Genomic DNA, 57,671 nt, shown 5'->3' with positions numbered 1-57,671 from the left:
GCAAGTTGAACTCTTGAGTTTACGCCTAATGTCTCTTCGTAATTTATTACAAGTGCTCCAACCTTTTCATTTTTTTCCTTCATCATTCCAATTACATCAGTTAGATAATATTCTCCTTGAGAATTATCATTAGAAAGGTTGTCTAAGCATTCAACTAAGCTTTCGATTTCAAAGCAGTACATTCCAGAATTTATTTCTCTAACCTTTAGCTCTTCTTCATTACAATCTTTATGCTCAACTATCTTTAATACTTCATTTTCATTTCTTATAATTCTTCCATATCCTGAAGCATCATCTAAAATAGAAGTAAGTATAGTTGCACTATTTCCACTTTCTTTATGTGCCTTAAATAATTCTTCTATAGTTTCTTCTTTTATTAAAGGAGCATCCCCGTTAAAAACTGCAACTGTCCCTTTTTTGTTTTTTAAGAAATCTATAGCACACTTAACAGCATGACCTGTTCCTAATTGTTCTTCTTGTAATGAATAACTAACATTTCTTGCTTTAGTATTTTCTTTAACTAATTCTGCACCTTTACCTACGATAACATTTATATCCTCTACGTTCCCTTTTCTTAATGTGTCAATTACATGATTAACCATCTCTTTACCACAAACCTTATGTAGAACTTTAGGTAAATCTGATTTAATTCTCTTTCCTTGACCTGCTGCTAATATTAGAGCACATTTATACATAAACTCACCTCTCTATAAAATTTAAGGATAAAATCTAAATTTTATCCCAAAACGTTCGTGCATATTTCTTATATATTATATTGCATTAACTAAAGTATTTCAACACTTCAATAAAATTATAAAATAAGAGGAATATATACGTGTATATATTCCTCTTATTTAAAACTATTATTCAGCTATAACAACGTTTTCTTCTTCTTCTACTGCAGCCTCGTAAGCTTTTAATATAGATGATTGAATTTTTTCCCTAGTATCTGTGTTTATTGGATGGGCAATATCTTTAAATTCTCCATCTGGTGTTTTTCTACTTGGCATTGCAATAAATAAACCATTTTGTCCTTCGATAACTTTAATATCATGAACAACGAATTCATTATCAAATGTTATAGAAACTATAGCTTTCATTTTTCCTTCTGCTGCTATTTTTCTAATTCTAACGTCTGTGATTGTCATTTCACTACACCTCCAGTTGCTTTATAATAATACTATTTCTATAAAAAGTTTAAAAATCCTTTTTTTTACTTGTATTTTTTTAAAATTTTCCATAATTTATTTTATTTGTTTTTAAAGCAACCGGATTTTCTATTAATTTATAAAGGCAGATGGTCTAACATTAAGTTTTTCTTCTTCGTTATTGTATTCTAAGTCAATAATTGAAATATAATCAGATGTTCTCTTATTTTCTATTCCAACGTTATCAACCAATACTCCTGTTCCAACTAATTCACTATCAAATTCTTTTAAAAGATCTTTAATTCCCTCAGCTGTTCCACCACCTCTTAAAAAATCGTCTATAAATACACATTTACTAGATGGCTTCATGCATTTTTTAGCTAATGCCATTTGCTGAATTCTTCCGCTTGTACCTGATACATAATTAATTGTAACTGTTGGTCCTTCTGTAATTTTGTTGTCTTTTCTTATTATTACTAGTTCTATTCCAAGACTTTTAGCAACCTCATATGCTAAAGGAATTCCCTTTGTTTCAACAGTAACTATGTAATCTATATTCATATTTTGAAAATGTGAAGCTAAAATAACTCCAGCTTTACTTACTATTTGTGGATTATACATTATATCTGTCAAATAAACAAAGTTTCCTGGTACAATTCTACCTTCTTCTAATAATGCTTCACATAATTCATTTGCAAACTCTTCTCTGGCTTGTTTACCCATTGAAGGAATAAATTTAATTCCTCCTGCTGCTCCTGAAATAGTCTCTATAGATCCCATTTCTAATTTTTCTAATACTTCTCTAACTATTACTATATCTTCACTAATAGTTGATTTAGCTGCATTTAAAAGCTCCGAAAATCTATTTAGTCCTATAACCTTATTAGGAGTTTCTATTAATATCTTTGTAATGGCTACAACTCTATTATTTCTACTTAACTTTTCCACTTTACTCACCTTCCTTATTTTCTCAAAAACACGAATTTTTTCAATTTATCTCACCCGAATATTCATATTTTATTCTATATTCATTACATTATCAATACTTTTTTAAGTTATTTATCAGTAATTCTTCATATAAGTTATTTTCTTTGTTTAATTATAAAAATTTATCTTTTTTCTTCCATATTATAAACGTTTTATAAATACTTTTCTTCATATATATAATTTGGCTCTTTTTTTGTAAAATATTTTATATATTTTTTATTTTTTGTGTTCAACCTAGCAAATTTGTATATAATTATAAATATATATTAAATGAGAATCTAAATTTTAATTTAATTAATTGAAGTTACATAGAAAATACTCATTAAATATTTAGAAACAAAAATCTCATATTATAATTATACAATAAAGGGGTTGATATATTGTCTTTCGATCTAAATTCAAGTAAAAGTAGAAAAGTACATTTTATTGGAATTGGCGGAGTAAGTATGAGTGGACTTGCTGCCGTTCTATTAACAAAAGGTTATAAAGTATCTGGATCTGATGCTAAAGAATCTGAAGTTCTAAATAAACTTAGAGAATCTGGTGCTGAAATTTACATAGGGCATAAAGGTGAAAATCTTAAAAATGTTGATTTAGTAGTATATACTGCTGCGATTGCCTCTACTAACCCTGAAATAATTGAAGCAAAAAATAAAAATATAGAATTAATGGATAGAGCTGAATTTTTAGGCTATATAATGAAAGGGCATAAATACAATGTTGCTGTTGCTGGAACTCATGGAAAAACAACAACAACTTCTATGTTATCTCATATAACATTAAATGCAAACTTAGATCCTACAATTTTAGTTGGTGGCGATGTTGATGCTATTCATGGTAATTATAAAATTGGTGAAAGTGAGTATTTTGTAACAGAAGCTTGTGAATATAAAGCCTCATTTTTAAAATTCTACCCTTATATAGGAATAATATTAAATATAGACGCAGATCATTTAGATTACTATAGAGATATAAATCACATCGAAGATACTTTTAAAAAGTTCTCTGATTTAATTCCATCTGATGGATATTTAGTTGGTTGTGCAGAAGATCCTAGAGTATTAGAAGTTATCAATTATGCAAAATGTAATACTATAAGCTATGGCTTTACTAAAGGTGATGTAACTGCAACTAATATTTCTTTTAATAATAAAGGTTGTGCTACATTTACAGTTTGTAAAGATGGTGAAAATTTATTTGATGTAACATTAAATACAACTGGTAAGCATAATATACTTAATGCTCTTGCAACTATATGTACCTCTTTAATATTAAATATTCCTACAGAAGCTATAATAAATGGATTAGCTGAATGTAAGGGAGCTCATAAAAGATTTGAATATAAAGGTGAGTTCAATGGTACTACTATAATAGATGATTATGCTCATCATCCTGTTGAAATAAAAGCAACATTAGATACAGCAAAACTTATTGAACACGATAAAACATATTGTGTATTCCAACCACATACTTATACTAGAACAAAAACTCTTTTTGATGAATTTACAACATGTTTCTCTTCTGCCGATGAACTAATTCTAATGGATATTTATGCTGCAAGAGAAAAAGATACAGGTTTAGTATCCTCTAATGAACTTGGAGATGCAATAAGAAAAACTGGATTAAACTGTATAAACCTTCATAGTCATGAAGAAGTTGCTGATTATTTAGCATCAAAAGTTCAACCTAAAGATTTAATACTTACAGTAGGTGCTGGAGATGTTGTTAAAGTTGGCGATATACTTTTAAATAGAGCAAAAGAAAAATAACGAGGTGATTTTATGGATTTATTAACTCAAATTAAAGCTTCAGCTGATTTTATTTTAAAACAAAGTAAATACAAGCCAGAAATAGGATTAATTCTTGGTTCTGGATTAGGTTCATTAGCAGATACTATCGAAGATGCAGAGTATTATAACTATTCTGATATTCCTAACTTTCCTACATCAACTGTAGAAGGGCATGCTGGTAGATTAGTTATTGGTAAACTTGGAAACAAACAAGTTGTTGCTATGCAAGGAAGGTTCCATTACTATGAAGGATACTCTTTAGATAAAGTAACTTTCCCTGTAAGAGTAATGAAATTATTAGGTGTTTCAAAACTTATAGTTACAAATGCTTGTGGCGCTGTTAATAAAGACTTTAATGCTGGAGATTTAATGGTTATTACTGACCATATTAATTTTTCTGGATCAAATCCTTTATTTGGACATAACATTGATGAATTTGGACCTAGATTCCCTGATATGTCTGAAGCTTACAACTTAGAACTTAGAAATAAGGTTCTAGAAGCTGGTAAAGAGTTAGGAATAAAATTACAACAAGGAGTATATGTAATGTTCTCTGGACCTACTTACGAAACTCCTGCTGAAGTAAGATTTGCAAAAATTATGGGTGGAGATGCAGTTGGTATGTCAACTGTTCCAGAAGTAATTGTTGCAAACCACTGTGGTATTAAAACAGTTGGTATTTCTTGTTTAACAAATATGGCCGCTGGAATATTAGATCAACCTTTAAACCATGAAGAAGTTATCGAAACTTCTGCTAGAGTTAAGAATGATTTTATAAAGTTAATGAATAGAGTAATTGAAATAATATAAAAATAGTTAAAGCTACACACTAATCAGTGTGTAGCTTTAATAATATTATCAACTAATATAAAAGTTAAGTGCTTGACACTTAACTTTTTAACTCAAAACATTCCATTAATATAGGAAGCCGTATAATACTGCCTATAAAGGTTGCTTCTGTAATATTCATACAATAATCCCTAAGACTTGCTATCATAATTTGATCATTTTCATGGGTTTTAAAGTAATACTCACATGTATTAGTATTTATAAAAGCAGTATATTTTGTATAATCATATGTTCCCCTATCTGTTATTATAATTCCTTTAGGAATAGAAACACTATTCATAATATGAAAACACGTCATAATTGCTTCTGAACGACTTTTAGGAACTTGTGAATGAGTTTTTAGAAATGCCGTACGAACGAAACGCTCAGGTGATGTAAATCCTCCCGGAAGAGGTATACTTCCTGTACCCTGTCCGAAAGGAGTTAAAGATACATTTCCCCAGTAAACTTCCTTTTGTTGATCAACTGATACATTCATATAATTTCTTAGATTAGTCATATGCCAACCAAAATCAGGACTATTAGCCATAACTCCTATTGGATTATTAATTATCTTAAGACCTGTTTTGGTCTGCTCAATAACAACACATTTACCACTTCTATCGGTAGCAATCCAATGTAATGGAGCTGATGTTCTTGTAACAGGATCTGGTTGACCTATGATACTTATTTTTTTTAATAAACTCTTTAACTCATCTACTGTGCTACAACATCCTAAAATATAATGTATAAAATCTAAAGAACTAATTGGATTTTTATTCTCTATTGGTAAATCATAATAGGCATAACCATTAAAATATAAAGCTGCTGCAGCAAATCCTTTTTCATTTACTCCATCGAAAATCCCTAACATATCATCAATTTTTTGCCCTATACAAATAAAGCTATAGTTATCAATATAATTTTTCATTGTTTCAGTACTATACCATTCGTAATTTTTAGGTATTACATAAAGTCCTGCTTCAATTGGATAGGAAAAATCCATGGTTCTTCCAAAAAAATTTTCACCTTGCATAGATTCTAATGTAATAGCAGTGCACATATTATAAACTCTCCAGCACTATAAATATCGCAATTATAGTATATGTTTTTAAGATAGCTACCGTGTTTATATTTTATAAAAAACTCAAAATCCCTAAATTTATACTATTCATTTTTCATTATTCTAAGATTATAATACTGTGATTTCCTTAGTAACAGAGTTTAATACTTCACATCCATCCTTAGTTACAAGAACTAAGTCTTCAATTCTAACCCCTATATTATCCTTTAAGTAAATTCCCGGTTCAACAGAGAATATCATACCAGCTTTAACTTCATCATCATTAACAGAACTAACATTTCCAAAGTCATGACATTCAATACCTATACTATGTCCTGTTCTATGAGTAAAATACTCTCCATATCCAGCATCAGTAATTAAATTTCTAGCCGCCTTATCAATATCAGAGAATTTAACCCCTTCTTTAATTATAGAAATTGCTTTTTCATTTGCGCTCTTTACTATATTATAAACTTCAGCATGTTCTTTACTTGGCTCTTTGCCTATAAATACAGTTCTAGTCATATCTGAGCAGTAATTTTTATATTTTCCTCCAATATCTAAAACTACACTATCTCCAACTTTTATTTTATCTTTACCTGTTCCATGATGTGGATCAGCACCATTAGGACTTGTTGCTATTATTGGTGAAAACGAAAATCCTGAAGCACCTTCTTCTTCATAAATCTCAGATAAAAGATTTGCATAATACTTTTCAGAAAAACCTGCCTTTAAGTTCTTCCAAAGCTTTAACATAACAGCATCATTTATTCTTGATGATTCCTTCATTATTTGGATTTCTTCGTCATCCTTTATCATTCTTAAAGTATCTATAATAGGTGATGAATTAACAAAAGCTTTTACAACATTTCTTCCCATAAGATCTATTAAGAAGTGTGCTGGTAAATTCTTATCCACTCCTAATACTTCATCTTTTTTCACTATACTAGCCAACCTATCTATTGGATTTTCTATATCATCATACCAAACTATTTCTACACCTAAATCCTCATGTATAGGAAATAACTTATTTACTATAAATTTATGATTGCCTTTAGAATCCAAATATAAAGCTATTAATCTTTCACCAGAACGAATCATCTTTCCTGTTAAATAAAATATAGACTCCGCTGAAGTAACTATTAATTGTGGAATTTTATTTTCCTCCATTTTTATTAATACTTTCTTAACCCTAGAATCTTTCATATGTAACACCTCCATATATTATTTCATCTTATAGTCTTTATAATAACTTAAAATTTTCATATTATCCATAATTTAATTTGCTACTTTTATCGTTTTTTTTATTTATAATGATATAATTATTTTATAAAATTTATCTCTATTTTTTAGTAATAATAATATAAATAGTCTAATTTTGAATACTTGGAGGATAGTAAAATGAAAGTAGCAGTTATATCAGATATTCACGGAAATATTTATGCACTAATGAAAACTCTTGAAGATATCGATGAACAAAAAGTTGATAAAATAATTTGCTTAGGCGATTTAGTTGGATATGGCCCTCATCCAAATGAAGTTGTAGCACTAATTAAAAGACGAGAAATTCCATGTATAAAAGGTAACTATGATGCATCAGTAGTAGATGGTGACTATACCTATATTAGAAACACAGCAATAAACTCATTTGCATTACCTTGGGCAACTAACGAAGTTAGAATTGCAAACAAATACTTCTTAGATTCATTACCAACTTCACTTAACTATACATTTAACGGAGTAAATTTTCTATTTACTCATGGAAGTCCTAATGCAATTAATGATTATTTATTCGAAGATGCAGCTAACACAATAGAAGTTATGAATCAATTAGAGGATGATGTTTTAGTATGTGCTCACACTCATATACCTTGTGCAAAAAAATATGGAAATAAACTGCTAATTAACGTTGGTAGTGTTGGAAAACCAAAAATAGGAAAACCTAATCCCACATATGCAATAATTGAAATTGAAGAAAATGGAGAGGTTAATGTTACATTTAGATATTTAGAATACGAATTTAAAAGAATAGTTAAAGATTGTACTATGCTAAACTTTCCAGCAGCCATTACATCATCTTACGAAACCGGAAAAGAATAAACTTATAACTAAATTGTTTGTTAAAGCTTAAGTGCCGTGATGCCGAAAATTAATGATATTACCTCCAGGAATTAGTGTAATTTTCGTTAAGAATTTATATTATTTTTTCCAGAAAAAGTCCTAAAGCTTCGAAGTTCACTATCGTTTACCTCAGCTTCTTAACGGACTTTTTCCTCCAAAAACAATTAAATTCTAAAACTTAATTACAATATTCATTCCAATAATATCATTAATTTTTCTCTATCACTAGCTTTTAAGCTAAAGGATACAATTTCCTGTGTAACCACCTTAAGAGTTAACGACTTCTGCTATATTTTATATAATAAATTGTTAACTTCTAAATATATATTTTTAAATAAACTAAGAATATTAATATACAAATTAACTTTAATATAAGAAAAATTTGTAGCACAAAACATTAACTATAAAGTAGCATGTTATAAGCAAACACATGTAAAAGAAAAAAATGAAATATTTATTTGGAGGTATCATTGAAATTAAGCCGTAGAATTTAATAATTGATGGAATAAAGTTGGCGTTAAGAAGTTTTTACTGTTTGAGCTAACAGCGAGTTTAAAAGCTTTAGCCAACTTTACGGAATCAATTATATAAATTCTAGGTGAAAATTTCACCATTACCGGAAAATAAATATTTCATTTTTTCGCTTCCATGTGGTGCGCAATATTATTCCATTATTGTTCCAACAATTCGTAGTTTTTTCAATATATCTTTTTCATCCTTATGGCAGGTTTCAAAGTATTCTGTTAAATCTCTTCCTGCACTTAATCCATAATGACTTCCATCAATCCAATGTCTCATAGATGTAACATCATATACAGTTCCATTAATAACTACATAAGCTAAATTCCCATTTTTCCCATTGTATTTAGCTAACTCATCTACTGTAAATACTCTTTGATGTTGTACTTTTTTTACTGCAGTTTTTAACTTACTAGTTTCCTCATCTAAGTATTCTGTTATTTCATCAAAAACCTTTTCCATTACCTTAATTATTGTTTCACAATACTCTTTAGGATATGTTTGCAACAAATTTTTCAATTGATTAATTTCACAATATTTTTGTTGCAAGAAATCTTTTTTAGCCATTATTTCCTCCCAAAAACATTCTTTAAATATATATTATGAAATTGAGTTGCAAATGTTAGCAAAGTGTTGTAAAATCGTATTAATAAAATCACAAATTTTTACTGACTATGACGAGAAGAGTAACTTTTGAAGGTAGTTTTAGCGAGTAAGGGACGGTGTAAGCCTTATACGATATCAACTGTGAAGAACATCTCTGAGTTTCTAACTGAACAAGTGAAAAAGGATTCATCTTTTCCTATGGGCAAGATGTAAACTCGACTAACCAAATTTAAATTTGGAGTCTCACTTAAGTAGGCTTAGACGGCTAAATGTCGTTATTAATTTACTAAGTGGCCTTTTTATTAGGCAATTTGGGTGGTACCACGTAAGTAATTCCTTTCGTCCCATTTATATGGGATGAAGGGTTTTTTTATTGTTTTTATTTAAATTTGATAATAAAAAATATTTTTTAGCAGGAGGTTATTATGAAAAACGTAGTTTTAGTAAAATCACTTTATAGAAACACTGATGAGTATTTATCTAAAGAAATTACAATTTCAGGATGGATAAGAACTTTAAGAGCTTCTAATGCATTTGGGTTTATAGAAGTAAATGATGGTTCTTTCTTCAAAAATATTCAAGTTGTTTTTGATAACAAATTAGAAAACTTTAAGGATATTTCTAAATTACCAATTAGCTCATCAATAAAAGTTGTTGGTACTCTAGTTCCAACACCAGAGGCTAAACAACCATTTGAAATTCAAGCAAAAGAAGTTATTATTGAAGGGATGTCAGACTCTGACTATCCACTACAAAAGAAAAGACATACATTCGAATACTTAAGAACAATTGCTCACTTAAGACCAAGAAGTAACGCTTTTTCAGCAGTATTTAGAGTTCGTTCTGTAGCTGCTTATGCTATTCATAAGTTCTTCCAAGATCAAGGCTTTGTATATACAAATACACCAATACTAACTGGAAGTGACTGTGAAGGTGCTGGTGAAATGTTTAAAGTTACTACTTTAGACTTTGATAATGTTCCAAGAACTGAAGACGGAATGGTTAATTACAAAGAAGATTTCTTTGGTAAAGAAACTAACCTTACAGTTTCTGGTCAATTAAACGCAGAAACATTTGCTTTAGCATTTAGAAATGTTTATACTTTTGGTCCAACTTTCAGAGCTGAAAACTCAAACACAGCTAGACACGCTGCTGAATTCTGGATGGTTGAACCTGAAATAGCATTTGCTGATTTACAAGATGATATGGAATTAGCAGAAGCAATGTTAAAATACGTAATTAAATACGTTATGGATGAATGTCCAGAAGAAATGGCATTCTTCAACCAATTCGTTGAAAAAGGTTTATTAGATAAATTAAATCATATTGTAACTTCTGATTTTGGAAAAGTTACTTATACTGAAGCAGTTGAAATGTTAAAGAACTGTGGTAAGACATTCGAATATCCAGTTGAATGGGGAATTGACCTTCAAACTGAACATGAAAGATATTTAACTGAAGAAATATTTAAGAGACCTGTATTCGTTACTGACTATCCAAAAGATATTAAGGCATTCTATATGAGACTTAATGATGATGGAAAGACTGTTGCAGCAACTGACTGCTTAGTTCCTGGTATAGGTGAAATCATCGGTGGTAGCCAAAGAGAAGAAAGACTTGACGTTTTAAAAGCTAGAATGGCTGAATTAGGGCTTAAAGAAGAAGATTACTGGTGGTATTTAGAACTTAGAAAATACGGAGAAACTAAACACGCTGGATTTGGTTTAGGATTCGAAAGATTAATAATGTACATCACTGGTATGTCAAATATCAGAGACGTTATACCATTCCCAAGAACTACTGGTCAATCTGATTTCTAAAACTTTCAAAAGAGCTAGCAAAAATACTATTGCTAGCTCTTTATTTATTTGATTAAAATTATTTTTAATTTTTTTATATTTATCTGAATAGAAGTTTAAGATTATGTACATAATTATAATGTAAATATAAAACCTGTAATACACAGGTTCCCATCCCCCCATTATTAAAAAAGCGCGTAAGCGCTTTTTTTTACATATAAATGTTAATAAAATATATGATAACAAAAAAGGAAATTAATAATATAATTTCCTTTTTGTTGTATGCTATATAATTTTTATTATTTTATACTTTGTTCGTAGCTTTCAACCATTCTCTTAACCATTTCGCCACCAACACTACCATTTTGTTTTGAAGTAAGATCACCTTTATTTATATTTTCATAATTTTGTAATCCAACTTCAGATGCAACTTCATTTTTTAATCTGTTTAACCCTTGCTTAGCTTCTGGAACTAAATTTCTATTACCGTTACTATTATTTGATGACATCTTTCATTCCTCCTAAGATAAATATTTATTTTACAATAATATGTTTATCTTAATTCAAAAGATATATACTTATATAATAATTCCATATAAACTATATAGTTCCCATATTATCTAGCTTTTTACGCTATTACAAGTTCATTATTACTACTTTATTTTGGTTAAGACTTTCTTTCACATTAATTATTCTTTGATTAGTTGATCCTCTAAACCTTAGTCCTTCCTCTTTATTATTTATTTGGAATCTTCCATCTACTAATACATCTATATTATTTAAAAGCTCACTTATTGCCGTATCTACTTTCATTACTTCTAAAAGTTTTTCAAATGTATATCCTGTATAGCACCATATATTTAAATTAGAATTCTTAAATGCTTTTGCCATATAAGCAAAACTGTGAGCCTGCTCTATTGGATCACCTCCACTGAATGTTACTCCTTTTAATATAGGATTATCTAAAACATCCTTTATTAATTTATCCATATCCATAATTTCACCATCTTCAAAACTATGTGTTTCTGGATTAAAGCAACCTTTACACTTATGTTTACATCCTTGTGCAAAAAACACCCTTCTCATTCCAGGTCCATTTACTAAACTTTCATAAGCTATTCCTGCTAACCTCACAGTTTTACTCATTTTTAACAACCCTCCAAAAGCATTATAACTTTATGCTTTATAATAATTAATTAAGCATCCCTTTAATATGATTTCTCTTTCATCATCTGTAAGTTCACCTAATTTTAACTCAAATTCTTTCATTGATTTATTAACTACATATGCCTTTATAGAAGTCTTCTTTTCTTTAATTGATTCTATTATATTAGGTACAAACAAATAGTCTCCATTGTCAAAACATAGCTCTTCCTCAAGGACAAATGGTAGCATACCCCAATTTATTAAATTAGAACGATATCTTTTTGTAGCATACTCTTTAGCTATATTAGCCCATCCCCCTAATACTTTTTGACATGATGCAGCTTGTTCACGTGCTGATCCATCACCAGGTTTAACAGCATAAATAGTACTTCCTATTCCTGTATTTTTATTATTAACATCAGTAAATACTTCTTTAATTGAAGTAAATATAGGGTCTAATTCATTAACAGCATCAATTGGTGATTCATTTGCTATTCTTGCTTTTTCAGCTTTTTGAATCTCCTTAGCTCTTCCAACATATGCTGGATCTTTACGTGATAAAGTAAATTCAGCTAAACCTAATGGATTAGAACGATATGATGAAGTTTCTCCTGATGGAATAAGTTCATCAGTTGTAGTAACTGGATCATGAATTACAGAAACTACTTTTAATAATAAATTATCAGTTAAAGCTGACATTTTAGGCCAATCCACTATATTAGGTCCAAATTTAATTTCTACTGATGGATCTGCTTTTCCTACTCCATCATAAACACGATTTTCATATATAGATTTATCAAAATAATATTTTGGTTTTGTAAAATTAACATCTATATCAGTTGCAGCTATTAAATACCCTTTATTAGCCGCTGTGGCCGCAATAGATCTAGCATCCATTAATGCAACTGATGCAATTTGTCCATTAGTTATCTTTGATCCTTCTCTATTAGGGAAGTTTCTTGTTGAGTGACGTATACTTAACCCATTATTAGCTGGAACATCTCCAGCTCCAAAGCAAGGTCCACAAAATGCTGTACGCACAGTTGCCCCTGTAGCCATAATATCTGCAATTCTACCATTTTTAACAAGTTCCATAAATACTGGTTGAGAGGCTGGATAAACACTTAATGAAAACTCATCACTACCTATTGAAGTGCCCCTTAAAATATCTGCTGCATCGCATATATTTTCAAATCCTCCACCTGCACATCCTGCGATTACACCTTGTTCAACATAAAGCTTACCATTATGAATTTTATCTCTTAATGTAAATCTAACTTTATTGTCTAAACTAATTCCAGCCTTCTTTTCAACATCAGCTAATATATCATTTAGATTTGAATTTAATTCTTCTATACTATAAACATTACTTGGATGGAATGGCATAGCTATCATTGATTTAACTTTAGCTAAATCAACATAAATCATTCCATCATAGTATGCTACACTTCCTGGATTTAATTCCTTATATTCATCTACCCTTCCATGAATATCATAAAATTCTTTTATCTTATTATCAGTTTTCCATATAGATGATAAACATGTTGTTTCTGTAGTCATAACATCAATACCAATTCTAAAATCAGCACTTAAATTATCAACTCCATCACCTACAAATTCCATAACTTTATTATTAACATACCCATTTGCAAAAACAGCTCCAATTATAGCTAGAGCAACATCTTGTGGCCCAACTCCTTTTTGCGGTGAACCTGTTAAATATACACCTACTACCTCTGGTCTATTTATATCATAAGTTTTGCATAATAATTGTTTAACTATTTCAGGTCCACCTTCTCCAATTGCCATAGTTCCTAAAGCACCATAACGAGTATGACTATCAGAACCTAATATCATTTTCCCACAACCTGCTAACATTTCTCTAGCAAATTGATGAATTACTGCTTGATGTGGTGGTACATATATTCCTCCATACTTCTTTGCACATGAAAGTCCAAACATATGGTCATCTTCGTTTATTGTTCCTCCAACTGCACATAAGCTATTATGACAATTTGTTAAAGCATATGGAACCGGGAATTTTTCTAACCCTGATGCTCTTGCCGTTTGAATTATTCCTACGAAAGTAATATCATGAGATGCTAATTTATCAAATTTTATTTTTAGTTTGTCCATATTTTCTGATGTATTATGCTCTTTTAATATATTATAAGCAATAGTATTTTTTTCAGCTTCTTCTTTGCTTGGATAATTGTCTCCAATTTTATTTTTCAATATTGAATTAATTTCATTACAATCTTCTACTATATCTTTATTATTAATAAGATAAACGCCATTTGAAAATAATTTTATCATCTTTAATTCTCCTTATCATTTTCTTCATTTAATCTCTTGTACTCTTGATAAAGTTTAACTAACTCCTTATCAAATAGTGTTCTCTTTAATCTAACAGAAGCAGCTCTTACCATTTCTAGTATTCCCTTAGCCTCTTCATCATTTAATTCAATATTGTATTCCTTAAATTTATTTATTATCCCAGCTTTACCTGAATGCTTTCCTATAACAATTTGTCTTTGTAATCCAATAACATCTGGATCAAAGGCCTCATAATTTTTTGGATTCTTTATTGCTCCATCAGCATGTATTCCTGACTCATGAGCAAACATATTATCTCCAACAATAGCTTTCCAAATAGGAAGTTCTCTTCCAGCTGCTTGTGCAACATACTCTGAAACTTCCCTAAACATCTTTGTATTTACATCAGCTTCATATCCATAAACATATATAAGAGCCATTAATACCTCTTCTAATGCAGCATTTCCTGCTCTTTCTCCAAGTCCATTTACAGTTACGCCAACATGACTTGCACCACCCAATATTCCTGCAATAGCATTTGCTGTAGCCATTCCAAAATCATTATGAGTATGCATTTCTATATCAAAGCCTGTTCTTTTATATAATTCTTCAATATTTTTTCTTATAGAAAATGGCTCCATTATTCCAACTGTATCACAATATCTAAATCTATCAGCTCCTGCTTTTTTAGCTTCATTAATAAATTCTATTAAGAATTCATTATCAGCCCTTGAAGCATCTTCTCCATTTACTGATACATATAAACCTTTTTTCTTTGCAAATTCAACTGATTTAATCATATTCTCTAATACCCATTCTCTTGATGTCTTAAGCTTATGCTTAATATGAATATCAGATACTGATACTGAAATTGCTACTGCATCCACTCCGCAATCTATAGACTCTTCAATATCACTAATAACAGCTCTATTCCAAGCCATTATACTTTTTCTACCATTATTTCTTTTTACAATTTGCTTAATTGCTTCTTTTTCATCTCCACCCATAGTAGGAATTCCTACTTCTAGTTGGTCAACCCCAAGTTCACTTAACATATCTGCAATAATTAGTTTTTCCTCATTTGCAAAAACAACTCCTGCAGTTTGCTCCCCATCTCTAAGAGTCGTATCGACTATATAGATTTTTCTGTCGCCATTGACATTTTTAATAGCCATTTTTTTGCCCCCTTTATTTTTGTATATCTTTTTTAAAATGTTTTTATAATTTGATTTATAAAAAATAGAGGTAAATGTGTGTACCTCTCCATTTTATCTATACCTTTTTTTACCATAATATCATATTTATAATAATTTCTCAATAAAAAACCAATATTTTTTTCTAAAAATTGCAAGTTTTTTATTTTTCAATTCATTTTAATAGGCTATAATTACACTTATTCCTATTATACTTTCAAATTTTGCAACTATTTTTACTTTTCCTTCATTTTATATAGTAAACCCTCATATAAGTTATATCACTATAACTTATATGAAGGCTTTACAGCTATCTATGATATTTCATAATTATTTTTATAACTTCCAGTATGAGATTTTCTATCAATTCTCTCTTCATACTTTCCTGGTCCAAATCTTTCGTCAAGACTCAAATATCCAGTTACTCTTGAAATTCCTTGTATATCTCTACTATTACACTTAGGACATTTACTTTCATTACTTAATAAATTTTCTCCACAATCTTTACAATACCTAATATGAAAGTTTACCCCTATATAGCTTATATTAGTGTGTTTATATGCATAATTTATTATATCCATTATATTCTCTGGCGAAGGTGAGTCATCTACTTCTATATATGAAATATGCCCTGCATTGCAAAGTTTATGATAAGGTGCTTCTATATCAATTTTATCTTTTATTGATATACTATAATTTACAGGTATGTGGAAACTATTTGTATAATACTCCTTATCTGTTACTCCTTTTATTATTCCAAATATCTTTTTATCATGTTTTATAAATTTTCCTGATAATCCTTCTGCCGGTGTTGCATAGCAACTCCAATTAAGCTTAGTTTCCTCTATTAGCCTATCTACATACTCTCTTATGAAACCAACTATTCTTAGTCCTAACTCCCTAGCTTCTTGTGATTCCCCATGATGACATCCCAATAAAGAATATAATGTTTCTGCCAATCCAATAAATCCAATTACCCAGGTTCCTTGTTTAAGTATTGGTTCAATTGAGTCTTCAGCTTTTAGTCCTTCAGAACCTTTCATAAGTCCCTGTCCTGCTACAAAAGGTAAATCTTTAACTCTTAAATTTTTAAGCACACTATATCTATGAAGTAAAGCATCTTTGGCTAACACTAATCTTTTTTCTAATATCTCAAAGAACTTATCTATATCTTTATTTGCTTCTATTCCTATACGAGGTAGATTAATAGTTACTGGTGCTATATTTCCTCTTCCTTTGCACCCCGGTTCACCATTAACATTTTTCATTAAATATGTTCTGCATCCCATTGTTGCTGGAATATATCCTTGATCATAATATTCCTTATTAAAATCCGCATCTATATTCATAAATGTAGGATTCATTCTTTTTGATGCTACCTCACAAGCTAATTTATATAAATAGTAATAAGGATCTTCTACTTCTCTATTTACTCCCTTTTTCACTCTAAAAATTATATTAGGGAATATTGGTTGTTCACCTTTTCCTAATCCTTTTTCATATTCTTTTAAAAATATCTCACATACTAAGGCTGCATCTTTAGAATTTGGTATACCTAAATTTATAGAAGAAAAAGGTACTTGGGAGCCTGCACGTGAATGCATAGTGTTTAAATTATATACAATTCCTTGCATAGCTTGGTGCACTCGTGATTTTAATTTTTCTTCTACTATTTTTTCTAGCTTTTCACCTTGAATTCCATAAGAAATTAATTCTTCCCTTATCTCTATTCTTGTTGGCTCAATAAATTCAGCCATATCATTGTCAAAATCTGGATGAGATTGTCCACCAAACATATCATTTTGCGTAGACTGAAGTAATATACAAGATAATTCTGCAGCTGTTTCTATACGTTTAGGTGGCTTTATTGTTCCATATCCAGTATTAAATCCCCTTTTTAATATCTCTCCTGTAGGTATATGAAGACAATTTATACTTAAATTATAAGAATCTAGGTCATGAAAATAAACTTCACCCACTTCATGAGCTTTTGCTAAATACTTAGGCATATTATAAAGATTATGCCATTTATTAGACTCTGAAGCTATTCTTAATAACTTAGCACTAAAATTGTTTCCAACATTAGCATTATCCCTATCAGTTTCTATTCCTATTTTTTCAATTGCTTTCATTAAATCTGACTTAATTCCTCTAATTCTAGTTCTTTCTCTTCTATAAGAAGAATATGCTCCTTGAATATTTTTATGGTTACTATCAATTAGAGCTTTTTCAACTAAATTTTGTACTTCTTCTACTGATACTTTTTCTTTTTGTGCAACTTCAATATATTTAATAATCCTTTGTATACATTCTAATATTTGATCTTCTCTTAATTGTTCTCCAACTTCGTCACTTGCCTTTTTTATTGCATTAATAATTTTATTACTATCAAATTCAACCTCTCTTCCATCTCGTTTTACTACATATAGCAAAATAACCGCCTCCTACAAATTCACACTATATATTGTATATTCTATGTATGAAATACAATATATAGTATTAATTCTATTTTGAACTTCTATTCTCCTTCAAATTTTTGATAAAATTTGAATAAAAAAACATTATCAATAGTGATAATGTTTTTTCTTTATCACTATTGATAATATTATCTCATATGATATACTAAGTTTATAAAATTAGACTTTCGGAGGATTTTTTATGCAAAAAATTGCTTTAATAACTGACAGTGCATGTGACCTTGATTTAAATACATTAAAAGAAAATAATATAAATTTATTACCACTTAGAATAATTTATTCTAATGGTGATTATAGAGATAGAATAGATATTTCACCTCAAGAGGTATATGATAATTTAGAAAAAGAAGTTCCTAAAACTTCTTTACCAAGTGCTCAAGAAACTGAAGATATTTTAAATAAATTAGAACAAGAAGGCTATACTCATGTAATTTGTATTTCAATTTCTAGTGGTCTTTCTGGAAGCTTTAATGCCCTAAGATTAGCTTTAGAAGATCACCCAAAACTTACTTCTTTTGTTTATGACTCAAAAATACTAGCTTATCCTCAAGGAGAAATAGTTTTAGAAGTTGCTAAACTTATAAAAGAAGGTAAAAGTTATGAAGAAATAATTAAAGAAATACCAGAAATAAGAAAAAGAGTTATTGGATACTTTACTATTAATACATTAGAATATTTAAAAAAAGGCGGAAGAATTGGTAGACTTGCTGGAACTGTTGGTGAATTACTAAATCTTAAACCTATAATAACTACAGATGAAGATGGTGTTTATTATAACGTTGCAAAAGTAAGAGGAAGAAAACAATCTTTATCAAAAATGACTGAATTATTAAAAGGATACTTAGCTAAAGGTAAATGTGAAGTTGCTGTTTTACACGCTGGTTGCGAGGATGAGGCTATTAAATATATGAATTCACTTAAAGATTTAACAAATGTAGTATCTATAAAAATAGCAGAAATAAGTCCTGCTCTTGGTATTCATGGTGGTCCTGGATTAATAGGCTTTTCTGTAAAAATGGTTAAATAATCTATGAGTGATTTTGATTTTAACAATATTGAAGATTTAAAGGCTGAAGAAAAAAGATTATATGATGAATATAAAGCCAAACTTGCAGAACTAAAAAAAGTTCAAAAAGAAAAAGAAGCAGTTGGTCAAGTATTTACAAAAGGATTATTACCTATTTATGTTCTTCATATATTAAAATCCGGCCCAACAAATGGTAATGAAATTTCTACTAAGGTTTCTGAAAGAACTAATGGATTATGGACACCTAGTACTGGTGGAATATATCCATTATTAAAAAAACTAGAAAAAGAAGGCTTAGTTATTGGTCAATGGGATGATCCTAAGAAGAAATTTCAAAAATTTTATTCTCTAACTCCACTAGGCGAAGTTGAATTTGCTAATAGAAAAAAATTACTTAAACATAAAATAGAAGAATCATTAAAAGTCTTTCAAATCGTTTATAAAGATCTTTATTTATAAAAAATACATCCAAGAATTTTCTTGGATGTATTTTTATTATTATTTATGTGTAAACTAATATAAACTTATTTAGGACGGTGTTAAATATGAAAGGAATGATACTAGATTATACTGGCAATGATGCTTTTATTTTATTAGAAGATGATTCTATTATAACAATGCCTTTAACTTCTTTTGAAACACTTATGCCAATAGGTAGTAACATAAGTTTGTCTAACTTATATAATAATTCTTCAAATACAAATTATAAACCTTGCCAAATGGTAAATAAAAGCGTTGACTTTTTGTAAATCTTTGCCTAAAATTAAATTATATTTAAGTTGCTAGGGGTGCCCCAAGGCTGAGAGATGAATTTTCATCAACCCTTTTAACCTGATCTGGATAATTCCAGCGTAGGAAAGCCATCATAGAGTTTTATATTCTCATGCTAAGGTACCCTCTTACGCAAAATAAGGAGGTATTTTTTTTATGTCAAATTTTCTAGCAACACTAGGAGAAAATTTCAAAACACTTTTTAGCAGCCCACTTACACTAATCACCTTAATAGGTTGTGCAATTTTACTAATTGCTTTTATAAAGTTTAAATCATTAAAGTTTGATTCAAAATTAGTGGCTAGAATAGGACTAGCTATTGCACTTGCCTTCATTTTGGATATGTTAAAAGTTTATACATTACCAAATGGTGGTGGAAGCATTTCATTAGGAAGTATGATTCCAATACTATTAATTTCATTTATTTACGGGCCATCAATAGGTTTATTTACTGGATTTCTATTTGGAATACTTAAGTTAATTATTGATCCATATATACTGAATCCAATTCAAGTTTTATTTGATTATCCTTTACCTTTTATGGCTGTTGGAGTTGCAGGATTCTTTAAAAATAAGTATTTGGGTGCTACATTAGGAATGCTCCTACGATTTGCATGTCACTTTATTTCTGGAGTAATATTCTTTGGTTCATATGCACCAGCAGGAATGTCTCCTATAATATACTCCCTAGCAGTAAATGGATTTGCAGTAGGTGGTGAGCTATTAATATGCTTAGCATTATTAGCATTTTTACCTATAGAACAATTAATTAAAACATTAAAATCAAATATATCATTAACATAAGTATGATTATAAATCTTTGACTTAGATAACTGAACTTACAACTCATAATTTATGAAGAGTTGTTTCATAAAAAATATACCATATAGCTTAATGCTATATGGTATATTTTTTTAATCTAGACTTATTGCATTTACTGGACAACTTGATTCTGCATCTCTTGCATCATCTTCATTTCCACCTGGCACAGGATTAGTTTTCGCTACTGCTTTACCATCATCATCCATTTCAAAAACTTCTGGACATATTGATGGACATAATCCACATCCAATACAAGTATCTTTATCTACAGATGCATTCATAACTTCAACCCCTTTAACAAACTTCAATATTATTATTTACAAAATTCTAATATGTTATGTAAGTTGAAAATTTTTTTATTTTACCAATTATCAGGTTTACTTTCTAAAATATCTATATTCCACTCTTTAAACTCATTAACTGCAACAACATAATATTTGCTTTCTGTATTTTCCTTCTTATTAGTTACTGTAATTAATGTTTTAAAATTAGTACTATCATATCCTCTATTTTTTACAGTAACTACAACATCAAAATCACTATCATTATTATTTACTAATTCTACATTTGATATAATTTGCTGTGCCTTTTCTATGAATTTATTTAAATCAGTAGAAAACACATATTTTAAGCAATCCACATCTCCCTTTATGTTAATACCAACTTTATAATTATTAATATCACTATTTTTACTAGCCGTTTGTAATACATCTAAAATAGATTGATAATATATATAATCAAAGTCTCTAGGCTTTCTTATAAATGAAAGATTTTTTATAATTCCCTCATCTAACCTATTTGAAACTGAAAATATATTTTCATCATTATAAAAATTTCCTTCATCAGTTCCTACAACATAATAAAACTCTTTTACTTCATCGCCTAAATCAAACTCAAACTTATAATCAGGTTCTAAAGTTGACTTATTTTCACTTATTTTTGCCTTTGATAATAAATTAGACATTTCCTTAATTGCACTTTCATCAGTTACTATAAACTTAAATGATGGATCCCTAGTGCTCTGTATACTTATTTGCTCTACATCATTTGAATTTAAATAATTAAAATAATCATTTTTTAAGCCTAACTTTTTCTCTATACTTTCTATTGCTGTACATCCAGAGAAATTCAATATACCTATTATTAAAAATCCTAATAAGATATGCCTTTTTAATACTCTTAACATTCGTTTCTCCTTTTACTTTTATACTAAAATAATAGGAGAAGCTTATGCTTCTCCTAATAAAGATAATTATAATACTTTATTCCAATATTGGCAATTTACTTTCTCTATTATCTTATATTTTCCCTTAGTTAAATATATGTTTTTTTGTCTAACCTCATACTATTGCATTGGAACAACAACAGTAGAATTTTTAAAATCATAAAACATTAACCAACATCCGTCCCTATCTTTACCATTTAAACTAACCCATGTAACAAAGCCAGTTCTTCCATCATAAGGTTGTTCATCCTTATCCTTTTTCCCTGGAATTGCATAAATTATATGTTTTAGATTTCCTTGAGAATCACACTTATATCCAAGCATAAAATATCCATACTTCTTTATATAAGGATAGTAATTCAACATTGGATAATAAGCTAATGTATACTTATTATAATTTGACATATTGCACATCTCATGTAAATCATGTACAGGTATTTTATACCACTTCGTATATTTTAATTCATCTATACTATCGTAATCTCTATCAAATCCTTCTACTATTGATTCAAAATATTCTCCTATACTGCCTCTTATCTTACCGCTAACAGGATCAAACTCCTTACTAGCCTCTATTTCATCTTCATAGTCTTCAAATTTTCCTCTTAAATTTTCTCTTTGAAAATATCTCCTTCTAGCTTCTTCAACATTCTCAACTTCTTGAACCTCTTTTACTTCAACTACCTCTTCAACAACTTCTTTAATTTCTTCTTTAGCAGCTTCTTCTTTTTCTTCCTCAATTCTTTCAGTCTTTTCTAGAATTATATCTTCATTAACTTTAGCTTCTACTACATGATTTTCTATAGCTTTATCTTTAGATTTTTCCACCTTAAGTTCTGGCTTTCTTGGTTCTTTTTTATGTTCTTTTTCTGCAACTTTTTCAGTTGCTCTTAATCTAACTTCCTTCGCTTTAACTATAGTATAATTCTTCCAATTTTCAGATGGCTGTTGTCCATTTAAAAAACCACACATTACAAATATAGGTATTCCATCTTTGAATTTTGCTATAGCTGTACCAGATATTTTATCAAATTGTATATCTAAGCCACCAATATTTGATACATTATATTCTTTTGTTGCTTCAGCTTTACCTGTATCAGTTATTTCTATTGGTCCTAAGTTAACTATTTGCTTCATATCTTTCTTACAGCAAATAATCATCATATAATAGTTTTCATTATCTTTTTTAAGATTTTGGGCATAAAAAGATATTTTACATTTATCTCCTTTTGCTTCTATCTTAGAATATCCAGATAATGTTTTATCACTGGAATTTGAGTACCCACGTTCATCCTCCTGTAATATTACGAAGTTTCTATACAACCTATTATTACTTGCCATTCTCTAGAACCCCCACTTTATATTAATTCCATATATTATATGTTCTATATATTGAAATATGTTATTAATTTTAATGGTGGAATTTTCTTCAATTAATCAAATTATAAAATTTCGTTAATACAATTAGATAGGGTTGCGAACTCTTCAATAGATAAAGTTTCTCCCCTTCTCTTAGGATCAACTCCTGCTTTTTCAAATGCTTCTTCAAGCTTTTCCTTAGCTGGTCCTATGCTCTTAACCCCATTCCATAAAGTTTTTCTTCTCATATTAAAAGAATTTCTTATTATATCAAAGAATAACTTTTCATTATCAACCTTAACTCTTGGTGAATCTAACTTATCAAGTCTGATGACAATTGAGTCAACTTTAGGTCTAGGAATAAAACAATTAGGTGGAACTCTTCTTACTATACTAGTATTACAATAATATTGAACTAATAAAGATAATGCTCCATAATCTTTATTACCTGGCTCTGCATTCATTCTTTCTGCAACCTCTTTTTGAATCATTATTGTTAATGATTTAAAATTATATCCTTCTTTAAGTAATTTAACTATTATAGGTGTTGTCACATAATAAGGTAAGTTTGCCACTAATTTTACGCTCTTCTCATCACCTATAATTTCATTAAAATCTACTTTTAAAGCATCATTATGTATAAGAGTAAAATTAGGATTATCTCCTAATTCTTGTTCTAATATAGGAATTAAATCATTATCTAGCTCTATTGCAACTACTCTCTTAGCTGTTTTTAATAATTGAGCAGTTAATGTTCCAACACCTGGTCCTATCTCTATAGCTAAATCTTCCTTATTAACATCTGCACCTGAAACTATATCTCTAGGAACAGAATCATCAACTAAAAAGTTTTGTCCCAAGCTTTTTGAAAATTTAAAATTATATTTCTTAACTAACTCAGCTGTTTTTACATCTTTTATATCCATCTATTTCTTCCCTTCTAATTCTTTATCAACATAATTAATAGCTTCTATAAATTCCTCTTTTGTAATACCATAATTATTTAATCTAGATAACATTTGATTTGCATTTCCATAACCAATACCTAGTTTATTTCCAAGCTTTATTCTTCTTTCTTTTGCATTTGGATCTCCATTTAATCTAAAGAAAAACATATCTTGCACATCAAATGTCTTTTCCTTTACTTCAACAGTAACCTTGGCTCTATTTAAAGCTTCTATTATAACTTCTGGTGTAGCATTTTCTACACCTATATCATCATCTTTAATTCCATCTTCTTGAGCAATATATGCATGCTTTATTCCTGGCACTCTCTTCGCTATTATTTTTCTTATTTTCTCACCAGCAAAATCTGGATCAGTTAAAACTATAACACCTTTTCTTTTTTGTGCTTCTTTTATTCTTGAAATAACTTTTGCATTTATTCCAAATCCACCAACAGCTATCATTTCCGCATCAACTGCTTTTTTAACCGCAGCTACATCATCTTTTCCTTCAACAACTATAACCTCTTTAATCAAAAGCCTTCTCTTCCTTTCCTCTATTATCTCTTATTAATTTATCCCCATATTTCTATTATGTCAAACCTTTAATTAGTTATAAGTTACTAGTTTTAAATTAATATCTTATATTAACCCCAAATATTAGATTTATATAAACCTCTTTTAAATCCTTATAATATATAAATTTCCTCTAGAGTTTTAACTAGTATTTCCTAAAACTAAAAGGCAATATCAAAACATTAAAGTTTTGATATTGCCTTTTTACTTTACCATTCTCCTGGATAAGCTAAAATATATACTGGTACGTTATATTTTCTTCCCCATGATATACAATCTGATTCTGAATTAAGGAATACATCTATAATATTTCCTTTTATAAGCCCACCTGTATCTGCCGCAATTGCTTTCCCGTAATTCTCTACGTAAACTAACGAACCTAATGGTATCACTCTTGGATCAACTGCTATTGTACTTATTCCACCAGGATTGTAAACTGGCACTGTTCCTGTCGCAGTAATTGTATCTCCTGCATAAGCAGTAGATTCACAATAGATTAAATCTCTATATTCCATTTCACCATCTCTACTAGCAAATACTCTTCTAGTTCCTTGAGCTATAATTTCATTTACAGGTTCCTTTGTAACCTTAGATTGAACTATTTCTCTAGATACTTCAACGCCATCTTTCTTAATAACTTTATAAGTTATTTCCTTTTCTCCTGCCTCACCAGCTTGTCTTACATCTTCTGTATTAATGTCTAAGTTTTCATCTTCCTCGACTATTGTTTCATAGTCAATACTTTCTACAGCAACCTCATTTAATACTTCAACTTTAACTAATTGAATTGTAAGACTATCTGATATTTTAGTATCTAGTGAAGGTGTTATTTCATCAACTCCCTCAACAAATTCAACTCCTTCAGCTCTTAGTTCATCTTTTTCAGCTTCTATCATATCTTCCACAGTATCTTCAGCAGTTTTTATAACAATTGTTTTGTTACCAACTACCATTTCTACTTCTACAGCCTTTTTAATTGTAATAACATCTTTTGATGATATCTTTTCATTTAAAGCTGGTTGTACTTTATCCTTATGAGCTATTTCTATCCCATTTTCCTCAAGTACATCTTTAACAGTCCCTTTATATGTTATAATTGCTTTTTCTTTTCCGTCTATATTTATTACTATGTCTTTTCTTATGCATGTAAATGTTATCGTTAATGCTATTATTAATACTCCGACAACACCTACCATTATTTTTGCCTTAGGACTATTAGAAAAATTGTTTTTTAAATTTTCTTTCCATTTTTCAATCATCTACATTTAACCTCCCCTGGCAAGAGTGACCATTGAATTATATAAACAATTCTTATTTTTGTCAAATTTTCCACTCTTGATTTAATGAAACTGCCTAAAATGCATTTCTATGCATTATATAAATATTAATTGAAATAAAAAAATAATGGCGTTTTTTTACAGTTTAAAGTTTGGTCGATATAGACTGAAAGTTTTTTCTATTTTTTTACAATTGATAATATTAATTTTACTTTATTTCCCATTACGAATCAAGCTATGGAAATTGTTATTTACAGCCAAATTTACCTCTTTTGAGCTAATTTCTTTTATCTCGGCTATTTTTTCTATTATATATCTAATATAATCTGATTTATTCCTTTTTCCTCTATTTGGATAAGGAGCCATATATGGGCAATCAGTTTCTACTAATAATCTTTCAAGTGGAATTTCTCTTACAACATCACAAATTTTCTTTGCATTCTTAAATGTAACTACTCCAGTAATTCCTATGTAATACCCTAATTTTACACACTCTCTAGCGAACTCTACACTTCCAGAAAAACAATGTACTGTTCCTCTAACATTTGGAAATTCCTTCATTATTTCTAATGTATCCTTATGGGCATCTCTATCATGAATTACTACTGGTAATCCTAATTCTTCTGCTAAACTCATTTGCTCTCTAAATACCCTTTTTTGAACTTCTTTATCTGGATTTTCATCCCAATAGTAATCTAATCCTATTTCACCTATAGCTATAATTTTTTTATTACTATTATATAAATTAATTATTTCCTTCTTAACACTTTCATCATAATCATTTGCATCACTAGGATGAATTCCAAGTGCTCCATAAATAAAATCATGCTTTAAAGTTAATTCATTTGTAGTTTTCAAACTTTTTTTAGAACATGCACAATTTAATATTCCAATTACCCCTTCACTTTTTATTTGTTCAAAAACAGCTTCTCTATCTTCGTCAAAAGCTTCATCATCATAGTGTGAATGAGTATCAAAAATTTCATATTTGAATTCCATTATCTTTTCTCCTTTTTATAAAATAAATTTTCTTTTTTTTATTATAACAAATTAAAGAAAAAAACTCAGACTATGCTGAGCTTTTTATTTTAATTTTATAAATGAAATTATAATTTGGAAATATATTGTTAAGATTTTCTTCAGATTTTTGACACCTAACTGACACAATTAAGGTTTATTATAATACTTGTAAAGTAGTTAAAGCATTATTATTTACCCCTAAAACCATCTTTTAAACAGGGCTTCAACCCTATGTTGTGGTTAAGAAGTTACTTTTTAAATTGGTTTCCTAGAGTTATTCGTCCCCCAAATGAAATGACTCTAGGTTTTTTTTTCTAAATTTTCTTTTCTTTTAATCTAATTACTTCCTCAGTAGCTCTTTTTTTATCAATTTTATTGAATAAAATACTACACTCTCTAATTACGCCTTCTTTTTTTTCTGTAAAACTCCAAATTCCCTCACCTAAATTTAGAGAAATCTTTATCTTGTCACACGTGTTAGGCATAAATGGATATAATAAATTAGATAAATTAACTATTATCTGAATACAATTATATATAACCTCTTTACATTTTGAAGGATCTTTACTTAATAAATTCCAAACCTTATTACTTTCAAAATACTTATTTCCCTTTTTACATAAATTCATTATATCAATTAAACTCTCATGAAAGCGTCCTTCTTCTATTTTATCCCCAAGATTAAAATATAAATTTAATATATCATTTTTTAAATTTTGGTCCATTTTTCCACTTGGTATCCTATTAGAATAATTTTTTCTTGAAAAAACTAATACCTTATTTATAAAACTTGCTAATTCATTAACCAAATCATTATTGTGTATATTTATATATTCCCTCCAAATAAAATCAGTATCTTTATCTTCAGGGGAATTTAAAGTTAAGTAATATCTAAAACTATCAACATTATATTTATTACAAACATAATCTGCCCACAAAGCCCAATTTTTAACAGTAGAAAATGATTTTCCTTCTAACTTTAAATGTTCACTCGATATTATACGTAAATTTGGATTTTTTATACCAAGTCCTGCAAGTATAGCTGGAAATATTACAGTATGAAAGGGAATATTGTCTTTTCCATGAATAAAATAAATTCTTGAATCTTCTCCTTCCCAGTACTCCTTATAATCTTCTCCACGCTCTTCTAGACATTTCATACTAGCTGTTAAATATCCCATAACAGCTTCAATCCAAACGAATATTTTTTTATCTTCATATCCATTTAATGGAACATCTACACCCCAATTAAAATCTCTAGTTACAGCTCTGTCCCTTAATCCTTCATCTAAATATCTTTTTAATATTTTTTGTGCATTTTCTCTCCATCCATACTGTCTTATATATAATCTTTTAACATCATTTTCAAACTTAGATAATGTGAAAAATAGATGTTTTGTTTCTTTTAATGTAGGCTTAGAGTTACAACTTTTGCATCTCATATCTATTAATTCACTAGAGTCAAATTCTCCATTACAATTTTCACAGCCATCACCGGTAGCTTCTTCTCCACATTTAGGACATATGCCTATAATATATCTATCAGATAAGTATTCATTGCAATTTTCACAAAAAGTTTGTTCTATTACTTTTTCATATATATATCCTTTTTTATATAGCTCTAAGATAAATTCTTTTACCTTCTCTTTATGATAATCAGAGTGAGTTTTATCAAAAATATCAAAGGAAAAACCCAATAATTTAAAACATCTTTGAAACTCAGCATGATATTTTTCTACAGCTTCTAAAGGTGTAATTCCCTCCTCCTGTGCCTTCATAGTAACCGGAGTACCATGACAGTCAGTTCCTGAAAGAAAAACAACATCATCTCCCATCATCCTATGATATCTTGCTAAAATATCTCCTGGTAATAAAACTGCAATTCTACCTAAATGTAATGGCCCATTTGCATAAGGCCATGCATTACCTATAATAATATTCATTAAATTCCCCCTTTAATCAGTGACAAGTTTTAAGTTATAGTAAAAAAGTCAGCATAGCTGACTTTTTTATATTTTCTAAAGTCGCCCTAAGGCGAATTTATTCCTTAACTTGCCACTTGTCATTTGTCACTTATTACTTGCTAACTACCTAACAACGCTTCCTGTTGGTAACTCTCCTGGATTTACTAGCTTTAATACGCTATCATCATCTGTAGCTGCAGCTAAAATCATTCCTTGTGATAATTCTCCTCTTAGAGTAACAGGCTTTAAGTTAGCAACTAAAACTACATATTTACCTACTAATTCTTCAGGTTTATAATGCATTGCTATTCCTGAAATAACCTGTCTTTCTTCTCCATTTAAATCAACTTTTAATTTTAATAATTTTTTAGCCTTTTTAACTGGTTCACATTCTAATACTTTAACTACTCTTAAATCTATTTTTTCAAAATCCTCAATAGTTATTTCTTCTTTAATTGGTTGCATTTTATACTCTTCTTTTGGCTTATTAGCTTCTAATTGAGCTAATCTCATAGCTTCTAACTCTTCTAAAGTCTTAGCTACATCTATTCTTGGGAATAAAGCTTCACCTTTTTTAACTTCAGTTCCCGGAGTTGTTCCATCAAATCCAGCTAATGAATCCCAAGATGTTGTAGTTATATTTAATTGAGCATTAATTTTTTCACTTGTGCTTGGTAAGAATGCTGATAATAATACAGATGCAAATCTTAAGCTTTCAGCTAAGTTATATAAAACTGTACCTAATCTTTCTTTCTTTTCTTCATCCTTAGCAAGTATCCAAGGAGTTGTTTCATCAATATATTTATTTGCTCTTCCTATAAGCTCAAATATATTTTCTAATGCTTCTGGAATTCTTAAATCATCTATTGCTTTTGTTACCTTAACTGGAGTTTCTAAAGCTAAACCTATTAATTCATTATCAATATCTTCTTTAGCAGTTGGTGCTGGTATTACTCCACCAAAGTACTTTTCAATCATTGCTACTGTTCTTGATAATAAGTTACCAAGGTCATTACAAAGATCTGAATTAATCTTCTTTATGAATATTTCATTATTAAATAATCCATCTGCTCCAAAAGGAATTTCTCTTAATAAATAGTATCTAACTGCATCAACACCAAATTTATCTACTAAAACTACTGGATCAACAACATTTCCTTTTGATTTTGACATCTTTCCACCATCAACAAGTAACCATCCATGACCAAATACTTGCTTTGGTAACTCTTGACCTAATGCCATTAACATAATTGGCCAGTAAATAGTATGGAATCTTAATATATCCTTACCTATTAAATGAACATCTGCAGGCCAATATTTCTTGTATAATTCATCATTATCACTTCCGTATCCTAATGCAGATATGTAGTTTGATAATGCATCTATCCAAACATAAACTACATGACCTTCATCAAATGTTACAGGAACTCCCCAGTTAAAGCTAGTTCTTGATACACAAAGATCTTGTAATCCTGGTTTTAAGAAGTTATTAACCATTTCATTCTTTCTTGATTCTGGTTGAATAAATTCTGGATGAGCTTCAATATACTCCATTAATCTATCAGCATATTTACTCATTCTAAAGAAATAAGCTTCTTCCTTTGATTTTTCAACTGGTCTTCCACAGTCTGGACAATTTCCATTTACTAATTGAGTTTCAGTCCAGAAAGATTCACATGGAGTACAGTATAATCCTTCATATGAAGATTTATATATATCTCCTTGATCATATAATTGCTTAAATATTTTTTGAACAGTTGCCTTATGATAGTCATCAGTTGTTCTTATAAACTTATCATAGCTAATATCCATCATGCTCCATAGTTCTTTAATACCAGCAACTATTTCATCAACATGCTCTTTTGGAGTTATTCCTTTTTCTTCAGCTATTCTTTGAATTTTTTGACCATGCTCATCAGTTCCTGTTAAGAACATTACATCATATCCATTTAATCTTTTAAATCTAGCTAAAGCATCTGCTGCCACTGTTGTATAAGTGTTACCAATGTGTAACTTAGTTGATGGATAATAAATTGGCGTAGTTATATAATACGGTTTTTTTGTCATTTTTCTTCCTCCTATTTTTGTAACTTAAAGCTAAAAATTTATAGTTACTAACTTATAGACTTTTAACTCAACTACTAACTAAAAAAAGCCTCTATATAGGCTTATATACCCATATAGAGGCGTTATATACGCGTTACCACTCTATTTTATATTTATTTCACAATAAATATCTCACTAGGTGACTATCATCACCTTGCAATATAACGGTTGCTACCGTATTACCCTAACTATAAAAGCTCAGATAATCTGCTCCAAGACCATCTTCATAAAGTTCAATATCACTAGTTTTCACCACCCCTAGCTCTCTTTAGATACATTCCTAAACTACTCTTCTTTTCTATGCATTTATTAGTTTTATAATATTCTAAAATGTAAAAACTGTCAACAAGTTAAATCTTAAATTTACTCTTCTATTAAAATTATCTCTCTTTCTTTTATTATTTCCCTTTCAATAATATTTAAAACTATATATATTTTTATATTCTACAGTTCTATAATATATTATAAATCTGATAATTTCATAAAAAATATTATATAGAATAATGAATTTTAACTGTTTATTAGATATAATATCATAGGGATAGGAGGCTTAATTATGGAAAATTTTAAATTTCCTAAGATTGGACTTAGAACAATAAAATCAGGTATAGCTGTCTTCTTATGCTTATTGCTTTTGCCTAATGAACCCTTTTTTGCTTGTCTTACAGCTGTAATTTGTTTACAAGATACTGTTTATAATTCAATTCATATGGGAATAAATAGAGGCGCAGGAACAATACTAGGAGCTAGCTTTGGTTTAATATTTCTTTTCTTATTTAGGTCCTTGGAAATTCATATACCAAATCAATACATATCAAAATTAGTAATATATATCATAATTGCATCAGGAATTATTTCAATGATTTATTTATGTAATATTCTTAAAAGACCAGGTGCAATAAACATAACTTGTATAGCATTTCTAGGAGTTACTACAGCTCATGCCTATAGTGATCCCTTATTTTATGCCACTAATAGAATAATAGAAACATTACTTGGAATAGTAATTTCAATATTAGTTAACAAGCTGATAACACCACCACCGCACAAATAGTCAGTAATAAAAAAAAGAACTCATATGGTAATTTCAAGAATATATATTTTCTAAAGTCAGCTTAGACTAACTTTATTTCTTAACTGAAAAAGGTTGTGCGATATAGCACAACCTTTTAATATAGCCCTTTTTATTTTATTTTCTTATTGCTTAAGCTTCTTCAACCTTCTTACCGAATATTTGAACCCCTACATATAACGCAATTAATGAAAGTGGTAATACTATATATATCGGAACTCCGAATCCAGATGGAATATATCCAAATAGTATAGTTACTGCTGCAACAAATAATGAATACCACATTTGAGTTTTAACATGCTCAATATGATTACATCCAGCTCCCATTGAAGAAAGTATAGTTGTATCAGATATTGGTGAACAGTGATCTCCAAATATAGCCCCTGTTAACACAGCACTTGTACAAACTACTACAAATGACATTTCTGGATTTATTGAATGTGCTAATGGAATTGCTAATGGCATTAATATACTCATTGTTCCATATGCAGTTCCTGTAGAGAATGAAATTACAGCCCCTAAAATAAATATTAAACTTGGTAATAAGAATGCTGGTATTGCCCCCTCTAATACCTCAACTAAGTAATATGCTGTTCCAAGTTCTTTAATTACTGATCCTAATGACCAAGCTAATATTAATATAACACCTGTTATTATTAATCCTTTCATTCCATCAACCCAAACTTCAATAGCTTCACTTAAAGTGAATATCTTTTTAACAACCCCCATTAAAATAGCAACTATTGAAGCAAATAATGCTGATTGGAATAATGCTACTGAAGCATCTGAAGCAGCAAATGCTTCCATTATACCTTTAAATGAAAATGGTGAATTAATCATAATTTCTTGAGCTACTGATGGCTCTCCACCCATTATTGAACTATATCCACTATAATAAAATGCTACTAATGCTGAAATAATTAATGCTCCGATTGGAATAATAGCATTCCATATACTAAGCTTAACACCTTCTTTTGGCTCTAATTCATCCATTTCAGCTGATGTTTCTACTGCAATTTCATCTTTAATAGACTTATCTCTATTTCTTGCTGCAACCTCAGCTTTTCTCATTGGTCCAAACTCTTTTAAAGTTAAAGCTGTTATTACTATAAAAGCTAAAATTAATATATTATAGAATCTATACGGTATTGTTTGCAGAAATACTCCAAACCCACTAGCTTCCACTCCAATTGAATTAAAACCATCCCCAATTAAACTTACTTCTAATCCAATCCAAGTTGAAATAATAGCTAACCCAGCTACTGGAGCTGCTGTAGCATCTATTATAAATGCTAATCTTTCTCTTGATATTTTCATTTTATCTGATACTGGTCTCATTATTGGACCTACTATTAAAGAATTTGCATAATCATCAAAGAATACACATAATCCTAAAAGCCAAGTTGTTAATTGAGTACTTTTTACAGTCTTAGCTTTTTTAGCTAATGCTTCTGCTATTGCCTTTGCACCACCCATTTTAGCAATTAAATTAATAACTCCTCCAATAGCAAGTACTTGAAGAACTATACCTGCATTCCATGGATCTGCAAGAGAATTTAAGGCTCTATCCACAAAATCTAGAAACGCTTGTATAAATGCACTAAATACATTATGCCCGGCAAGACTAACTAGAAAACTTCCTGACAAAATACCTATAAATAGCGAAATAACAACATTTTTTGTTATAAATGCTAATACTATAGCAACTATTGGTGGAATTAATGTCCATATTCCAAACTTATCTGCATTCACCGCTGCTGGTTCAACTTCTGCTGCAAATGCAATTGTAGTTGAAAAAATAAACATTAACATTGTAAGCAGTAAAATTTTAGAGCTTCTTTTTTTCACTTTTATTTCCCCCTTAATTAATTTTAAAATGAATAATAAGGATAATTCAAACTAACAAAAAAGACCTTGAGTTAACACTCAAGGTCTTGTATATACTAAAAATAGTATACAAATACAAGTCTCAAATGATAGCTCACCACAAAATACTTTGTGACAGTAATACATATATTTTATGTATTCCCAGCTATACAACCTTAAAGCATCAGTTGTATGCTTCGGCGATTGCTCCTTTCTTATTGAATCACAGTGCTTTCCTCATCAATAATACTATTAACTTTCGCGCCTCTACCCTAAGTTATTCACTTTTACTCTATAATAATTCGATTATATAATCAATTTCTTGCATTTGCAATAAAATTTTATAACTTCTATAAAATTTATTTATTTTGTGCTTTTTTCATAAATTCTTCAATTTCATCTACGCTCTTTATTATATCACTTGATAAATTAATAACTCCATCTTCTGTTACTAATATATCATCTTCTATTCTAATTCCTATACCTTCTTCTTCTATATATATTCCAGGTTCAACAGTAAATACAACTCCTGGTTCAAAGGTTATATCTCTATGTGGCGTTTCAATATCATGCGTATCCATTCCTAAACTATGACCTATACTATGATAATAATATTTTCTAACATCCTTTTTATCATCAATAAGTCCTAATTTTATACATTCCTCTGCTATTAAATCAGTTGCTTTTTCATTTACATCTTTATATTTCATTCCTGGCTTAATTAATTTTATAATTTCTTCATTTACTTTTAAAACTGAATTATAAACTTCCTTTTGCCTTTCAGTAAACTTACCATTAACGGGGAAAGTTCTTGATATATCAGCATTATAACAATTATATTCTGCACCTAAATCAAAAAGAATTAAATCATTTTCTTTAAGCTCTGAATTATTATCAACATAATGTAATGTTGTAGCATTTTTTCCTGCTGCAGCTATTGTTGTGAAAGCTAAACCAGTTGCACCTTTAACTTTACAATTGAAATCAAAATATGCTTCTAATTCATACTCCTTCATTCCAACACGTGCTTCAGTCATTAATCTTTCAATACCACTCTTTGTTATCTCAATAGCTTTTTTAATTTTCTCTATTTCCTCTTGTGATTTCTTTAATCTTAACTCACCAATTTTACTATAAACATTATTTATTCTAACTTGTGGATACTTACTTACTATTTCATTAGCAAATCTATGTGAAATTGTTCCTTCTCTATTTGCACTCATTTTTTCTAAATCTAAATAAAGATTTATTTCTTCTTTCATTACAATTGCTGAATGAATATCAGCATCAAATTGACTCTTAAACTTAACTTCGTCTACTGCTGTAAGCTCACTAGCTTCTTCCTTTCTAATGCTCTTTCCAATCCACTTTTCTAATTCTAAATCAATATCTTTTATATAAAGCTTAGAAGACTTTACTCCATTAATTTTTGACATAACTAATATATGTTCCTCTTCTTTTATTCCTGTTAAGTAATAAAAATTTCTATTTGGAGTAAATGGATAAGTTTGATCTCCAGTCTTTTGAATTGCTTTTCCAGCAAATAAAATTACAATTGAATTGTCTTTAATCTTATTTAAAAGATTATCTCTATTCAATTTATAAATATTTTGATTCATAGCCCTATCTCCTTTTATAATATTTTAGGATTACTTTTTATTATTCTGCTGCTAATAATTTTACACTTCTAACATTCGGTAAAGAGTTTAACCTTGCTGCTAATTGACTAACACTTTTCTCCATATGAGAAATATCAATAGTAACCGTGACATTAGCCGATAAATTTATTGGAATATCTTGATTTATTGTTAATATATTTCCTTTATAAAATGCAATACAATCCAACACCTTAGATAAAGTGCCTGACTTATGTGTCATTAATAATATTAAAGTTACCTTCTTAGATTGCATATCTTGAGCCATTGGAAATACATCATCTTTATATTTGTAATATGTACTTCTACTAATTCCAACTAATTTTATGGCCTCACTTATATCCTTTGCATTGCCAAGTTCAATATTCTCTTTTACCTCAATTACCTTTTTAAATATCTCTGGTAATGATTTTTCATTTACAATGTAAAATCTATCTTCCCCCATAATCATTCTCCATTCGATTTATTTTAGTAATATTATACAACCAAACTCTTTACAGTGCATTAAAAATTTTACATATTATCCCCTTAATTCTAAATTACGAAGAAATTTAGAATTAAGAAATTAAGATTTAAACTTAGCTTTTCTAGTTTAATTGAACTAGCGAAGCGCTGTTCAAAAATTAATCTCTTAATTTAAAATATTTCTTTGCAATATTTTTAAAATGTTACAATATTAAAAGTTTTACCATCATTATGGCCATAATAATCGCAGTCATATCTGCCATGATTGCTGCCCATACTGTATGACGTGTTTTCTTTATTTTAACGGCTCCAAAGTATACAGTTACAGTATAAAATATTGTCTCTGTAGTTCCCATAATTACTGAAGCTACTAGACCTATTGGAGTATCAGCGCCATAATTTTTTAAAATATCAGTAAAAACTCCCATTGCACCACTACCAGAAAGAGGCTTAATTAAAACCAATGGAACAACCTCCTTAGGCAAATCTATTAGTCTACAAAGCGGTGCAATTGCATTATTTAACATATCTAAAAGATTAGCTTCTCTAAATATTTGCACAGCTATTATCATAGCTAAAAGATATGGGAAAATATTTAAACATACATTTAACCCTTCCTTTGCTCCCTCAATAAACCAGTCATATACCTTTCTACCTTTTATCATTCCATAAGTTATAATAATTAAAACTATTATAGGAATAATACTTTTAGTTATATAGCTAAACATCTCAATACCCCCATAATCCTAAAAATATCTTTGCAAAATTTTACAATAAATCACACCAACAATTGCTGCTATACCAGTTGATATTATTGCCGGAAGTATTATTGCTCCTGGATTTGAAGAACCTGCTGCTGCTCTTATAGATAATACTGTCGATGGAACTAATTGAATACAAGCTGCATTCAATACTAAAAATAAAGCCATATCATTACTAGCTACACCTTTTTCAGTATTTAATCTATCCATTTCTTCCATAGCCTTAATTCCGAAAGGCGTTGCTGCATTTCCAAGGCCCATCATATTTGCTGTTATGTTCATAACTATAGCTCCTAAGGCCTTTTCATCCTTAGCTGCATCTTTAAATATAAGTTTTAATATAGGTTTCATAAGTTTAGCCAATTTTTCTGTAAATCCACTGTTTTGTGCAACCTTCATAACACCACACCAAAAACACATTAACCCGACAAGTCCAATAATAAATGTAACTGTAGTATCAATAGAACCAATTATTGCATTAGAAATACCTTCACCATTTCCAGTAAATATCCCAACTACTAATCCTAGAAAAATCATCACAAACCATATATAGTTAATCATTTTCTATTTCCCCCTATTTATTTTTTCTTTACAATATATGCCTTGCAACACCTATTTATTAGTGATAGGATAAAGATATCAACATAAGTTTAACTGAATCTATAAATCTTAATTTAGTAAGTTTAGTTACAACGATGATATACCTTCGTATTTACAAGAAGGTGTTTTCTATATTTTTTATTTACCTAACAAAGGAGATACGTCTATGAAAGAATCAAATTTAAAATTAGCTCAAAAAGATATTGATGATGCATTAAAAGCTGTAGAAGAAATGGAAAACTGTATTAACGAAGGAAACGAAAAAAATAATATAATAAAAGAAAAATTTATTACTTTAACAGAAAAAGTTCAAAAATTAGAAAATTTATTAAAGACTGAAGGAATACTTTAATAATAGAAAAAAGAGGATAGTTAATCTATCCTCTTTTATTCTACCTACTAAAATAGCAATTATTTTATATCATTATTTGATAACCTTCTTTATACCCTAATTCTCAACTTCCCAATAATATTACCTATACCTAATTGATTGTGTACCCAATTTAGAAACAACTGCTATCAGTAAACGTTATCAAATTACTTCAATTATATCATTTTTTTCCTATTACTTCAACATATTTATACAAAAAAAATAACCATCTCTAATTTTCAATAAAATTAGAGATGGTTATAAAATTATTTAGAACTTTCTCTTTGTATTAATTTATAATCTAATACATATTGATCTTGGTCTAAAGGCTTATTATTTAATATTTTAATAAGCATTCTCATTGCAACTGATCCCATATCATAACTTGGTTGCTTAACTGTAGTTATTTTTGGATAGAAATAAGATGCAACTGCATTATCATTAAATCCTATTACGCTTACATCTTCTGGAACTTTCATTCCATTTTCTCTTAATGCATTAATTACACCCATTGCAATTTCATCAGATGAGCATACTACTCCATCAAATTTTTTGCCAGTAGCTAAGAAGCTTTCAACTGCTTTATATCCACTCTTAACTTTTAAATCTTTAAAGAATTCTAAATCTTCATCAACAGCAAGACCACTTTCTTGTAATGCTTTTTCATACCCTTTATGTCTTTCTCCCCAAGCATTAGCAGCACCTTTATTAACACCAACAAAGGCAATATTCTTTAATCCTTTATCAATTAAGCTCTTTGTTGCATCATATGATGCTTGTATGTTATCAATAATTACACTTGGTAATCTACCTTCTTTGTCTTTAGATTCTGCAAGAACAGTTTTTAAATCTAATTCATTTATTATATCTAAAGTTTCTTCTTCTAAACAAGAACTCATATAGATAACACCATCAACCATTTTTTCTTTAAGTACTCTTAAATAATCCTTTTCCTTATCATAGTCAAAATCAGAGTTACATAATATTACATTATAATCATAAATATTTGCAACATCCTCTGCCCCTCTAACTATTTCTGGATAGAATCCACTTGAAATATCAGGAACTAATATTCCAACTGTTTTTGTTCTTTGGGTTTTTAAACTTCTCGCTACAATGTTTGGTCTATATCCTAGCTTTTTAATAGCATCTAATACCTTTTTTTTAGTATCTTCATTAACAACATCTATATCATTTAATACTCTAGATACCGTAGCTATTGAAACGCCAGCTTCCCTCGCAACATCTTTTATAGAAGTAGCCATATCAACATCACTCCATTTTCATTTTAATTATTAATTATACCTTTTTTTACTAATTAATACAATGAGTTTACTTATTTTTTACACTTAATAATTCATAATTTTAACTATAATATTAGTGTTTGAAAAAAGGATAGGAATTATTACTTAATCCCTACCCTTTGTAATAAAGCTATAATTATTTAATAACTTCTACAGTCATATTTAGCTTTTCACCATTTATAACTGTTTCAGTATAATTAGCTTCCTCATTGTAAACTATTTCTTGGGTTAAGGTTTCTTTCTTAATAACCTCAGCAAACTTTTTAATTACATCTAATAACATTTCGTTATCTGCTACATATAATTTAATTTTGTCTGCAACTTCAAACCCTTTATCTTTTCTCATATTTTGAATCTTAGAAATTATTTCTCTTAAGTGACCTTCTTCTCTAAGTTCTTCAGAAATATGAGTATCTAAAACAACACCAATTGAACCTTCACCAGCAAATGCATAACCCTCTAGCCCTTGCATAGTAACTAATAAGTTTTCCTTATTTAATTCAATTTCTGTTCCATCAACATTAATAACTACTACTCCACCATTTTGAATAGTTTGAGCTAATTCCATTTGGTTTCTTGCAGCTATTTCTTTTCTTATTCCTGGTATTAACTTACCATAAGCTCTTCCTAACACAGGTAAATTTGGCTTAATTTCAAAGTTAACATGAGTTGAAAGGTCAGCACCAAATTCAACTGCTTTGATGTTTAGCTCATCTGTTATTATTTCTCCATAGTATCCTGGAAGTGAATCAGTAGAAACTAACATCTTAGAAAGTGGCTGTCTATTCTTAATGTTAGCACCATTTCTTGCACTTCTTCCAAGCTTAACTATTGTATAAGCTAAATCCATTTCCTTTTCTAAGTTCTTATCTATAGCATTTTCATTAACTTCTGGCCAGCTACATAAGTGAATGCTTTCTGGAGCATTTTCATCTAATCCAACTACTAAGTTTTGATAAATGTTTTCTGTTATAAATGGAACAAATGGCGCTGCTACTTTAATTAAAGTTGTTAATACTCTATATAAAGTTACATATGCACCTATCTTATCATCAGTTAACTCTTCAGACCAATATCTTCCTCTATTTCTTCTTACATACCAGTTTGATAACTCATCAGTAAAATCTTCAATAGCTAATGCTGCTTGAGTTATTTGGTATGAATCTAACATAGAATCTACATCTTTAACTAATGTATTAAGCTTAGACATAACCCACTTATCCATTACATTTTCTGATACGAAATCATTATACTTTAGTGGATTAAATTGATCTAATTCAGCATATAACACGTAGAATGAGTAAACATTCCATAATGTTCCCATAAATTTTCTTCCAGCTTCTCCAACATCATCTATAGAGAATCTTGTTGGTAACCATGGAGCACTTGCAGTATAGAAGTGCCATCTTGTTGCATCAGCACCTTGTGCGTCTAATACATCAAATGGATCTACAACATTTCCTTTAGATTTTGACATCTTTAAGCCCTTCTTGTCAAGAACGTGACCTAAAACTATACAGTTTTCAAATGGATTTCTATCAAATATAGCAGTTGATATCGCTAATAAAGTATAGAACCATCCTCTTGTTTGGTCAACAGCTTCTGATATAAATTGAGCTGGATAGTTTTGTTCAAATAATTCTTTATTTTCAAATGGATAATGTAATTGTGCAAATGGCATTGAACCTGAATCGAACCAACAGTCAATAACTTCGTTAGTTCTAGTCATTTCCTTACCACACTTTTCACACTTTAAGTGAACATTATCTATATATGGTTTGTGTAATTCTATATCTTCTGGAACATTAATTCCCTTTTCCTTAAGTTCTGCAATGCTTCCTATACATTCTTTATGTCCGCATTCACATCCCCAAATTGGAAGTGGAGTTCCCCAGTATCTATCTCTTGAAATACCCCAGTCGATAACATTTTCTAAGAACTTACCAAATCTACCTGTTCTAATGTTATCAGGATACCAATTAATCTTATTATTATTTTCTAAAAGCTTATCTCTTAATGTTGTCATTGCAACAAACCAGCTTTCCTTTGGATAATAAAGAAGTGGTGTGTCACATCTCCAACAGTGTGGATATGAGTGTAAGTGCTTTTCAGATTTAAATAATTTATTATTTTCTTCTAACCACTTACAGATGCTTTCATCACATTTCTTAACGAACTTTCCAGCCCATGGAGTAACTTCTTCTACGAATTTACCTTCTCTATCAACTAAGTTAATGAAAGTAATTCCATTAGCTTTAGCTACTAAGCTATCGTCTTCACCGTATGCAGGTGCTATATGAACTATACCTGTACCATCTGATAAAGTAACATAATCACCATGAATTACTTCGAAAGCTTTTCCTTCTACTTTACCGAAAGGCATTAATTGTTCATATTTAGTTCCCAAAAGTTCAGTTCCAGGGAATTCTCTAACTACTTCATAGTCTTCTCCTAAAACTTTATCAGCTAAGTCTTTAGCTAATATTAATATTTCATCTCCAACTTTTGCTTCTATATATGTATAAGCTTTGTTTATACATAAAGCTAAGTTTGAAGGCAATGTCCAAGGAGTTGTTGTCCAAGCTAATATGTACTTGTTCTCTCCTCCTACAACTTTAAACTTAGCAACACAAGTTAAATCCTTAACATCTTTATATCCTTGTGCAACTTCGTGAGATGATAATGCAGTACCACATCTTGGGCAATATGGCATTACTTTATGCCCTTCATATAAAAGACCTTTATCCCACATTTGTTTTAATGCCCACCAAACTGATTCAATATATGGATTATGATAAGTAACATATGGATGTTCCATATCAACCCAATATCCAATTTGATTAGTCATTTTTTCCCACATACTTACGTAAGTAAATACACTTTCTTTACATTCTTTAACGAACTTTTCTACTCCGTACTCTTCGATTTGTTCTTTACCTGAAATTCCAAGCTTCTTTTCTATTTCAAGTTCTACTGGAAGACCATGAGTATCCCATCCAGCTTTTCTTATAACTTTATACCCCTTCATAACTTTGTATCTTGGGATAATGTCCTTCATAACTCTTGTTAATACGTGCCCAACGTGTGGTCTACCATTTGCTGTTGGAGGTCCATCATAGAAAGTGAAGTATTCACCATCTTGATTCATATCAAAATTCTTTTTTATAACATTTCTTGCAGTCCAAAGATTTGCTACTTCTTTTTCAAGACCAACAAAACCATTTGGCAATTCTACTTTTTTGTACATAAGAATTCTCCTTTCTCTACATTTATTAATTATTAAAATTATTCTCTTAAAGACATATTTTAATCCTTATTTAATGAAACTCCTTCTCCTATAGTCGAAAGAGTAATTTTTCCTTACCAAATTAAAATTTGAAGGTTCACTTAAATAAAAAAAACTTCATCCCAAAAGGACGAAGTGAATTCGCTATACCACCTAAGGTTAATAAACTCATAATTATACTATGAGCCATAATTCAGATACTTTCATATCCTATCCCTTAACGCGGGCTAACGTGATAGCTTAATCGTAAAAACTTTCAGCCTCAAACTCCTAGGTGATTTTCCTTAAGTTATCTTATGATTTCACACCAACCAATCACTCTCTTAAAAGAATAAACTAAAGTACTTATCCTAATCATAGTCTTTAATGAATTTATTATATATTAACTAATTATGCTTTGTCAATTACATCCAAAATTTTGTCATTATTTTTATTGCTAAATTTAATATTTTAAACCATTACTTATTACAATATATTAATAATATGACTATAATAATTTCCATTAATTAATAATTATTGTTATTTAATATTTAATGTTGACTATTTTAGTATACTATGATTTAATATAGTTGTTGAAACGTATTACTCAAAAATTAATTAACCTAATAATTAATTTTTGTGTTTCCTAATATCTTTGTATTTTGGAGGATCTGTTATGGAAAATAATTTAAATGCTGATATCCTTGATAAAATAACAAAAGTTTGTACTTGTAAATCTATATCTAGAGCAAAAATTAAAGAAGCTATAAAAAATGGTGCCCATACCATAGAAGAAGTTTCTAAAGTAACCGGTGCATGCACTGGAAGTTGTCATGGATTTAGATGTAAATCAAAGATTCAGGATTTAATTAACGATTATTCAAAATAATACCCAATCCAAAACTCCCCTATAAGTTTAACGATTTAAACCACTTACCTTGTAAGTGGTTTTTTATTGCAAAATTTAAGGTGAACTAATAGTTTTAAATTACTAGTTCACCTTTAGCAGTATAAGCTTCAAACTTCATCCACTTTACTGCATTAATAGTATGTGTAGTTTATATCTCTTTATACTATACTATTAAAATTTTAATTCTTAATTCTACCCATTATATATTCATCTACATATTTACCATTTCTTATTGCTGCACATTTTTTAGTTCCTTCAATTTCAAATCCAAAAGATTTATATAAATTTAAAGCTCTGGTGTTATCTATAAATACTCCTAACTCTAACCTTTTAAGCATAAGCCAGTTATCTGCTAAATCAATAATCGTAGCCATAAGTTTTTTACCAATTCCTCTTCCTTGATAATCCTTATGCACCATAATTCCTATACTACCTGAATGTCTAAGTCTAGAATTTTCAGCAACATGTAATGATATAGCTCCAACTATCTTACTTTCACCATTTTCTATTTCTTCTGCTACATACATATGTGCATTATTTCCTAAACTTTCTATAAAACTTTTACTTCTATATATTCTTTCACTAGTTATTCCTAGTATATTTTCTCTTACTCCATCCATGACCCTTAATGCATTAATTCCCTCTGCATCTTCTATTCTTATTGCTCTTATTTTTATATCCATGGTTTTGCCCCCTTAAAGTTAAAGTACCTAATTTATTTCTTTATTAGCATTAACTTCTCTTTTCTTTTTAACTGTTTAATTGCATATTCTCTTCTCATAGCCTCTACTTTATTTTCATATTCTTCAAAATAAACTAGTTCTACGGGCAATCTAGCTTTTGTATATTTTGCACCTTTTCCATTTGAATGTGCTTTAACCCTTTTTTCTAAATTGTTTGTCCATCCTGTGTATAAACTATCATCATTACATCTTAATATATATACATAATTCATATTTAACTTACCTATTCATAAAAATTTACTTTTTACAATATTATAAATCATAATATATATATTTAAAATTTATAATTAATCCAATCAATAATTCCTCCATATAGAACAATTACACAGCTTACTACTATTAATACAGTTTTATATGATAATATCCTATATTTTTCTTTCCATTGATCAATAAATACTAATTCTTTTCTATTTTTTCTACTAATCATTAACATAGCTCCTAATATCATTCCTAATGAACCTACTATTAATAATATACTCTTTACATTTTGAATAGCTTGTTCAATATTAAATTTTGATATTATTAATGAAAATATTCCAACCAAAAACGCTATTGAAAAAGTTATTAAAGTTCCAATAATAAAGCATTTTTTAAAATCATTCATAAATTCAATTGTTTTCCTCATCTATTTAATCCTCTAAACTAAAATATTTTAATATAAATGACATGCAACAAAATGATTTTTTTTAACTTCTTTAAATTCTGGAACCTCTTTTCTACAAATCTCCATACACTTATCACATCTTCCTTGGAACTTACATCCTATAGGTGTATTAATTGGACTAGGTACATCTCCACTTAGCATAATTCTTTCTCTACTTTCTTCAACATCTGGATCTGCTATTGGAATTGCTGACATTAATGCTTTTGTATAAGGATGTTTAGGATTATTATACAATTCCTCTGATTCTGCTAATTCAGCCATACTTCCTAGATACATAACTGCTACTCTATCAGAAATATGCTTAACCATAGATAAATCATGGGCTATAAATAAATATGTTAATCCTAATTCCTTTTGTAATTTAATTAAAAGATTAGCTACTTGTGATTGAATTGATACATCCAAAGCAGATATAGGTTCATCACAAAGAATAAATTTAGGTTCTACTGCTAATGCTCTAGCAATTCCTATTCTTTGTCTTTGTCCACCTGAAAATTCATGAACAAACCTATTAGCATGTTCTCTATTTAAGCCTACTTGATCTAAAGCCTTATAAATTCTTTCTTCTCTATCTTTCTTATTTTTTGCTAATCCGTGAATATCAATTCCTTCTGCTATTATATCTGCAACCGTCATTCTAGGATTCAAAGAAGCATATGGATCTTGAAAAATTATTTGAACCTCTTTGGTAAATGCTTTCTTATCCTTTCTACTTAATCCATGCACTGACTTACCTTTATAAAAAACTTCTCCCCCACTCTTATCATACATTCCAATTACAGTTCTACCACATGTAGTTTTACCACAGCCCGATTCTCCAACTAATCCTAATGTTTCTCCCTCTCTTATAAAAAATGAAACATCATCAACAGCTTTTAAAATATCTTTATTACCAACTTTAAAATATTTCTTTAAATTCTTAACTTCTAAAATCACATTTGCATCTTTACTCATTTTTTTTATCCTCCAAAATTTCATTCAACATTCCTTCTGGCATCTCTTCACTATACAACCAACATTTTGCTTGCTGAGAATTTTCAAAGGAATATTCTTTTGGTTCTTCTTCTAAACATATATTCATACAATACTTACAACGAGCTGCAAATGCACATCCCTTTGGAGGAGCAATTAAATCTGGAGGTGTGCCCTTAATTGTATCTAATAATTGTTTTCCCTTCCATTCCAGCTTAGGAACAGAGTTTAAAAGTGCCCATGTATATGGATGCTTTGGATTATAGAATATATCTCTTTTTTCTCCTGATTCTATAATTTGTCCTGCATACATTACTGCAATTTTATCTGCCATACCTGCAACTACTCCAAAATCATGAGTGATTAATATTACAGCAGTATTTAATCTATCTTTTAGCTCATTAATTAACTCTAATATTTGTGCTTGAATTGTAACATCAAGTGCTGTGGTAGGCTCATCTGCTATTAAAATTTTAGGTTCACAAGCTACTGCTATTGCAATCATTGCCCTTTGTCTCATTCCGCCTGAAAATTCATGTGGATATTGATCTATTCTCTTTTCTGCATTAGGTATTCCAACAGACCTTAATATTTTTATTGCCTCTTCCTTTGCCTCCTTTTTATTCATATTTCTATGAATAATTAAATTCTCCATTATTTGTTTTCCAATTTTCATAGTTGGATTAAGGGAAGTTAGTGCATCTTGAAATATCATTGCACAATCTCCACCTCTAAATTTTCTAATTTGCTTTTTATTATAAGCTAATACATCTTCACCATTAAAAAATATTTTACTACCTTTTTTTATCTCTCCTTGTGGAGCTTGAATTAAAGACATAATAGATCTAGCTGTAACACTTTTACCACATCCTGATTCGCCAACTATAGCTAATACCTCACCTCTATCAACTTTAAATGATACTCCTCTAACTGATTGAACTTCTCCTGCATAAGTATGATATGAAACTTTTAAATCTTTCACATCAAGAATATATTTATTTTCTTTTACCAAATTCTCCATAACTTAGATACCTCCTATTGCCTTAGTTTAGGATCTAAAGCATCTCTTAAACCATCTCCAAAAACATTAAATGATAATATTATTAGACATAAAACCATTGTTGGGAACAATAATTGATATGGATAAAATGCCATAGCTTGTTGTCCTGCTGATAATAATGATCCTAGACTAAAACTTGGTATGCTTAACCCTAATCCTAAAAATGAAAGTACAGTTTCTGAAACTATAACGCTTGGAATAGTTGATGCAACATCTAATATTATTAATCCTATTGTATTAGGTAATAAGTGTTTTATAATTACTCTCAACGGAGATGCTCCTAATGCTTCCGCAGCCAAAACATATTCAGATTCTCTTAACTGCAAAATCTGACCTCTAATCATTCTTGCAGTACCTGTCCATGCTGTAATACATAGTGCTAGCATTAATTGAAAATATCCATTTCCTAAAACAACTAAAATCAATAATGTTATAATTAAATAAGGAATACTATTTAGAACTTCAACAATTCTCATCATTATTTCATCAACAATACCACCAACATAAGCTGCTATTCCACCATATAGACATCCAACTACTACATCTATAATTGTTGCAACTATAGCTATACTTATTGATACTCTTGCTCCAATCCAAACTCTTGTAAATAAGTCTCTTCCCATTGCATCTGTTCCCCACCAAAACTCTTTGTTCGGGGATAAGTTTTTATTAGCTGTAACAACTGTTTGATAGTCTAAATTTCTTATAATTGGTGCAAAAATAGACATCAATATAATAACTACTAATATAAACAATGAACCCATAGCTATGGGATTTTTTTTCAATCTTCTCCATGCATCCTTCCAATAACTAATATTGGGTCTAACAACTAAATCTCCATCTAACTTAGATGAATCTATTAATTCAAATCTACTATCTTTCACTTTTTCCATTAATATTCTCTCCTTTATATTTATTTAACTAACCTTATACGTGGATCTACAACGGTATAAAGTATATCTGTTATAAATATTGCAATAAGATAAATTAATGCGTATAGTAATGTTAATCCCATTAATATTGGAATATCTCTATCATTTGCTGCTTGAATAAAATACTGTCCTGCTCCTGGAATAGAAAATACTCTTTCTATAAAGAATGACCCTGAAATTACTCCTGAAACAGCAACTGGTAATACCGTAATTATTGGAATAAAAGAGTTTCTAAATACATGTCTTCTAACTATCGCTAGTTCTGATAGACCCTTAGCTCTTGCCGTTAAAGTGTAATCTTGATTTATACTATCTAACATGCTTGTCTTCATTAATCTTGTGTAATAAGCTAAATAACTTCCTGCACCTGCTAGTGTTGGTAACACTGTATATTTCCATCCACCAAACCATAATTCACTTCCCTTAGGCCAACCTATTATAGGTAAATTAAATATTGGACCCTTTGCCCCGTATTTCTGTAGTAACAAACCTAATACCAGTGTAGGTACCGAAGCAAATATCATTGCCCCTATAAGAATTATGTAATCAATTACTTTACCTCTATTCATTGCTGCAACTATTCCAAGAATTATTCCAATAGTAACACCTACTACAATCTGTTGTATTCCTAACCTACTTGATACTGGCATTTTATTTTTTACTATACTAGAAACCGTATCTCCAGCATGCACTAATGATTCACCAAATTCACCCTTAAAAATATAGTTCTTTAAAGTTATAAAATATCTTTCAATTACTGGTTTGTCATATCCATACTTTTGTATAACTACCTTTTTTGTTTCTTCTGGTAACTTTTGAATCTTTTTATCAATGGCTGTTCCTGGAATTGCAGATAAAAGAAAAAAGGTTGCTGTTCCAATTAAAAAAAGAGTAATAATCATCTCAAAAAATCTTCTTATAATATATTTTCCCATAAATTTAACTCCTTTATATTTAAGTAATGCACATCAACAATTGTTGATGTGCACATATAAATTTTAAATTATTTTAACTAATTTTTACCTTCTATATAAGCATGTTTAAATTCATAAACTGCTCCAAATGAGGTAAATTGAAGATCTTTAACATAATTTTGATAGAATCTAACTGTATCTGTATAATATACTGGAGAAATAACAGCATCCTCTTCTATTAGTTTGTTTTCTAATTTTTTATATATCTCTAATAGCTTAGCTTCATCATTTTCACCCTTCGCAGATTTTAACAATTCATCATATTCTGCATTTGCATATCCTGTATGATTATTTCCTCCGTTAGATACCCAAATATCTAAAAATGTCATTGGGTCATCATAGTCTGCAGACCAACCAGTTAATGTGAAATCATATTCTAATTTATCCATTGTATTTAAGTATATTCCCCAATCTCCTTGAGTTTCAACTTCAATATTAATACCTAAATTACTTTCAATTTGTTGACTTATCCATTCTGCTCTTTGCTTTTGTAATTCAGAATCACCTTGACATAAATAAGTTAATGAATACTGACTTAAATCATCTGTTTGAAGTGATAATTCAGTTAATCCTTCCTTAAATAGCTCTTTAAGCTTGTCTGGATTATTAACATAAGTCTTAGCCTCATCAGCTAATGGTTCTTCTACTTGATCTCTGTATTTCTTATCATTAAAGTTTATAGCTGTTGGAATTATTCCATAAGATGATTGATATCTTCCTACTAAGTCATTAGTATAAACATCTCTATCTATTGCTAACCCTATTGCTTTTCTTATTTTTGCATTCTTTAATATTCCATTAGCACTTTCACTAGTTTGGTTAAAATATAAATAGAATGATCCTGGCTCATCACCAGTTTGCATTTGGAATTCTCCATTTTCTGCTTGTTGAGTCCATTTTTCTATATAATCAGTTTGAGCTCCAGTTACATCTAATTCTTGATTTTCAAATAATTGTGCTTGTGTAGCAAATTCCTTAACTTGAGTTAAGTTAATTCTATCAAGCTTAACTGAATCTGCGTCCCAGTAAGTATCATTTTTTACTAATACCATTGAGTTTCCATTATCCCAGCTTTCTATTATAAAAGGTCCATTATATACAGTATCTTTTATTTCACTAGCATATTTATCTCCTAGTCTTTCAATAACATCTAATCTTATTGGATGGAATGTTGCATATGATATCTTAGAAAGGAAGTATGGAACTGCATACTTTAAATTAAATTGCAATGTTTGATCATCAATAGCTTTTACTCCTACAGCATCAGCTGATCCTGATCCTGTATTATATTCTTCTGCACCAACAATATCATATGCTAAAAAAGCATATGCAAAACCATTATCAGGATTCAATATTCTCATAAATGAATCAACGTAATTTTGAGCTACTACAGGTTCACCATCTGACCAATTAGTTTTTCTTAAATGAAATGTCCATGTTAATCCATCTTCTGAAGTTTCCCAACTTTCTGCTCCTGCTGGAACTAATTTATCTCCTGTTCCATCATTCTCAACTCTTGTCAATCCCTCTTGAACTGCAGCAAGAATAGATGAACTTTGATTATCAGTACAATCATTCGCATCTAAAGTTGCAACCTCAAAATATATAGTATTTAACACCTGTTCATCATCTAACTTTTCACTATTGGATGAATTATTAGATGAATTGTTACTTGTTTTATTACTATTACCACAACCTGCTACAGTTAATAGCATTGTAGCTGATAGTAATACTGCAAGTATCTTTCTTTTCATAATAAATTTCCCCCTTTTTATGTTTTTTTAATTTTTATAATAATCTATAAAATTTTATAGAAATTATTCCCCAAGATTTTATTCCTTTTTTGTAATATAATTTATTTTGTTACATATTATTACATATTATATATTGCTAAATATATCATAGCTTTTTTATTAAGTCAATTAATACTATTCATCTTTTTTAACATTTTATTTACTATTTTTCTTTTTTTTAAACATTTTCTTTTAATAACATACTTAAACTCTAATTTTTAATGTCTCTATTTAATATCTCATTATAAAATTTATATAATTTAAAATTTTTGTTATATAATTAGTTTTTATTTTTATAAAAATGTCAAATATATTTTATATATTAAATTTTTCACTGTTATTTAATAGTTATGTTATAATCGTATAAGACTTAAGATAAGGAGATGTAGATAATGAGTAGTAAATTTTTCTTACATAAGGGAAAAAACAAAAGAGCTGAGCAAGGACGTCCTTGGATATACATAGATGAAATAAATGAATATGATGGCGAATATGAAAATGGAGATATAGTTGAAGTATATAACCACAAAAACCACTTCATTGGTAAAGGTTATATTAACGATAGAAGTAAAATAACAATTAGAATAATGACAAGAGATATTAATGAAGAAATAGATGAAACATTCTTTAAGAAAAGATTTGCCGCAGCATGGGATTATAGAAAGACTGTTATTGATACATCATCATGCCGATTTATATTTGGAGAAGCGGATTTCCTACCAGGATTAACAGTTGATAAATTTGAAGATTACTATGTAATTCAAATTTCTACATTAGGAATGGATAAATATAGAGATTTAATAGTTAAAATACTAGTTGAAGAATATGGTGCTAAAGGAGTTTATGAGAGAAGTGACATAAAAACTAGAGAAATTGAAGGCTTAGAACAAACTAAAGGCTTCTTAACTGAACCATTTGATACTGATATTGAAATCATTGAAAATGGTGTTAAATACATAGTTGATTTAGAAAATGGCCAAAAAACTGGATTCTTCTTAGATCAAAAGGAAAATAGAGCTGCTATGCATAGAATTTGTAAAGGTAAAGATGTTTTAGATTGCTTTACTCATACTGGTTCATTTGCCTTAAATGCAGGTATAGCTGGCGCAAAATCAGTTCTTGGAATTGACGTATCTCAACATGCTGTGGATTGTGCTACAAGAAATGCTAAATTAAATAATTTACAAGATGTTGTTAAGTTTGAATGTCATAACGCATTTGATGTTCTTGGAGATTGGTCAAGAGAAGGTAAACAATATGATGTTGTTATTCTAGACCCACCAGCATTCACTAAATCTAGAAATACTGTTAATGCTGCAATTAGAGGCTATAAAGAAATTAACCTTAGAGGTTTAAAAATGGTTAAACCAGGTGGTTACTTTGCTACATGCTCATGCTCTCATTATATGAGTGAAGAACAGCTAAAGAAAACTGTTCTTGAAGCTGCTCATGATGCTAGAAGAACTTTAAGACAAATTGAAGTTAGAACTCAAAGTTCAGATCATCCAATTCTTTGGAATTCAGATGAATCATATTACTTAAAATTCTTTATATTCCAAGTGGTATAAAAGCTTTTGCAAATAACTAAAATATAAAAAGTCGGCCTATGCCGACTTTTTAATATATACATTAATTAAAAGTAAATTAGTTAACTATTACCTTTTATATCTTACTTATTTATTATTATTTCTTATTCTCAATAATTTGATTAAGTATTGATTTTTCATTATATTTCATAGGCTCTATATCTGGAAAAAACATTATCATTCTCAAAATATACACAATCATTATTAAAATAATTGAACCTATTAATATCTGCTTAAAAAAACTTCTTTTAAAAACTATAAGTACTAATGATATAAATGGTAACCAAAATAATGGATGAAATTTAAATGCATTTATAATATCACCATTAATAACTGCTATAATAGCTCTACTCATTCCGCATGATGGACATGGAATTCCTGTTAAACCTCTTATTAAGCAAATACTTCCTGTTATTTCCCCAAAGTTTTTCATAAAGAAAAATATAATAGATAGTCCTAATAAAACTAATATTAATATCTTTCCAAGTTTAATATTTTTATTACTAAATTTAAAATATTTATTCATATCATAAACTCAATACACTTATAAATTAATAGTTGCAATATGGTATATTATTCTCATCATAATTTAAATCATTATACATAGATTTAAAGTTGCTTACCTCTTCAGAATCTATTTTATACCATTTATTATCTATATTCAGAATATCATTTTTAATAATTATTGTGTGATTACTTTCTACTCCATTAGTCTGTATTAGAAAATCCCATTCCCCTAAGGTTTGTTTTTGAATTTCTTCCTTTGGAATATCATTTATAAAGCTAATGATTTTTTCTATATCTACTTTATTATCTACAGACTTATAAGTATTTCCATCCACTATATTTTTAACTATTATCTTGTTAATGTTATTAGAATCTATAATTCCATCACCAAATCTATCTTCTAAACTAAACTCTTCTACTTCTTGTTTAGTTGCTTCATCATTCCCAATACCTCTAGTTGAAGCCTGATTGTGGCTAGCAACCTCCGGAATAGCCTCACTATACCCTGTAACTTGATTTTCTAAACTTTTCTCTATAGAATTTGACCTATTTGAATCAACTCCATATCTTATTGATGTTGCTGCTAAAAATACAAATGCAAAACATGCAGCTGTAGTCCATAGCTTCTTATTCATATACCATACATTAGTTTCATTTTTATTTTCTTTATCTAAATTTTTTAGAGTCTCTTCAAGTTTATATTCAAAAGACTTTGGTAAAACAAAATCTTCATTTTCGCTTTTACTTTTATTTTTTAAGTATTCATCAAATTTATCCATGAAGCTCCTCCTTTAAAATACTATATAGCTTTTCTTTTGCCCTAGATAATCTTGACTTTACAGTTCCTTCCTTAACATTAAGAGTTTTTGCTATATCTTTATATTTCATATCTTCAAAATAAAATAATATTGTAGTAATTCTTAAATCCTCTTCTAAGGAATTAATTGCATCATATAAAGATAAATCCTTATAATTATCATTAATTTTTATATTTTTAAAATGATCTTTATCTACAGCTACTTCTTTAGCTCTTTTTTTATATAAATTATTACTTTCATTTATTACTATTCTTATTAACCACGTTTTAAAAAACTCTTCATTTTTCAACTTTGGTATATTTTTATAAGCTTTTAATATTGCTTCACTAACTGCATCTTCTATATCCTCTTCCTTATTTAATATAGATTTTGCAACTCTATATATTGCAACTTTATTTACTCTAACTAAATTACAAAAAGCTTCTTTATCTCCACGTTTTGCTCTTTTTACTTCCATTATCAATTCATCTTTACTAAGATTATCTACTGAAGCCTCCAAATTCTTCGCTCCCTTCATCTATTAGACTTAACATTAACCCCATTTGTTCCATAAGTAAGATTTCAAACCCTTGGTTTAATTAGTAGGTGCTTCTTATCTAATTATAAATAGAAAAGCGACTGTTGCAAAAATTATTACACAGTCGCTCAAATATGTCTATTTAAAATCTTTTCCTTGCCAAATATTATTATCTACAAGTGCTTTATCAATGTCATTTAATACTTCCCATTTTTTTAAACTCCACATTGGTCCAATTAAACTTTGTCTTGGAGCATCACCTGTCAATCTATGAACTACCATCTCTTCTGGTATCATAGCTATAGCCTTACATATTAAATTAATATAATCTTCTTTGCTTAAAAGTTGTAATTCTCCGCTTTCATATTGCTCTACCATTTTAGTTCCTTTCATTAAATGTAATAAATGAAACTTAACTCCTTGAGCACCAGAATGTGCAACATAATCTACAGTCTTTAACATATCTTCTTCAGTTTCTCCTGGTAGACCAAATATAGTATGTACAACAACTTCTATTCCTCTTTCTTGTAATTTCTTTAAACTACTATCAAAGGTTTCAAAATCATAACCTCTATTAAAATTATGAGCTGTTTTATCATTTATAGTTTGTAACCCTAATTCAACCCAAAGATAAGTCTTTTTATTTAACTCTTCAAGATAATCTAAAACATCATCCTCTAAACAATCAGGTCTTGTTGCTATAGATAAAGCAATAACATTTTTTTGAGCTAATGCTTCTTCATATTTTTTTCTTAACTCTTCAACAGGTGCATAAGTATTAGTATACGCTTGGAAATAAGAAATGTACTTACCATCTTTCCATTTCTTTTCCATCATTTCTTTTCTGTCTTCAAATTGTTCAGTAATAGATAATATTCTACTTCCAGCAAAATCTCCTGATCCTCTTGCACTACAAAAAGTACATCCACCTTTTGATACCTTTCCATCTCTATTAGGACAAGTGAATCCTCCATCTAGTGATATTTTATATATCTTTTCTCCAAATTTATTTCTTAGGAAATAATTTAAGCTATGATATCTTTTTCCATTCCATTCCTTTATCATTTTTTTCTCCTTATATTAATCTGTATATTTAATGACTAATTATATTAATACTCTATTTGCTTTAAAATTAGCTTACATAACTAAAATAGAGGTAATGTATAATACATTAACCTCTTTTATTTTTTACTATATTATAAATTACTTATCAATTAATTACAATTTAATCATTTCCTCACTTTTAATATTAAAGGTATATTTACCTGTAATATCGTCAGTGATACCATCAGATTTATAAACATCAAATATTAATTTATCATCATCAAAATATTCAGCCTTAACATTATATATATCCTTATTAAAAAGCTCATCTAATTTAACATCTATCATAGTTCCATCATCTGATTTATATATGTTTAGTCTATCTATACCTGTTTTATTCTTATAATTAACAGCTATATTATCATCTTCCTTAGAAAATATAAAATTCTCTATTTGCACATTGTTTAATAAATCTACAGGTACAACCTTACTTGTAATAGGTTTTTCTAAAACTTCTTGTAACTCACTAATTGAGCTTCCTTGCGAATTTGTACTAGCAGATATATCATCTGTACCATTTTCCATTAATGTATTATCGATATAAGCAATACAAATAAAAGCATTTTTATCGTCTACAGTAGAAATAGCTATCTTTTGTCCTGTAAATCCTAAAACTACCTTTCCAAAATTATTATTAGGTACCTTTTCTTTATATAGCATAATCTTATTTTCTCTTAAATAAGTATCCTTAGGAATATTATTTAAGCTTATTACTAGACTACTTTTCCCACCTTTTTCTCCAATTATCCTTAAAGAATTATTTTTTATATATAATTCTCTTTGCGTCTTTGCTTTAATTTCACTTACGCTATAACTGTCTCCATTTCTATTTACCTTTATAGTATAACTTTCTAAATCACTCTTAGGCTCTGTACTAGAGTCTCTAATAACATTAAAAATGTAATATGCAAACTCACTACTTGCAATAGTTTTATCTAATTGAAATCCTGCTATATCAGAAACTCCTTCAGATAGATTAACATTATTATCAACTAATTCTTTTACACATACCTCGTTAGCCTTTTCTATATTGCCATTTCTAATATTTATTAAGTAATTTGTTGCTAACTCCTTTCCTTTAAATACATCAAATAAATCTAAACTTGTTTCATTATCAACCTTTACTTTGCTACATCCAATTAATATACTAATTGTTAAAACCAATATACAACTTAAAACTCTTTTAACACTAACCATATTAATCTCCTTACATATTTTATTGCCCCTATAAAAACAATCTCTTAAATTTATTTTACCTAATAAAATATAGCTTATTCACAAAAAAAGAATAATTGTACTGTAACCTTTATATATTAGATATTAGAAATATATTGGGGGGATATGCGTGAAGAAAGATTTCACTAAGATTTTTCAAGTTGCTGCTGTATTTATTGGAACAGTTGTTGGTGCTGGACTTGCTTCTGGTAAAGAAATTACTCAATTTTTTACTTCTTTTGGTTTGACTAGTTTTTTAGGAATACTTTTTTGTGGAGTATTTTATATATTGATGGGATCAATAATAGCTAAAATAGGTATTAAATATAGTCTTAACTCTTATAGTGATGTTCTAAAAATAATAAGTCCTAATTTACTTGGTAAAATAACAGGAGTAATAACAACCTTTTATTTGATTTCAAGTGCATCAATTATCCTTGCAGGAAGTGGTGCTTTAATTCATCAATTCTTTGGAGCACCTAAAATTGTTGGTTCACTAATTATGCTTTGTATTGCTTGCGTTTTTTTATTAAGGGATACTGAAGGTCTTATTGAAGTAAACTCATTTATTGTTCCTGCTTTACTATGTACAATTACACTTATTCTAGTTCTATATTTTTTATTTTGTAAAGATTCAATTTCATTACAATATATCTCTAGCTTTGAACCTCCTAAAAAAGGAGTTTTTGTTTCTACTATACTTTACGCTGGATACAACATACTTTGTTGTTCAGGTGTATTAGTTCCATTAAGTAACGAAACTAAAAGCTCCAAAACAATGGTTTACGGCATTGCATTAGGAGCTTTAGGTTTAACTTTATTATCTGGTTCTATTAACTTACTATTATTAGCTAATCAACCATATATATTTGAACTTGAAATACCATTGCTTTTAGTTGCTCAAAGATTCGGTAGTGTCATACAAGCCCTACTACTAGTAATAATTTGGCTTGAAATGTTCTCTACTGAGGTTTCAGATGTTTACTCAATTAGTAAAACATTAGAACAAAGCTTTAATATTAAATTTAAAAAGGGAATTTTTATAGTTTTAGCAGTAGCCTTACCAATATCACAAATCGGATTTTCAAATTTAATTTCAACATTATATCCCCTTTTTGGTCTATTAAGCTTAATATTCATAACACAATGTATTTATTTCTATTACAAACATAAATCAGAACTTAACTAAATTGTTCGTTACGTGGAAGCGAAAAAATGAAATATTTATTTTCCAGTAACCGTGAAATTTTCACCTAGAATTTATATAATTGATTCCGTAAAGTTGGCTAAAGTTTTTAAACTCGCTATTCGCTCAAACAGTAAAAACTTCTTTACGCAACTTTACTCCATCAATTATTAAATTCTACGGCTTAATTTCAATGGTCCTTCCAAATTAATATTTCATTTTTTCTTTTTTTCACGTAACTACCTATA

53 protein-coding genes, 2 riboswitches and 3 other annotated features (1 of these 58 running past the window's edge) are annotated in these 57,671 nt (G+C 29.0%); of the genes, 13 read left to right on the top strand and 40 right to left on the bottom strand.

The window, feature by feature from the left end; all coding sequences use genetic code 11:
* The 3 genes from glmU to purR form a co-directional block, all read right to left on the bottom strand.
* A protein-coding gene (gene glmU, locus EJJ37_RS05450; RefSeq protein WP_133014590.1) for a bifunctional UDP-N-acetylglucosamine diphosphorylase/glucosamine-1-phosphate N-acetyltransferase GlmU crosses the window boundary here: on the bottom strand, positions 1 to 695 show its 5' portion. It extends 679 nt beyond the left edge of the window; 695 of the gene's 1,374 nt are visible here — the first part of the coding sequence; it begins with the start codon at positions 693 to 695; its stop codon lies beyond the left edge, outside the window.
* 168 nt (positions 696 to 863) lie between these two features.
* Complete coding sequence (spoVG, locus tag EJJ37_RS05445) at positions 864 to 1,148, bottom strand: septation regulator SpoVG (RefSeq protein WP_133014589.1); 285 nt, start codon at positions 1,146 to 1,148, stop codon at positions 864 to 866.
* Between the two features lie 132 nt (positions 1,149 to 1,280).
* Entirely contained in the window at positions 1,281 to 2,096 is an 816-nt protein-coding gene (purR, locus tag EJJ37_RS05440) for a pur operon repressor (RefSeq protein WP_133014588.1), read from the bottom strand.
* A gap of 419 nt (positions 2,097 to 2,515) precedes the next feature.
* Here purR and murC point away from each other — a divergent pair, with 419 nt between their 5' ends.
* Positions 2,516 to 3,904, top strand: a complete 1,389-nt coding sequence (gene murC / locus EJJ37_RS05435) for a UDP-N-acetylmuramate--L-alanine ligase (RefSeq protein ID WP_133014587.1) — start codon at positions 2,516 to 2,518, stop codon at positions 3,902 to 3,904.
* Between the two features lie 12 nt (positions 3,905 to 3,916).
* A complete protein-coding gene (locus EJJ37_RS05430) occupies positions 3,917 to 4,735 on the top strand; it encodes a purine-nucleoside phosphorylase (protein WP_133014586.1) in 819 nt (272 codons plus the stop codon).
* A gap of 79 nt (positions 4,736 to 4,814) precedes the next feature.
* On the opposite strand, the gene EJJ37_RS05425 is transcribed toward EJJ37_RS05430, so the two are convergent.
* On the bottom strand, positions 4,815 to 5,816 hold the full coding sequence (locus tag EJJ37_RS05425; RefSeq protein WP_133014585.1) for a choloylglycine hydrolase family protein: 1,002 nt from the start codon (positions 5,814 to 5,816) through the stop codon (positions 4,815 to 4,817).
* A 129-nt stretch (positions 5,817 to 5,945) separates the two neighbouring features.
* Complete coding sequence (locus tag EJJ37_RS05420; RefSeq protein WP_133014584.1) at positions 5,946 to 7,022, bottom strand: M24 family metallopeptidase; 1,077 nt, start codon at positions 7,020 to 7,022, stop codon at positions 5,946 to 5,948.
* Between the two features lie 195 nt (positions 7,023 to 7,217).
* On the opposite strand from EJJ37_RS05420, the gene EJJ37_RS05415 reads away from it, so the two are divergent.
* Positions 7,218 to 7,916 (top strand): metallophosphoesterase family protein, encoded by a 699-nt coding sequence (locus EJJ37_RS05415; RefSeq protein ID WP_133014583.1) that lies wholly within the window; start codon positions 7,218 to 7,220, stop codon positions 7,914 to 7,916.
* Between the two features lie 684 nt (positions 7,917 to 8,600).
* Here the strand turns inward: EJJ37_RS05415 and EJJ37_RS05410 are convergent.
* Complete coding sequence (locus tag EJJ37_RS05410; protein ID WP_133014582.1) at positions 8,601 to 9,023, bottom strand: cytochrome b5 domain-containing protein; 423 nt, start codon at positions 9,021 to 9,023, stop codon at positions 8,601 to 8,603.
* Positions 9,024 to 9,121: 98 nt separating this feature from the next.
* Positions 9,122 to 9,412 (top strand) — a binding site (T-box leader).
* 75 nt (positions 9,413 to 9,487) lie between these two features.
* On the opposite strand from EJJ37_RS05410, the gene asnS reads away from it, so the two are divergent.
* Entirely contained in the window at positions 9,488 to 10,882 is a 1,395-nt protein-coding gene (gene asnS, locus EJJ37_RS05405; protein ID WP_133014581.1) for an asparagine--tRNA ligase, read from the top strand.
* Between the two features lie 278 nt (positions 10,883 to 11,160).
* Here asnS and EJJ37_RS05400 read toward each other — a convergent pair whose 3' ends face one another.
* The 5 genes from EJJ37_RS05400 to nrdD form a co-directional block, all read right to left on the bottom strand.
* Positions 11,161 to 11,370 carry an alpha/beta-type small acid-soluble spore protein gene (locus EJJ37_RS05400; protein WP_133014580.1) on the bottom strand — a complete coding sequence of 70 codons (210 nt, stop codon included), beginning with the start codon at positions 11,368 to 11,370 and terminating at the stop codon, positions 11,161 to 11,163.
* A 127-nt stretch (positions 11,371 to 11,497) separates the two neighbouring features.
* Positions 11,498 to 12,007, bottom strand: a complete 510-nt coding sequence (nrdG, locus tag EJJ37_RS05395; RefSeq protein ID WP_133014579.1) for an anaerobic ribonucleoside-triphosphate reductase activating protein — start codon at positions 12,005 to 12,007, stop codon at positions 11,498 to 11,500.
* A 30-nt stretch (positions 12,008 to 12,037) separates the two neighbouring features.
* Complete coding sequence (locus EJJ37_RS05390; RefSeq protein ID WP_133014578.1) at positions 12,038 to 14,323, bottom strand: hydratase; 2,286 nt, start codon at positions 14,321 to 14,323, stop codon at positions 12,038 to 12,040.
* Positions 14,324 to 14,325: 2 nt separating this feature from the next.
* The gene (gene nifV / locus EJJ37_RS05385; RefSeq protein ID WP_133014577.1) at positions 14,326 to 15,498 is read right to left on the bottom strand and encodes a homocitrate synthase; all 1,173 of its coding nucleotides are present in this window, start codon (positions 15,496 to 15,498) and stop codon (positions 14,326 to 14,328) included.
* Positions 15,499 to 15,830: 332 nt separating this feature from the next.
* Positions 15,831 to 17,948, bottom strand: coding sequence for an anaerobic ribonucleoside-triphosphate reductase (nrdD, locus tag EJJ37_RS05380; protein WP_133014576.1), 2,118 nt, complete (start codon positions 17,946 to 17,948; stop codon positions 15,831 to 15,833).
* 226 nt (positions 17,949 to 18,174) lie between these two features.
* Between nrdD and EJJ37_RS05375 the strand changes: the two genes are divergently transcribed.
* The 4 genes from EJJ37_RS05375 to thiT all read left to right on the top strand — a co-directional run bounded on the left by EJJ37_RS05375 (position 18,175) and on the right by thiT (position 20,595).
* A complete protein-coding gene (locus EJJ37_RS05375; RefSeq protein WP_133014575.1) occupies positions 18,175 to 19,020 on the top strand; it encodes a DegV family protein in 846 nt (281 codons plus the stop codon).
* A 3-nt stretch (positions 19,021 to 19,023) separates the two neighbouring features.
* The gene (locus tag EJJ37_RS05370) at positions 19,024 to 19,479 is read left to right on the top strand and encodes a PadR family transcriptional regulator (RefSeq protein WP_133014574.1); all 456 of its coding nucleotides are present in this window, start codon (positions 19,024 to 19,026) and stop codon (positions 19,477 to 19,479) included.
* An 86-nt stretch (positions 19,480 to 19,565) separates the two neighbouring features.
* Complete coding sequence (locus tag EJJ37_RS05365) at positions 19,566 to 19,769, top strand: hypothetical protein (protein WP_133014573.1); 204 nt, start codon at positions 19,566 to 19,568, stop codon at positions 19,767 to 19,769.
* A 25-nt stretch (positions 19,770 to 19,794) separates the two neighbouring features.
* Positions 19,795 to 19,895, top strand: a riboswitch (TPP riboswitch).
* 52 nt (positions 19,896 to 19,947) lie between these two features.
* Positions 19,948 to 20,595 (top strand): energy-coupled thiamine transporter ThiT, encoded by a 648-nt coding sequence (gene thiT / locus EJJ37_RS05360; protein WP_133014572.1) that lies wholly within the window; start codon positions 19,948 to 19,950, stop codon positions 20,593 to 20,595.
* 110 nt (positions 20,596 to 20,705) lie between these two features.
* Here the strand turns inward: thiT and EJJ37_RS05355 are convergent, their stop codons facing one another.
* The 9 genes from EJJ37_RS05355 to metG (EJJ37_RS05315) form a co-directional block, all read right to left on the bottom strand.
* Positions 20,706 to 20,894, bottom strand: a complete 189-nt coding sequence (locus tag EJJ37_RS05355) for a ferredoxin (protein WP_133014571.1) — start codon at positions 20,892 to 20,894, stop codon at positions 20,706 to 20,708.
* An 80-nt stretch (positions 20,895 to 20,974) separates the two neighbouring features.
* Positions 20,975 to 21,799: a YhfM domain-containing protein gene (locus tag EJJ37_RS05350; protein WP_133014570.1), complete on the bottom strand. Its 825-nt coding sequence runs from the start codon at positions 21,797 to 21,799 to the stop codon at positions 20,975 to 20,977.
* A gap of 159 nt (positions 21,800 to 21,958) precedes the next feature.
* Positions 21,959 to 23,179 (bottom strand): DUF7922 domain-containing protein, encoded by a 1,221-nt coding sequence (locus EJJ37_RS05345; RefSeq protein ID WP_133014569.1) that lies wholly within the window; start codon positions 23,177 to 23,179, stop codon positions 21,959 to 21,961.
* A gap of 101 nt (positions 23,180 to 23,280) precedes the next feature.
* Positions 23,281 to 24,123 carry a 16S rRNA (adenine(1518)-N(6)/adenine(1519)-N(6))-dimethyltransferase RsmA gene (gene rsmA / locus EJJ37_RS05340; protein ID WP_133014568.1) on the bottom strand — a complete coding sequence of 281 codons (843 nt, stop codon included), beginning with the start codon at positions 24,121 to 24,123 and terminating at the stop codon, positions 23,281 to 23,283.
* Positions 24,124 to 24,678, bottom strand: a complete 555-nt coding sequence (rnmV, locus tag EJJ37_RS05335; RefSeq protein ID WP_133014567.1) for a ribonuclease M5 — start codon at positions 24,676 to 24,678, stop codon at positions 24,124 to 24,126. It lies immediately after the preceding gene.
* Positions 24,679 to 24,926: 248 nt separating this feature from the next.
* The gene (locus EJJ37_RS05330; protein ID WP_133014566.1) at positions 24,927 to 25,976 is read right to left on the bottom strand and encodes a G5 and 3D domain-containing protein; all 1,050 of its coding nucleotides are present in this window, start codon (positions 25,974 to 25,976) and stop codon (positions 24,927 to 24,929) included.
* Between the two features lie 231 nt (positions 25,977 to 26,207).
* Positions 26,208 to 26,993: a TatD family hydrolase gene (locus EJJ37_RS05325; protein ID WP_133014565.1), complete on the bottom strand. Its 786-nt coding sequence runs from the start codon at positions 26,991 to 26,993 to the stop codon at positions 26,208 to 26,210.
* A gap of 335 nt (positions 26,994 to 27,328) precedes the next feature.
* Complete coding sequence (metG, locus tag EJJ37_RS05320) at positions 27,329 to 28,957, bottom strand: methionine--tRNA ligase (RefSeq protein WP_133014564.1); 1,629 nt, start codon at positions 28,955 to 28,957, stop codon at positions 27,329 to 27,331.
* Positions 28,958 to 29,101: 144 nt separating this feature from the next.
* A complete protein-coding gene (metG, locus tag EJJ37_RS05315) occupies positions 29,102 to 31,045 on the bottom strand; it encodes a methionine--tRNA ligase (RefSeq protein WP_133014563.1) in 1,944 nt (647 codons plus the stop codon).
* 112 nt (positions 31,046 to 31,157) lie between these two features.
* Positions 31,158 to 31,394, bottom strand: a binding site (T-box leader).
* Between the two features lie 246 nt (positions 31,395 to 31,640).
* Between metG (EJJ37_RS05315) and EJJ37_RS05310 the strand changes: the two genes are divergently transcribed.
* Positions 31,641 to 32,138 (top strand): FUSC family protein, encoded by a 498-nt coding sequence (locus EJJ37_RS05310; protein WP_133014562.1) that lies wholly within the window; start codon positions 31,641 to 31,643, stop codon positions 32,136 to 32,138.
* 150 nt (positions 32,139 to 32,288) lie between these two features.
* On the opposite strand, the gene EJJ37_RS05305 is transcribed toward EJJ37_RS05310, so the two are convergent.
* The 5 genes from EJJ37_RS05305 to EJJ37_RS05285 form a co-directional block, all read right to left on the bottom strand.
* Entirely contained in the window at positions 32,289 to 33,968 is a 1,680-nt protein-coding gene (locus tag EJJ37_RS05305) for a Na+/H+ antiporter NhaC family protein (RefSeq protein WP_338032249.1), read from the bottom strand.
* Positions 33,969 to 34,125: 157 nt separating this feature from the next.
* Positions 34,126 to 34,300, bottom strand: a riboswitch (Lysine riboswitch).
* 81 nt (positions 34,301 to 34,381) lie between these two features.
* Positions 34,382 to 35,641 (bottom strand): aminopeptidase P family protein, encoded by a 1,260-nt coding sequence (locus tag EJJ37_RS05300; protein WP_133014561.1) that lies wholly within the window; start codon positions 35,639 to 35,641, stop codon positions 34,382 to 34,384.
* A gap of 40 nt (positions 35,642 to 35,681) precedes the next feature.
* Positions 35,682 to 36,122 (bottom strand): ACT domain-containing protein, encoded by a 441-nt coding sequence (locus tag EJJ37_RS05295; protein ID WP_338032247.1) that lies wholly within the window; start codon positions 36,120 to 36,122, stop codon positions 35,682 to 35,684.
* A gap of 223 nt (positions 36,123 to 36,345) precedes the next feature.
* On the bottom strand, positions 36,346 to 36,870 hold the full coding sequence (locus EJJ37_RS05290; RefSeq protein ID WP_133014559.1) for a spore maturation protein: 525 nt from the start codon (positions 36,868 to 36,870) through the stop codon (positions 36,346 to 36,348).
* A gap of 18 nt (positions 36,871 to 36,888) precedes the next feature.
* Positions 36,889 to 37,464, bottom strand: a complete 576-nt coding sequence (locus tag EJJ37_RS05285; RefSeq protein ID WP_133014558.1) for a nucleoside recognition domain-containing protein — start codon at positions 37,462 to 37,464, stop codon at positions 36,889 to 36,891.
* Positions 37,465 to 37,669: 205 nt separating this feature from the next.
* Between EJJ37_RS05285 and EJJ37_RS05280 the strand changes: the two genes are divergently transcribed.
* Entirely contained in the window at positions 37,670 to 37,855 is a 186-nt protein-coding gene (locus EJJ37_RS05280; protein WP_133014557.1) for a hypothetical protein, read from the top strand.
* Between the two features lie 284 nt (positions 37,856 to 38,139).
* On the opposite strand, the gene EJJ37_RS05275 is transcribed toward EJJ37_RS05280, so the two are convergent.
* Both EJJ37_RS05275 and ileS read right to left on the bottom strand, forming a co-directional pair.
* Positions 38,140 to 39,138, bottom strand: a complete 999-nt coding sequence (locus EJJ37_RS05275) for a LacI family DNA-binding transcriptional regulator (protein WP_133014556.1) — start codon at positions 39,136 to 39,138, stop codon at positions 38,140 to 38,142.
* Between the two features lie 175 nt (positions 39,139 to 39,313).
* The gene (gene ileS / locus EJJ37_RS05270; RefSeq protein WP_133014555.1) at positions 39,314 to 42,424 is read right to left on the bottom strand and encodes an isoleucine--tRNA ligase; all 3,111 of its coding nucleotides are present in this window, start codon (positions 42,422 to 42,424) and stop codon (positions 39,314 to 39,316) included.
* 162 nt (positions 42,425 to 42,586) lie between these two features.
* Positions 42,587 to 42,830, bottom strand: a binding site (T-box leader).
* A gap of 288 nt (positions 42,831 to 43,118) precedes the next feature.
* Here ileS and EJJ37_RS05265 point away from each other — a divergent pair.
* Positions 43,119 to 43,331: a (2Fe-2S)-binding protein gene (locus EJJ37_RS05265; RefSeq protein ID WP_133014554.1), complete on the top strand. Its 213-nt coding sequence runs from the start codon at positions 43,119 to 43,121 to the stop codon at positions 43,329 to 43,331.
* 200 nt (positions 43,332 to 43,531) lie between these two features.
* Here EJJ37_RS05265 and EJJ37_RS05260 read toward each other — a convergent pair whose 3' ends face one another.
* The 8 genes from EJJ37_RS05260 to EJJ37_RS05225 form a co-directional block, all read right to left on the bottom strand.
* Positions 43,532 to 44,035 carry a GNAT family N-acetyltransferase gene (locus EJJ37_RS05260; RefSeq protein WP_133014553.1) on the bottom strand — a complete coding sequence of 168 codons (504 nt, stop codon included), beginning with the start codon at positions 44,033 to 44,035 and terminating at the stop codon, positions 43,532 to 43,534.
* 32 nt (positions 44,036 to 44,067) lie between these two features.
* Positions 44,068 to 44,307, bottom strand: a complete 240-nt coding sequence (locus EJJ37_RS05255) for a GIY-YIG nuclease family protein (RefSeq protein WP_133014552.1) — start codon at positions 44,305 to 44,307, stop codon at positions 44,068 to 44,070.
* Between the two features lie 62 nt (positions 44,308 to 44,369).
* The gene (locus tag EJJ37_RS05250) at positions 44,370 to 44,720 is read right to left on the bottom strand and encodes a hypothetical protein (RefSeq protein ID WP_133014551.1); all 351 of its coding nucleotides are present in this window, start codon (positions 44,718 to 44,720) and stop codon (positions 44,370 to 44,372) included.
* A 27-nt stretch (positions 44,721 to 44,747) separates the two neighbouring features.
* Positions 44,748 to 45,713 (bottom strand): ABC transporter ATP-binding protein, encoded by a 966-nt coding sequence (locus EJJ37_RS05245; protein ID WP_133014550.1) that lies wholly within the window; start codon positions 45,711 to 45,713, stop codon positions 44,748 to 44,750.
* Complete coding sequence (locus EJJ37_RS05240) at positions 45,706 to 46,752, bottom strand: ABC transporter ATP-binding protein (RefSeq protein WP_133014549.1); 1,047 nt, start codon at positions 46,750 to 46,752, stop codon at positions 45,706 to 45,708. Before EJJ37_RS05240 ends, EJJ37_RS05245 begins: the two co-directional genes overlap by 8 nt.
* 14 nt (positions 46,753 to 46,766) lie before the next feature.
* Positions 46,767 to 47,684 (bottom strand): ABC transporter permease, encoded by a 918-nt coding sequence (locus EJJ37_RS05235; protein WP_133014548.1) that lies wholly within the window; start codon positions 47,682 to 47,684, stop codon positions 46,767 to 46,769.
* Between the two features lie 20 nt (positions 47,685 to 47,704).
* Positions 47,705 to 48,658 (bottom strand): ABC transporter permease, encoded by a 954-nt coding sequence (locus tag EJJ37_RS05230; RefSeq protein WP_133014547.1) that lies wholly within the window; start codon positions 48,656 to 48,658, stop codon positions 47,705 to 47,707.
* Between the two features lie 77 nt (positions 48,659 to 48,735).
* Positions 48,736 to 50,451, bottom strand: coding sequence for a peptide ABC transporter substrate-binding protein (locus EJJ37_RS05225; RefSeq protein WP_133014546.1), 1,716 nt, complete (start codon positions 50,449 to 50,451; stop codon positions 48,736 to 48,738).
* A 431-nt stretch (positions 50,452 to 50,882) separates the two neighbouring features.
* Between EJJ37_RS05225 and EJJ37_RS05220 the strand changes: the two genes are divergently transcribed.
* A complete protein-coding gene (locus EJJ37_RS05220; protein ID WP_133014545.1) occupies positions 50,883 to 52,058 on the top strand; it encodes a class I SAM-dependent rRNA methyltransferase in 1,176 nt (391 codons plus the stop codon).
* A 115-nt stretch (positions 52,059 to 52,173) separates the two neighbouring features.
* On the opposite strand, the gene EJJ37_RS05215 is transcribed toward EJJ37_RS05220, so the two are convergent.
* From EJJ37_RS05215 to EJJ37_RS05195, 5 genes are all read right to left on the bottom strand, one after another.
* Positions 52,174 to 52,602 carry a DUF2752 domain-containing protein gene (locus EJJ37_RS05215; protein ID WP_133014544.1) on the bottom strand — a complete coding sequence of 143 codons (429 nt, stop codon included), beginning with the start codon at positions 52,600 to 52,602 and terminating at the stop codon, positions 52,174 to 52,176.
* Positions 52,603 to 52,627: 25 nt separating this feature from the next.
* Positions 52,628 to 53,362: a hypothetical protein gene (locus tag EJJ37_RS05210; protein ID WP_133014543.1), complete on the bottom strand. Its 735-nt coding sequence runs from the start codon at positions 53,360 to 53,362 to the stop codon at positions 52,628 to 52,630.
* Entirely contained in the window at positions 53,355 to 53,900 is a 546-nt protein-coding gene (locus tag EJJ37_RS05205) for a sigma-70 family RNA polymerase sigma factor (RefSeq protein WP_226891561.1), read from the bottom strand. Before EJJ37_RS05205 ends, EJJ37_RS05210 begins: the two co-directional genes overlap by 8 nt.
* Positions 53,901 to 54,056: 156 nt before the next feature.
* Entirely contained in the window at positions 54,057 to 54,983 is a 927-nt protein-coding gene (gene mnmL, locus EJJ37_RS05200) for a tRNA modification radical SAM protein MnmL/YtqA (protein ID WP_133014541.1), read from the bottom strand.
* A 153-nt stretch (positions 54,984 to 55,136) separates the two neighbouring features.
* Positions 55,137 to 56,219 carry a hypothetical protein gene (locus tag EJJ37_RS05195; RefSeq protein WP_133014540.1) on the bottom strand — a complete coding sequence of 361 codons (1,083 nt, stop codon included), beginning with the start codon at positions 56,217 to 56,219 and terminating at the stop codon, positions 55,137 to 55,139.
* A 148-nt stretch (positions 56,220 to 56,367) separates the two neighbouring features.
* Here EJJ37_RS05195 and EJJ37_RS05190 point away from each other — a divergent pair, with 148 nt between their 5' ends.
* Positions 56,368 to 57,426, top strand: coding sequence for a YkvI family membrane protein (locus EJJ37_RS05190; protein ID WP_133014539.1), 1,059 nt, complete (start codon positions 56,368 to 56,370; stop codon positions 57,424 to 57,426).
* Positions 57,427 to 57,671: the final 245 nt, after the last annotated feature.

This window comes from Clostridium cuniculi (assembly GCF_004353185.1).
Classification (GTDB): Bacteria; Bacillota; Clostridia; order Clostridiales; family Clostridiaceae; genus Clostridium; species Clostridium cuniculi.
Note: the sequence above shows the minus strand (reverse complement) of the source record. Positions and strands in the feature narration are given on the sequence as shown.

Bases quoted from the DNA above. Each gene is read 5' to 3' on its own strand.
- EJJ37_RS05430 (WP_133014586.1), top strand. From the start codon at position 3,917: ATGGATTTATTAACTCAAATTAAAGCTTCAGCTGATTTTATTTTAAAA.
- nrdG (WP_133014579.1), bottom strand. From the start codon at position 12,007: ATGAGTAAAACTGTGAGGTTAGCAGGAATAGCTTATGAAAGTTTAGTA.
- EJJ37_RS05265 (WP_133014554.1), top strand. From the start codon at position 43,119: ATGGAAAATAATTTAAATGCTGATATCCTTGATAAAATAACAAAAGTT.
- ileS (WP_133014555.1), bottom strand. From the start codon at position 42,424: ATGTACAAAAAAGTAGAATTGCCAAATGGTTTTGTTGGTCTTGAAAAA.
- EJJ37_RS05325 (WP_133014565.1), bottom strand. From the start codon at position 26,993: ATGGAATTCAAATATGAAATTTTTGATACTCATTCACACTATGATGAT.
- EJJ37_RS05245 (WP_133014550.1), bottom strand. From the start codon at position 45,713: ATGAGTAAAGATGCAAATGTGATTTTAGAAGTTAAGAATTTAAAGAAA.
- EJJ37_RS05415 (WP_133014583.1), top strand. From the start codon at position 7,218: ATGAAAGTAGCAGTTATATCAGATATTCACGGAAATATTTATGCACTA.
- nifV (WP_133014577.1), bottom strand. From the start codon at position 15,498: ATGGCTATTAAAAATGTCAATGGCGACAGAAAAATCTATATAGTCGAT.
- asnS (WP_133014581.1), top strand. From the start codon at position 9,488: ATGAAAAACGTAGTTTTAGTAAAATCACTTTATAGAAACACTGATGAG.
- EJJ37_RS05345 (WP_133014569.1), bottom strand. From the start codon at position 23,179: ATGGCAAGTAATAATAGGTTGTATAGAAACTTCGTAATATTACAGGAG.
- EJJ37_RS05425 (WP_133014585.1), bottom strand. From the start codon at position 5,816: ATGTGCACTGCTATTACATTAGAATCTATGCAAGGTGAAAATTTTTTT.
- rsmA (WP_133014568.1), bottom strand. From the start codon at position 24,123: ATGGATATAAAAGATGTAAAAACAGCTGAGTTAGTTAAGAAATATAAT.
- EJJ37_RS05400 (WP_133014580.1), bottom strand. From the start codon at position 11,370: ATGTCATCAAATAATAGTAACGGTAATAGAAATTTAGTTCCAGAAGCT.
- EJJ37_RS05330 (WP_133014566.1), bottom strand. From the start codon at position 25,976: ATGATTGAAAAATGGAAAGAAAATTTAAAAAACAATTTTTCTAATAGT.
- EJJ37_RS05285 (WP_133014558.1), bottom strand. From the start codon at position 37,464: ATGATTAACTATATATGGTTTGTGATGATTTTTCTAGGATTAGTAGTT.
- EJJ37_RS05225 (WP_133014546.1), bottom strand. From the start codon at position 50,451: ATGAAAAGAAAGATACTTGCAGTATTACTATCAGCTACAATGCTATTA.
- mnmL (WP_133014541.1), bottom strand. From the start codon at position 54,983: ATGATAAAGGAATGGAATGGAAAAAGATATCATAGCTTAAATTATTTC.
- EJJ37_RS05235 (WP_133014548.1), bottom strand. From the start codon at position 47,684: ATGGAAAAAGTGAAAGATAGTAGATTTGAATTAATAGATTCATCTAAG.
- EJJ37_RS05240 (WP_133014549.1), bottom strand. From the start codon at position 46,752: ATGGAGAATTTGGTAAAAGAAAATAAATATATTCTTGATGTGAAAGAT.
- EJJ37_RS05350 (WP_133014570.1), bottom strand. From the start codon at position 21,799: ATGTTAAGAGTATTAAAAAGGCATATCTTATTAGGATTTTTAATAATA.
- EJJ37_RS05260 (WP_133014553.1), bottom strand. From the start codon at position 44,035: ATGGATATAAAAATAAGAGCAATAAGAATAGAAGATGCAGAGGGAATT.
- metG (WP_133014564.1), bottom strand. From the start codon at position 28,957: ATGAATATTATTATAGGTAATGCATGGCCTTATGCAAATGGGCCATTA.
- EJJ37_RS05370 (WP_133014574.1), top strand. From the start codon at position 19,024: ATGAGTGATTTTGATTTTAACAATATTGAAGATTTAAAGGCTGAAGAA.
- metG (WP_133014563.1), bottom strand. From the start codon at position 31,045: ATGACAAAAAAACCGTATTATATAACTACGCCAATTTATTATCCATCA.
- EJJ37_RS05250 (WP_133014551.1), bottom strand. From the start codon at position 44,720: ATGAGGAAAACAATTGAATTTATGAATGATTTTAAAAAATGCTTTATT.
- EJJ37_RS05230 (WP_133014547.1), bottom strand. From the start codon at position 48,658: ATGGGAAAATATATTATAAGAAGATTTTTTGAGATGATTATTACTCTT.
- EJJ37_RS05390 (WP_133014578.1), bottom strand. From the start codon at position 14,323: ATGATAAAATTATTTTCAAATGGCGTTTATCTTATTAATAATAAAGAT.
- spoVG (WP_133014589.1), bottom strand. From the start codon at position 1,148: ATGACAATCACAGACGTTAGAATTAGAAAAATAGCAGCAGAAGGAAAA.
- EJJ37_RS05215 (WP_133014544.1), bottom strand. From the start codon at position 52,602: ATGAATAAATATTTTAAATTTAGTAATAAAAATATTAAACTTGGAAAG.
- EJJ37_RS05195 (WP_133014540.1), bottom strand. From the start codon at position 56,219: ATGGTTAGTGTTAAAAGAGTTTTAAGTTGTATATTGGTTTTAACAATT.
- EJJ37_RS05220 (WP_133014545.1), top strand. From the start codon at position 50,883: ATGAGTAGTAAATTTTTCTTACATAAGGGAAAAAACAAAAGAGCTGAG.
- EJJ37_RS05310 (WP_133014562.1), top strand. From the start codon at position 31,641: ATGGAAAATTTTAAATTTCCTAAGATTGGACTTAGAACAATAAAATCA.
- EJJ37_RS05280 (WP_133014557.1), top strand. From the start codon at position 37,670: ATGAAAGAATCAAATTTAAAATTAGCTCAAAAAGATATTGATGATGCA.
- EJJ37_RS05305 (WP_338032249.1), bottom strand. From the start codon at position 33,968: ATGTTAATGTTTATTTTTTCAACTACAATTGCATTTGCAGCAGAAGTT.
- EJJ37_RS05365 (WP_133014573.1), top strand. From the start codon at position 19,566: ATGAAAGGAATGATACTAGATTATACTGGCAATGATGCTTTTATTTTA.
- EJJ37_RS05420 (WP_133014584.1), bottom strand. From the start codon at position 7,022: ATGAAAGATTCTAGGGTTAAGAAAGTATTAATAAAAATGGAGGAAAAT.
- EJJ37_RS05295 (WP_338032247.1), bottom strand. From the start codon at position 36,122: ATGGGGGAAGATAGATTTTACATTGTAAATGAAAAATCATTACCAGAG.
- EJJ37_RS05300 (WP_133014561.1), bottom strand. From the start codon at position 35,641: ATGAATCAAAATATTTATAAATTGAATAGAGATAATCTTTTAAATAAG.
- EJJ37_RS05255 (WP_133014552.1), bottom strand. From the start codon at position 44,307: ATGAATTATGTATATATATTAAGATGTAATGATGATAGTTTATACACA.
- EJJ37_RS05210 (WP_133014543.1), bottom strand. From the start codon at position 53,362: ATGGATAAATTTGATGAATACTTAAAAAATAAAAGTAAAAGCGAAAAT.
- EJJ37_RS05375 (WP_133014575.1), top strand. From the start codon at position 18,175: ATGCAAAAAATTGCTTTAATAACTGACAGTGCATGTGACCTTGATTTA.
- EJJ37_RS05275 (WP_133014556.1), bottom strand. From the start codon at position 39,138: ATGGCTACTTCTATAAAAGATGTTGCGAGGGAAGCTGGCGTTTCAATA.
- EJJ37_RS05355 (WP_133014571.1), bottom strand. From the start codon at position 20,894: ATGAATGCATCTGTAGATAAAGATACTTGTATTGGATGTGGATTATGT.
- EJJ37_RS05410 (WP_133014582.1), bottom strand. From the start codon at position 9,023: ATGGCTAAAAAAGATTTCTTGCAACAAAAATATTGTGAAATTAATCAA.
- thiT (WP_133014572.1), top strand. From the start codon at position 19,948: ATGTCAAATTTTCTAGCAACACTAGGAGAAAATTTCAAAACACTTTTT.
- EJJ37_RS05290 (WP_133014559.1), bottom strand. From the start codon at position 36,870: ATGTTTAGCTATATAACTAAAAGTATTATTCCTATAATAGTTTTAATT.